Source organism: Acinetobacter sp. ANC 4910 (genome assembly GCF_004331035.1).
Taxonomy (GTDB): domain Bacteria; phylum Pseudomonadota; class Gammaproteobacteria; order Pseudomonadales; family Moraxellaceae; genus Acinetobacter.
In genome coordinates this window covers 346,030-403,700 of record NZ_SJNT01000001.1, presented here as the reverse complement: position 1 = coordinate 403,700, position 57,671 = coordinate 346,030, and the positions used below count along the sequence as shown (strand labels likewise).

The 57,671-nt window shown below is 39.0% G+C and carries 51 protein-coding genes, 2 tRNA genes and 2 pseudogenes (1 of these 55 running past the window's edge); 17 read left to right on the top strand and 38 right to left on the bottom strand.

Going from position 1 to position 57,671, the window contains the following annotated elements; all coding sequences use genetic code 11:
- Window positions 1–71 precede the first annotated feature (71 nt).
- Both E0H82_RS01765 and E0H82_RS01760 read right to left on the bottom strand, forming a co-directional pair.
- On the bottom strand, window positions 72–470 hold the full coding sequence (locus E0H82_RS01765) for an OsmC family protein (RefSeq protein WP_131262716.1): 399 nt from the start codon (window positions 468–470) through the stop codon (window positions 72–74).
- 15 nt (window positions 471–485) lie between these two features.
- Window positions 486–1,433, bottom strand: coding sequence for a pirin family protein (locus E0H82_RS01760; protein ID WP_131262715.1), 948 nt, complete (start codon window positions 1,431–1,433; stop codon window positions 486–488).
- 303 nt (window positions 1,434–1,736) lie between these two features.
- On the opposite strand from E0H82_RS01760, the gene E0H82_RS01755 reads away from it, so the two are divergent.
- Window positions 1,737–3,020, top strand: coding sequence for a GGDEF domain-containing protein (locus E0H82_RS01755; RefSeq protein ID WP_131262714.1), 1,284 nt, complete (start codon window positions 1,737–1,739; stop codon window positions 3,018–3,020).
- Window positions 3,021–3,036: 16 nt separating this feature from the next.
- On the opposite strand, the gene E0H82_RS01750 is transcribed toward E0H82_RS01755, so the two are convergent.
- From E0H82_RS01750 to E0H82_RS01725, 6 genes and pseudogenes are all read right to left on the bottom strand, one after another.
- Entirely contained in the window at window positions 3,037–3,363 is a 327-nt protein-coding gene (locus E0H82_RS01750; protein ID WP_131262713.1) for a DUF3861 domain-containing protein, read from the bottom strand.
- A gap of 62 nt (window positions 3,364–3,425) precedes the next feature.
- Complete coding sequence (locus tag E0H82_RS01745; RefSeq protein ID WP_131262712.1) at window positions 3,426–3,803, bottom strand: transcriptional repressor; 378 nt, start codon at window positions 3,801–3,803, stop codon at window positions 3,426–3,428.
- Between the two features lie 15 nt (window positions 3,804–3,818).
- Window positions 3,819–4,349, bottom strand: a complete 531-nt coding sequence (locus tag E0H82_RS01740) for a PadR family transcriptional regulator (protein WP_131262711.1) — start codon at window positions 4,347–4,349, stop codon at window positions 3,819–3,821.
- 171 nt (window positions 4,350–4,520) lie between these two features.
- Window positions 4,521–4,613, bottom strand: a pseudogene (locus E0H82_RS16640) (restriction endonuclease); the annotation flags it as partial.
- A 208-nt stretch (window positions 4,614–4,821) separates the two neighbouring features.
- Complete coding sequence (gene guaA / locus E0H82_RS01730; protein WP_131262710.1) at window positions 4,822–6,390, bottom strand: glutamine-hydrolyzing GMP synthase; 1,569 nt, start codon at window positions 6,388–6,390, stop codon at window positions 4,822–4,824.
- 190 nt (window positions 6,391–6,580) lie between these two features.
- Complete coding sequence (locus E0H82_RS01725; protein ID WP_131262709.1) at window positions 6,581–6,997, bottom strand: DoxX family protein; 417 nt, start codon at window positions 6,995–6,997, stop codon at window positions 6,581–6,583.
- 190 nt (window positions 6,998–7,187) lie between these two features.
- On the opposite strand from E0H82_RS01725, the gene E0H82_RS01720 reads away from it, so the two are divergent.
- On the top strand, window positions 7,188–7,823 hold the full coding sequence (locus E0H82_RS01720; RefSeq protein ID WP_131262708.1) for a DedA family protein: 636 nt from the start codon (window positions 7,188–7,190) through the stop codon (window positions 7,821–7,823).
- Here the strand turns inward: E0H82_RS01720 and E0H82_RS01715 are convergent.
- The 5 genes from E0H82_RS01715 to E0H82_RS01695 form a co-directional block, all read right to left on the bottom strand.
- Window positions 7,820–8,410, bottom strand: a complete 591-nt coding sequence (locus E0H82_RS01715) for a LysE family translocator (protein WP_131262707.1) — start codon at window positions 8,408–8,410, stop codon at window positions 7,820–7,822. The genes E0H82_RS01720 and E0H82_RS01715 overlap by 4 nt on opposite strands.
- 220 nt (window positions 8,411–8,630) lie before the next feature.
- Complete coding sequence (locus E0H82_RS01710) at window positions 8,631–9,017, bottom strand: hypothetical protein (RefSeq protein ID WP_131262706.1); 387 nt, start codon at window positions 9,015–9,017, stop codon at window positions 8,631–8,633.
- A gap of 14 nt (window positions 9,018–9,031) precedes the next feature.
- Window positions 9,032–9,871: a ParA family protein gene (locus E0H82_RS01705; RefSeq protein ID WP_131262705.1), complete on the bottom strand. Its 840-nt coding sequence runs from the start codon at window positions 9,869–9,871 to the stop codon at window positions 9,032–9,034.
- A gap of 85 nt (window positions 9,872–9,956) precedes the next feature.
- Window positions 9,957–10,346, bottom strand: coding sequence for a SirB2 family protein (locus E0H82_RS01700; protein WP_131262704.1), 390 nt, complete (start codon window positions 10,344–10,346; stop codon window positions 9,957–9,959).
- Window positions 10,347–10,361: 15 nt separating this feature from the next.
- Window positions 10,362–10,670 (bottom strand): BolA family protein, encoded by a 309-nt coding sequence (locus E0H82_RS01695; protein ID WP_131262703.1) that lies wholly within the window; start codon window positions 10,668–10,670, stop codon window positions 10,362–10,364.
- A 199-nt stretch (window positions 10,671–10,869) separates the two neighbouring features.
- On the opposite strand from E0H82_RS01695, the gene E0H82_RS01690 reads away from it, so the two are divergent.
- A tRNA-Gly gene (locus E0H82_RS01690) sits at window positions 10,870–10,945 on the top strand.
- A gap of 39 nt (window positions 10,946–10,984) precedes the next feature.
- A tRNA-Gly gene (locus E0H82_RS01685) sits at window positions 10,985–11,060 on the top strand.
- A 510-nt stretch (window positions 11,061–11,570) separates the two neighbouring features.
- Here the strand turns inward: E0H82_RS01685 and alr are convergent.
- The 8 genes from alr to E0H82_RS01645 all read right to left on the bottom strand — a co-directional run bounded on the left by alr (window position 11,571) and on the right by E0H82_RS01645 (window position 22,196).
- The gene (gene alr, locus E0H82_RS01680) at window positions 11,571–12,797 is read right to left on the bottom strand and encodes an alanine racemase (RefSeq protein WP_131262702.1); all 1,227 of its coding nucleotides are present in this window, start codon (window positions 12,795–12,797) and stop codon (window positions 11,571–11,573) included.
- 59 nt (window positions 12,798–12,856) lie between these two features.
- Entirely contained in the window at window positions 12,857–14,356 is a 1,500-nt protein-coding gene (locus E0H82_RS01675; protein ID WP_228258606.1) for an amino acid permease, read from the bottom strand.
- A gap of 400 nt (window positions 14,357–14,756) precedes the next feature.
- Complete coding sequence (gene astE, locus E0H82_RS01670; protein WP_131262701.1) at window positions 14,757–15,731, bottom strand: succinylglutamate desuccinylase; 975 nt, start codon at window positions 15,729–15,731, stop codon at window positions 14,757–14,759.
- Window positions 15,732–15,754: 23 nt separating this feature from the next.
- On the bottom strand, window positions 15,755–17,095 hold the full coding sequence (astB, locus tag E0H82_RS01665) for an N-succinylarginine dihydrolase (RefSeq protein WP_131262700.1): 1,341 nt from the start codon (window positions 17,093–17,095) through the stop codon (window positions 15,755–15,757).
- A gap of 23 nt (window positions 17,096–17,118) precedes the next feature.
- A complete protein-coding gene (gene astD, locus E0H82_RS01660; RefSeq protein ID WP_131262699.1) occupies window positions 17,119–18,588 on the bottom strand; it encodes a succinylglutamate-semialdehyde dehydrogenase in 1,470 nt (489 codons plus the stop codon).
- On the bottom strand, window positions 18,588–19,619 hold the full coding sequence (gene astA / locus E0H82_RS01655) for an arginine N-succinyltransferase (protein WP_131262698.1): 1,032 nt from the start codon (window positions 19,617–19,619) through the stop codon (window positions 18,588–18,590). Before astA ends, astD begins: the two co-directional genes overlap by 1 nt.
- A 13-nt stretch (window positions 19,620–19,632) precedes the next feature.
- A complete protein-coding gene (locus E0H82_RS01650; protein WP_016165649.1) occupies window positions 19,633–20,850 on the bottom strand; it encodes a bifunctional succinylornithine transaminase/acetylornithine transaminase in 1,218 nt (405 codons plus the stop codon).
- Window positions 20,851–20,921: 71 nt separating this feature from the next.
- On the bottom strand, window positions 20,922–22,196 hold the full coding sequence (locus E0H82_RS01645; RefSeq protein ID WP_171458250.1) for a Glu/Leu/Phe/Val family dehydrogenase: 1,275 nt from the start codon (window positions 22,194–22,196) through the stop codon (window positions 20,922–20,924).
- A 201-nt stretch (window positions 22,197–22,397) separates the two neighbouring features.
- On the opposite strand from E0H82_RS01645, the gene E0H82_RS01640 reads away from it, so the two are divergent.
- The 10 genes from E0H82_RS01640 (at window position 22,398) to E0H82_RS01595 (ending at window position 32,387) form a co-directional block, all read left to right on the top strand.
- Window positions 22,398–22,820, top strand: a complete 423-nt coding sequence (locus tag E0H82_RS01640; protein ID WP_116762678.1) for an Lrp/AsnC family transcriptional regulator — start codon at window positions 22,398–22,400, stop codon at window positions 22,818–22,820.
- A 324-nt stretch (window positions 22,821–23,144) separates the two neighbouring features.
- Window positions 23,145–24,266, top strand: coding sequence for a bifunctional 3,4-dihydroxy-2-butanone-4-phosphate synthase/GTP cyclohydrolase II (gene ribBA / locus E0H82_RS01635; RefSeq protein ID WP_131262696.1), 1,122 nt, complete (start codon window positions 23,145–23,147; stop codon window positions 24,264–24,266).
- Between the two features lie 11 nt (window positions 24,267–24,277).
- Entirely contained in the window at window positions 24,278–24,748 is a 471-nt protein-coding gene (gene ribE, locus E0H82_RS01630) for a 6,7-dimethyl-8-ribityllumazine synthase (protein WP_016165653.1), read from the top strand.
- A gap of 3 nt (window positions 24,749–24,751) precedes the next feature.
- The gene (gene nusB, locus E0H82_RS01625; RefSeq protein ID WP_116762674.1) at window positions 24,752–25,201 is read left to right on the top strand and encodes a transcription antitermination factor NusB; all 450 of its coding nucleotides are present in this window, start codon (window positions 24,752–24,754) and stop codon (window positions 25,199–25,201) included.
- Window positions 25,202–25,218: 17 nt separating this feature from the next.
- Window positions 25,219–26,136, top strand: coding sequence for a thiamine-phosphate kinase (gene thiL / locus E0H82_RS01620; protein WP_131262695.1), 918 nt, complete (start codon window positions 25,219–25,221; stop codon window positions 26,134–26,136).
- Complete coding sequence (locus E0H82_RS01615; protein WP_131262694.1) at window positions 26,087–26,635, top strand: phosphatidylglycerophosphatase A; 549 nt, start codon at window positions 26,087–26,089, stop codon at window positions 26,633–26,635. The genes thiL and E0H82_RS01615 overlap by 50 nt, the downstream gene beginning before the upstream one ends.
- Before the next feature lie 21 nt (window positions 26,636–26,656).
- Complete coding sequence (glmU, locus tag E0H82_RS01610; RefSeq protein WP_131262693.1) at window positions 26,657–28,021, top strand: bifunctional UDP-N-acetylglucosamine diphosphorylase/glucosamine-1-phosphate N-acetyltransferase GlmU; 1,365 nt, start codon at window positions 26,657–26,659, stop codon at window positions 28,019–28,021.
- A 12-nt stretch (window positions 28,022–28,033) separates the two neighbouring features.
- Window positions 28,034–29,872: a glutamine--fructose-6-phosphate transaminase (isomerizing) gene (gene glmS, locus E0H82_RS01605; RefSeq protein WP_131262692.1), complete on the top strand. Its 1,839-nt coding sequence runs from the start codon at window positions 28,034–28,036 to the stop codon at window positions 29,870–29,872.
- A 53-nt stretch (window positions 29,873–29,925) separates the two neighbouring features.
- Window positions 29,926–31,296, top strand: coding sequence for a phosphomannomutase CpsG (locus E0H82_RS01600; RefSeq protein WP_131262691.1), 1,371 nt, complete (start codon window positions 29,926–29,928; stop codon window positions 31,294–31,296).
- Window positions 31,297–31,352: 56 nt separating this feature from the next.
- The gene (locus E0H82_RS01595; protein WP_131262690.1) at window positions 31,353–32,387 is read left to right on the top strand and encodes an acyltransferase family protein; all 1,035 of its coding nucleotides are present in this window, start codon (window positions 31,353–31,355) and stop codon (window positions 32,385–32,387) included.
- Between the two features lie 7 nt (window positions 32,388–32,394).
- Here the strand turns inward: E0H82_RS01595 and galE are convergent, their stop codons facing one another.
- From galE to E0H82_RS01540, 11 genes are all read right to left on the bottom strand, one after another.
- Window positions 32,395–33,414 (bottom strand): UDP-glucose 4-epimerase GalE, encoded by a 1,020-nt coding sequence (galE, locus tag E0H82_RS01590; protein ID WP_131262689.1) that lies wholly within the window; start codon window positions 33,412–33,414, stop codon window positions 32,395–32,397.
- 96 nt (window positions 33,415–33,510) lie between these two features.
- Window positions 33,511–35,385 (bottom strand): polysaccharide biosynthesis protein, encoded by a 1,875-nt coding sequence (locus E0H82_RS01585; RefSeq protein WP_131262688.1) that lies wholly within the window; start codon window positions 35,383–35,385, stop codon window positions 33,511–33,513.
- Between the two features lie 1,640 nt (window positions 35,386–37,025).
- Window positions 37,026–38,210, bottom strand: a complete 1,185-nt coding sequence (locus E0H82_RS01580) for a DegT/DnrJ/EryC1/StrS family aminotransferase (RefSeq protein ID WP_131262687.1) — start codon at window positions 38,208–38,210, stop codon at window positions 37,026–37,028.
- Window positions 38,211–38,221: 11 nt separating this feature from the next.
- Entirely contained in the window at window positions 38,222–38,824 is a 603-nt protein-coding gene (locus E0H82_RS01575) for a GNAT family N-acetyltransferase (RefSeq protein ID WP_131262686.1), read from the bottom strand.
- Window positions 38,825–38,828: 4 nt separating this feature from the next.
- A complete protein-coding gene (locus E0H82_RS01570; protein ID WP_131262685.1) occupies window positions 38,829–39,869 on the bottom strand; it encodes a GNAT family N-acetyltransferase in 1,041 nt (346 codons plus the stop codon).
- On the bottom strand, window positions 39,859–40,473 hold the full coding sequence (locus E0H82_RS01565) for a sugar transferase (RefSeq protein ID WP_131262684.1): 615 nt from the start codon (window positions 40,471–40,473) through the stop codon (window positions 39,859–39,861). Before E0H82_RS01565 ends, E0H82_RS01570 begins: the two co-directional genes overlap by 11 nt.
- Window positions 40,474–40,476: 3 nt before the next feature.
- The gene (locus tag E0H82_RS01560) at window positions 40,477–41,610 is read right to left on the bottom strand and encodes a glycosyltransferase family 4 protein (RefSeq protein WP_131262683.1); all 1,134 of its coding nucleotides are present in this window, start codon (window positions 41,608–41,610) and stop codon (window positions 40,477–40,479) included.
- A 636-nt stretch (window positions 41,611–42,246) separates the two neighbouring features.
- Window positions 42,247–43,122, bottom strand: coding sequence for a glycosyltransferase family 2 protein (locus E0H82_RS01555; RefSeq protein ID WP_131262682.1), 876 nt, complete (start codon window positions 43,120–43,122; stop codon window positions 42,247–42,249).
- A complete protein-coding gene (locus E0H82_RS01550) occupies window positions 43,112–44,218 on the bottom strand; it encodes an EpsG family protein (protein WP_131262681.1) in 1,107 nt (368 codons plus the stop codon). The genes E0H82_RS01555 and E0H82_RS01550 overlap by 11 nt, the downstream gene beginning before the upstream one ends.
- The gene (locus E0H82_RS01545) at window positions 44,205–45,320 is read right to left on the bottom strand and encodes a glycosyltransferase (protein ID WP_171458240.1); all 1,116 of its coding nucleotides are present in this window, start codon (window positions 45,318–45,320) and stop codon (window positions 44,205–44,207) included. Before E0H82_RS01545 ends, E0H82_RS01550 begins: the two co-directional genes overlap by 14 nt.
- 313 nt (window positions 45,321–45,633) lie before the next feature.
- Window positions 45,634–47,151 carry a lipopolysaccharide biosynthesis protein gene (locus tag E0H82_RS01540; RefSeq protein ID WP_131262680.1) on the bottom strand — a complete coding sequence of 506 codons (1,518 nt, stop codon included), beginning with the start codon at window positions 47,149–47,151 and terminating at the stop codon, window positions 45,634–45,636.
- Window positions 47,152–47,658: 507 nt separating this feature from the next.
- Between E0H82_RS01540 and E0H82_RS01535 the strand changes: the two genes are divergently transcribed.
- From E0H82_RS01535 to E0H82_RS01525, 3 genes and pseudogenes are all read left to right on the top strand, one after another.
- A complete protein-coding gene (locus E0H82_RS01535) occupies window positions 47,659–48,765 on the top strand; it encodes a polysaccharide biosynthesis/export family protein (protein ID WP_131262679.1) in 1,107 nt (368 codons plus the stop codon).
- Window positions 48,765–49,013: pseudogene (locus E0H82_RS16635) on the top strand (hypothetical protein). The gene E0H82_RS01535 and the pseudogene E0H82_RS16635 overlap by 1 nt, the downstream one beginning before the upstream one ends.
- Window positions 49,014–49,037: 24 nt before the next feature.
- Window positions 49,038–51,221, top strand: a complete 2,184-nt coding sequence (locus E0H82_RS01525; protein WP_131262678.1) for a polysaccharide biosynthesis tyrosine autokinase — start codon at window positions 49,038–49,040, stop codon at window positions 51,219–51,221.
- 212 nt (window positions 51,222–51,433) lie between these two features.
- Here the strand turns inward: E0H82_RS01525 and pgi are convergent, their stop codons facing one another.
- The 6 genes in view from pgi to E0H82_RS01495 are tightly spaced (at most 27 nt apart) and all read right to left on the bottom strand, a layout consistent with a single transcriptional unit that may run on beyond the window.
- Entirely contained in the window at window positions 51,434–53,107 is a 1,674-nt protein-coding gene (gene pgi / locus E0H82_RS01520) for a glucose-6-phosphate isomerase (RefSeq protein WP_131262677.1), read from the bottom strand.
- Window positions 53,104–54,369 (bottom strand): nucleotide sugar dehydrogenase, encoded by a 1,266-nt coding sequence (locus tag E0H82_RS01515; RefSeq protein WP_131262676.1) that lies wholly within the window; start codon window positions 54,367–54,369, stop codon window positions 53,104–53,106. Before E0H82_RS01515 ends, pgi begins: the two co-directional genes overlap by 4 nt.
- 22 nt (window positions 54,370–54,391) lie before the next feature.
- Window positions 54,392–55,270 carry a UTP--glucose-1-phosphate uridylyltransferase GalU gene (gene galU, locus E0H82_RS01510; RefSeq protein ID WP_131262675.1) on the bottom strand — a complete coding sequence of 293 codons (879 nt, stop codon included), beginning with the start codon at window positions 55,268–55,270 and terminating at the stop codon, window positions 54,392–54,394.
- 27 nt (window positions 55,271–55,297) lie between these two features.
- Window positions 55,298–55,918: a sugar transferase gene (locus tag E0H82_RS01505; protein ID WP_131262674.1), complete on the bottom strand. Its 621-nt coding sequence runs from the start codon at window positions 55,916–55,918 to the stop codon at window positions 55,298–55,300.
- A gap of 7 nt (window positions 55,919–55,925) precedes the next feature.
- Window positions 55,926–56,759: a glycosyltransferase gene (locus E0H82_RS01500; protein ID WP_131262673.1), complete on the bottom strand. Its 834-nt coding sequence runs from the start codon at window positions 56,757–56,759 to the stop codon at window positions 55,926–55,928.
- A gap of 5 nt (window positions 56,760–56,764) precedes the next feature.
- Window positions 56,765–57,671, bottom strand: partial view of a glycosyltransferase family 4 protein gene (locus tag E0H82_RS01495; protein WP_131262672.1) — the 3' portion only. The gene runs 128 nt beyond the window's last position; only the last 907 of its 1,035 coding nucleotides appear in the window; the start codon falls outside the window, past its right edge; its stop codon occupies window positions 56,765–56,767.

Sequence of the window (57,671 nt, the reverse complement as noted above, 5' to 3'; positions counted from 1 at the left end):
CCCTAGCCTCAATTTACCAATATCGGACAATTACTTAACCTCAGCAATTCTCCTGAACATAAAAAGCCTGATTAAATCAGGCGGGTGTGTATTTCTAAACTACGTAACAAAGTTTTGGTGACGGGTGTTTTTTCACTAATCTCAAGGACTTTCTGTTGCAATGCTTCTGACAAAGGCTGCTGAAAGGATAAACGACGCTCAATCCATTCCTGCCCATCCTTATTGCCATGAAACTCCGCTGCTACACTAAAGTCACCCAAATCAATTTGCTTATGCTGTGCGTACATACGCAGCGTGATCATGGTACACGACACCAAACCTGAACAAATGAAATCATAGGGTGCTGGTCCCAAATCTTGCCCACCAAATGAAGCTGGTTTATCGGTCAGAAAATGATGGGTGCCACTCGAAACCTCTCCCAACCAAGGCTCTGCCCGCGTTCGAACTTGTGCTTGCGCAATAATACTCATCTTATTGTTCCTTTCTTATTTTGATGCTTTCATTTTGTCTGGGAAAACAGGGGCTTCTAAACGCGGTCCGTCATAATCAGGAATACGTCCAAAGCGCTCATCTTGATTGACCCACTGTTCACGTGCTAACTGCAACTCTTCTTGGGTGCGTCCTACAAAGTTCCACCACAACAAAATTGCAGACTCAAAGGGTTCTCCCCCAAGCAACAAAATACGCGCTCCCTCATGCAATTCCACTGTAATTTCTGTTACGCCAGGTTCTAGTGCCAACATGTTGTCATCATTTAGTTCATGACCATTGATAACCGCAGTGCCTTCCAATGCCAAAAAGCCATATTCAAACTTTGGATTAAGTGACAAACGTGTCGAGGTTGAAACGGAAGCTTTCATATCGACACCCAACAGCTCCGTATGCACTTTCACAGGGGAAACCACATTTAAGAACTCCCCCACTAACACCGTAAACTCAACTTGATCCTGTTCTAAAGTGGGTAATTCTGGATAATGATCAAAACGCGGTGCCATATTCTGCTTGTCATCAGGTAAAGCAATCCAGAGTTGTGCCGCATGCATATGGGTTTCTGTCGCTGGGGCAACTTCGGTATGCGAAATACCGTATCCCGCAGTCATTAAATTCACTTGTTTAGGACGAATCAACTGTTTCGACCCCAAACTATCCGTATGCATCATTGTACCTTCAATCATCCATGTGAAGGTTTGCAAACCAATATGTGGATGTGGTCCGACATCCAAACCATCCCCTTGCGGAAAGCTAACGGGACCCGCATGATCCAAGAAGCACCATGCTCCGATCATACGTTTGTGCCGACTTGGCAAGGCACGTTTAATGATGGTCCCTTGACCAATTTCTGCTGAACGTAGAGGAAACTCTTGAATAAATTGGTTAATATATTTTTCGCAGTCGTCTGAATCTGAGAGTTCAATATAGTTACTATTGGTCATGTTGTTATCCTAAATTATGTTTTTCCAATGCCATCAGCATAGCGATAACATCTACAAACGACCAGTTCAATTTAAAATTTGCATGCAAATCTTTATCTACAAGATAAAAATTCCATACAATAAAATACGGCTGTCTATATAATGCATCGCATTTATCTAATAAAATGAAAAAATATGAACAAGAACAAAGAATTTGGCTTTACATACCTATACCAATGAAAAGTGTGCATTTTATATACAAAACTGTGATTAATGTTTATTATTTCATAAGAATGCATTGTAGATACAATGGAGCAGTAGCCTATGATTAAAGGAGGATATGGACAGACTGAATCGGGTCATAAGCACAGCATTGAATTAGAAAACCGCAATAAAATTCAGCATACTCCTGAAAATAGTTACATTTTACCCTCCCAATTATGCGAACCTGAAAATCGTGCAGCAATCGTGAGTGCATTACAAGATCACAATGCTCCCATTCCTCCACAATTTGAAGAGTGTTATTATAGTTATCAGAACGTACATCAACGACACCATTTAAGACAAATTAATTTTTTAGCACAGCTGTCCTTTCTTTGTTATTTTTTTGCAGATTGGTTTTTATTACCCGATATTGTCTATATTTCAGGCATAGCACGTACAAGTGCAGTGTCAAGTTTTATACTGCTGAATTGGGCGATGTTTAAATACTGTAAAAATATTCTAACTTTAGACTTATTACTGCCGATCTCGAGTGCTTTCGCTGCCACAGTATGGTTCTGGCTGCTCCATCAATCCGAAAATTCGAGTGTTTATTTTTATCAATATGCTTCGGTCATTTTTATCTTGTTGGGCTGTTTATCTATTCAAGTCCGCTTTCGACCTTCAGTTTTAACTGCTTTACTCATCAGTGCTGTAATTATTTCTGGCGTCATACATCTTAATAATACTCTGCAACAAACGATTATCTTTTTACTGGTCTATATTCCAATTCTCATCTTTAGCCTCTATATCAGTTGGAATAACACCTTAAATGCACGCCGCACCTTTCTACGCTCTATGCTCGAAGAATGGGATCGCCATATGTTGCGTGAATTGGCACATACCGATGAGCTGACTCAATTAAATAACCGTCGCCAATTCGAATTGATTGCCGATCAAAAAATCCATCAATGGCCGCAATATCAATCCATTTGTTTACTCATGTTTGATGTCGACTTTTTTAAACGCATCAATGACAACCATGGTCATGACATTGGCGATCAAGTTCTACAAAATATTGCAGAAATCGCGCGCAAAGAAATGCGTCGTGAAGATGTTTTGGCACGTTTTGGCGGTGAAGAATTTGTTGCACTTCTTCCTGAAACTACACTGGAAGATGCCATGATGATTGCCAATCGATTAAGGCAAAAAATTGAATCTTCCACGGTATACATTGATAATAATATTCAACTTAATTTCACCATTTCGATTGGTGTATCACAGCTTGATCCTAAAGATGTCGATTTACATCTGTTGATTAAAGAAGCCGATGTTGCCCTTTATCGCGCCAAACAAAATGGTCGTAATCAAGTGGTCTGTTTTGATCCTTTACCCAATGAGGCCTAACGCAATTCTATGGAAATCAGGGCTCATTTTTTTCTTGAGCTGTGTTCTGTTGCGCCAAAGTCTGTTTAAGATGTTTCATAAATTGCCCGAACTGCGGCAATAACTGCTCGAACAGTGGATGTTGTCGATTCTCCAACAGAGTTTCACCAAACAACTTTAAACCGACAGCAAATGCAGCGGTCGCTTCCGCATCAAATAATTTTGCCTTTTGCATACGCTCGACAATAGCTAAAATATCATCATGATTACCGACATTAAAAGCCAATTTCTCAGTATAGGTTGAAGGTTGCCCCTTAGCATCACAAAGATGTTGTACCGTAATATGATATTGGTGCTGTTTCATTTTATTTTCCTCTAGATATATTCGATTCATATTCTGATTTAGGTTGCACATGCAAAGTGAGTTCAACTTTGACTAATTTCTGTTGCATAGCATCGACCAACTGATGCTAGATATTTAGATAAATTGTCATGTTCAAAAGCCTTTATTTGTCCAGTTTGCAAATCTAAAATTTGAAACTGAGTTCGTTGCTGACGCATTACAAAACTGGCTTTGGTACGCTGATGATATTGTCGTTCAATCAATTGCGCCTGCTCCAAATCAGTCAGTACACGATAGATTGTGGCTAAACTCAAACCGCTTTGTTGCTGTTGTAACTGCAAATACAGCTGCTCTGCACTACACGCTGTTTTGGCATCCAATAACTGTTGCAAAACAGAAGTTCTAGCTAAAGAGACTTTTAAATGTACCTGTTTCAGTAATTCCTGACTCTGCATTAGCATCGCTCTCGTTAACAATTAAAGTCGACTAATTGCCACGGCAGCCGCATCAATTTGTGCCGCAATTTGATGCACCGTTTCAGCATCCACTGACTTTGCATTCAACTTTAAACGAAGAGCAGTTTTTAAATTTTCCATCGCACGATGAATATCCATCAATTCATCTTTACTTTGTATATCACGCTTGGTTTCCAACTTCTCTAATAGCTGCTGAATCACAGCTTGTTGTTGTTTTAAATGCTCTTGTCCAACATCAGTCACATAAAACTGCTTACGTTCACCTTCTGTAAGTTGCACCTGCACAAAGCCCATATCTTCCAAATAAGTTAAAGTCGGATAGATCGTGCCCGCACTTGGACTATATCCCCCACCCACCAACTCACTAATGTCTTTAATCAATTCATAACCATGCTTTGGCGCTTGGGCAATCAGATACAACACCAGCAGTTTCATGCGACCAGCTTCAAATAAACGACCACGACGTCCACCATGCGGGCGTTCTGAAGGATGGGCATAAGACTCATAGTCTGGATGAGAACCATGTTTCATGATGATTATTCGCTTTATAGGTGAATTTACATTTAATAAGATATATCTTTATATATCTTAAATCAACACCTATTATGACTTATAAACTGAACATCATGGTTTTATGTGAATTATTTTTTGTTAAAAATGGATCTAAATCTCAAGCAATAAAAAAAGGACGCTTAAGCGCCCTTAAAAATTATCTTCACTAAACCGATCTTGGTCTATTTTATAGATATGAAACCTTCTTCCAATTTGTACACCTAGTTCAAATTTGATGATCAATAAAATGCGTTTATTACGATCAGAGGCATTCATTGATTATCTGTTAGGAGTGATATTGTATTTTTTATCATTAACATCATGATTTTGTACAATCTAAAATAAAAAAAAAGAGCGCCTAAGCGCTCTTTTTCTCAAATCGTTTATTCTGCCGCAGGCGTAGCCTTTGGCGTAAAATCAGCAAAATGCGTTGCATTTTGAAAGCCCGATTTTACTCCCACTCAATTGTTGCTGGTGGTTTAGATGACACGTCATACACTACACGTGATACATCTTTAATTTCATTCATAATACGCGTCGAGATTTTGTCGACCAATTCGTATGGTAAGTGTGCAAAACGCGCCGTCATGAAGTCCACAGTTTCAACTGCGCGAAGTGCAATAACCCATGCATAACGACGACCATCACCGACTACACCAACAGACTTCACAGGTTGGAATACGGCAAATGCTTGAGCTGTTTTATCATACCAACCGCTGTCGCGAAGTTCTTGCATAAAGATGTCGTCCGCAAGACGAAGAATATCCGCATATTCTTTTTTCACTTCACCCAAAATACGCACACCCAAACCTGGACCTGGGAATGGATGACGGTAAATCATGCTGTGCGGCAAGCCTAAAGTTGTACCTAATTTACGTACTTCATCTTTAAACAAGTCACGTAATGGCTCAACCAATTCAAACTCTAAATCGTCTGGTAAACCACCCACGTTGTGATGTGATTTAATCACATGTGCTTTACCTTGTTTGCTTGCAGCAGATTCGATCACGTCTGGGTAAATAGTCCCTTGCGCCAAGAATTTCACGCCATCAAGTTTACGCGCTTCTTCAGCAAAGACTGCAATGAACTCACGCCCAATGATTTTACGTTTTTTCTCAGGATCAACTTCACCCGCCAACGCAGTCAAGAAACGCTCTTCAGCATCAGCACGGATCACACGAATACCCATGTTTTCAGCAAACATTTGCATAACTTGATCACCTTCGTTTAAACGAAGTAAACCATTATCAACAAATACACACGTCAACTGATCGCCAATTGCTTTGTGCAATAACGCTGCAACGACAGATGAATCAACACCACCAGATAAACCAAGAAGAACTTTTTCATCACCAATTTGTTGACGTAATTGTTCTACACGAAGGTCGATAATATGTTCTGGTGTCCATAAACCGCCACAACCACAAATTTTGTGTACAAAGTTAGCCAATAACTCTGCACCTTTTGCAGTGTGCGTTACTTCTGGATGGAACTGTACGCCATAGAAGCGACGGCTTTCATCAGATGCCGCAGCAAATGGGCAGCTCGGTGTGCTGGCTGTGGTTACAAAACCTTCTGGTAGACGGCTGACTTTATCGCCATGGCTCATCCACACGTGTAATTGGTTTTCGCGGTCTTGAAGTTGACCAATGAGATGGTCACGCTGTTGAATATCAACTTCAGCATAGCCAAATTCGTGTACTGTACCCGCTTCAACCTTACCGCCGAGTTGTTCAGACATGGTTTGGAAACCGTAGCAGATTCCCAATACAGGCACACCTAATTCAAACACCACTTGTGGTGCACGTGGACTGCCTTCTTCATGCACACTTTCTGGTCCGCCCGATAAAATAATACCGTTTGGATTAAACGCACGGATGTCTTCTTCAGACATATCGTAGGCATACATTTCAGAATAAACGCCCGCCTCGCGTACGCGACGTGCAATAAGTTGACTATATTGAGAGCCGAAATCCAAAATAAGGATACGATCTTCAGTAATTTGAGAATTGGTAGTCATGACAAACAACTATAATAGGCAAGCGAATATAAGCGCCATATTCTAACATTTTTCCCTATATTAAGCACACTATTTGGACAATCAATAAATATATTTACAAAACAGATGTTTAAATAAAAAGCACCGAACTTGTCGGTGCTATTGATCAAGATGGGATTCTGCAATCCCAGAGCTCATGGGCTGTAATACCTTATTTTTCAATGAGGGCATCTAGACTGAATTTGCCCGCACCATGCAGCATTAAGAAAAACAAACCGCCCGCCATGGCAAAGTTTTTCATAAAGTTAATGGCATCTTCCGCACCACCATGAAAAATGAAAGCAGTGATGATACTAAAAACACCTAAACCTAAAGCAGCAAAGCGGGCTTGAAAACCAAACAACAGCGCTAAACCACCACCAAACTCAACCAAGATGGTTAAGGGAAGTAGCGCGCCAGGTACACCCATTGCCTCCATATAACCCACCGTTGCGCTATAAGCGGTGAGTTTTCCCCAACCTGCAACCAAAAAGATATAAGCCAGCAGCACACGAGCGATTAAACTCACAATGCTATCTAGCGTAGGCTGAGTCACGACATTTTTCACAACAACATTGGGATTAAACATAATTGGACCTTTTCTTAATTTTGTGGATAGGCACAGCTTAGTTTTTAATTATTTTAGAATAAATACTTGTTTTTCAGACTCATCGTTTTATATTTGAAACGATAGGTGGGTAAAATTAATTACTTTTTTATACTGACTTTCCGTATATGGACTGCTAGGATTTGGCTACATTTTCGCGATGTTTTACCCCATGGAACTCCTTGATTTTATTTTACACGTAGATGACCATTTACTCGAATTTATTACAAATTATGGGGTATGGATTTACGCTATTTTATTTTTCATTATTTTTGTCGAAACGGGTTTGGTAGTCATGCCATTTTTACCGGGTGACAGCTTGTTATTTGCTGCGGGTGCGCTAGCAGCTTCTACAGGAGCCATGGATCCTTGGGTATTGGGCATTTTGCTGTTCATTGCTGCTGTACTGGGCGATACCCTGAACTACCATATTGGCAAATATATTGGGCCGCGAGTATTTGAAATTGATTCACGCTTTATTAACAAACAACACCTAATTAACACACAAAAATTCTTTGAAAAGCACGGTGGTAAAACCATTATTTTTGCACGATTTGTGCCTTTTGCACGAACCTTCGCACCCTTTGTCGCGGGTGCTGGACAAATGAATTATAAATTCTTTTTAACCTATAATTTGATCGGCGCTTTTTGCTGGATTACCTCGTTTGTTACGCTCGGTTATTTATTTGGCAACATGCCTATTGTGAAAGATAATTTCACTCACCTCATCTTCGGGATTATTATAATCAGCATCTTGCCGGGTATTATTGGTTTTATTCGCCAGAAATTAGCAAAAAAGAAGGCTTAAAAGAAGCGCATTACCACAGGTAACATACAAATAAGCAATAACATGGCCGACCCTTTATATAAATGATCGGCTTTTATTGGCTTTAAATTCCCTGCCAAAATAGCCTTGCCAAAGACCATCCAAAACAATGCAGCTGGAACCAAAATTAAAGAAAAGGCCAAAAACACCAGTCCTGCACTCAAACTACTGTTCCACATTTCTAATGGTAAAATTCCCGCGGCAAAAAGCAATGCTTTGGGATTTTTCAGCGTTGAAAAAAACAATTGATGTGGACGAATATGAGGATGCTTTTGATGATGCGATTGCAGATGTGTCGATTTCCATAAATGGAATGCGATCCAAAACACATACAACGCACTCAACACATGTAGCAAAGTAATCAAATGCGGCCAGACTGGACTGGTCAAATGGATCAACAGCGACCACAAGCTAATTGCATAAATGTAGCCCAATAATTCGGCTGGAATAAGTAAACTGGTTTTAGTCACACCTTGTTGATGAGCAGAGCTTGCCAGTAATGCATTGGTCGGTCCCGGTATCAGAAACACTGCAATCATTGCAAAAACAAACAGCCAACTCTCAATCATAAAAACCTATCACTCAAGTGCAAATTGTTGCACACCTTATCTGAAAGCTGACCCAAAGAACAAGCCAAGCCCAGTCTAAATCGAGACACAATAGGTTAGATTCAACTGTTAATACAATCTAATATACTGTTTATGTTATCATTATTTTTGAAATATTTTGAAAAACTTTCATCCTCTAGCGCTTTTCAATCTTTTCGCTAGAGGGTGAGATTCTTCTGGTTTAAGTTCTTGGAACCACCTTAATTGGGCAATTTTTAAACTGTGCAGCTTGCACAATCGCATCCTGTTGCCCCATCAAACGTGAAATTTCGGTCTTTTTGGTATTTGAAGACTGCCCCATGTTTAATGAAACGCTTGGACCAAAGCCCCAACCACCACCACGACTCCAACCACCGCCCAAGCCAACATCCACGCCAACACCTGTGCGTTTTGCTACAGAAACACCTTGGTTTAAATATTGCTGAATTCGGTCATATTCTGCCTGTAGTTGTTGGCAGTTCAAAGACTGATATTGCGTTGGAGAAACATAGGTCGGTTTGACCGTGGTTGCACACGCAGTTAGCAATACACTACTGACAGCAAGGATGGATAAAGCAATTTTTTTCATAACTTTTCTCAATCTTATTTTTGCTCAATTTCATTGAACAATGAAAGATAGGCCTGCGTCAATTTATGATCTTTCGCCAAATGAATTAAGGGTTGGTTTTGATGATGGGATTCTTTCATCAGCACCGAAGGCGGCAACATATTTTCCAATACAGGCAGCCCCTCATCCTTCAGTTGCTGCACCACTTCGCGAGGTAATTTGGCTTGCGCTTGGTACTGATTCACCACAATACCTTCAATTTCCAGTTGGTCATTATGATCATCTTGGGTTTCAATCACATTTTCAATCAGACTTTGTAAGGCGCGTTTCGAGAACACATCACAATCAAATGGAATTAACACGCGATCTGCCGAAATTAATGCAGATAACGTAAAGAAATTAAACGCAGGGGGGGTATCAATATAGATACGGTCATATTTACCTTCGAGTAACTTTAAGGCATCCCGTAATTTATAAATTTTATGCTTGGCTTCTAAAGCATAAGCCAAAGCCCCTAAACTTGGACTTGCAGGAATCACATCGAGTTGTTTAAACGGGGTTTGATGCACATAACTTTCCAGACCTTTGGGACGATTCTTTAATAAAGATCCAATCGCATTGCCTAATAGCCCAGCTTTACTTTGGCTTGTCCCCAAAACTTCATCGAAGTAGTTTTCAATATTCGGTTCTAATGCAGGTTTATCAGCAGAATAGGTGGCATCATCACCCAATAAATATTGACTGGAGTTGGCTTGCGGATCCAAATCAATCACCAGTGTTTTCAATCCCTGATACGCGCTAATCGCAGCCAAATTGACTGTAATACTCGACTTGCCTACACCACCTTTCTGATTAAATACCACACGTGTCCGCATATTCCCCCTCCCTCAATTTTTTTATCTATGCTCATTAAGCAGTGTAATCGATCATTTTTTTATCGCTATAGAAAATGTCTGACAATCAACCAAAATTTGGCTGAATCATCACCAACCCCAAAATTGCAACAAATGCTACCACGGCTAAAAATAATCCTGCGCGGCGTTGCGCCAAAACAAGCTGATCCTGCTTTTTATAGGCTTTGCTTAAAGAAGACAAAAGCACTAAAAACAGAATAATTTTGGCATAAAACCAAGACTGTACCTCAAAATCTTTCATGACCAATAAAGCAACACCCGTCAGGATCAATAAAGTCATAGCACTGTGCTGCAAAGCCACAAAAAATTTACGGGCAGATGGATTCGGCAAATTACCTTCGGTTCCCGAAAATAAACTCCGCGCGCGAATTACAATTGCCACACCCGCCAGTACAACAGCCAACCAATGCAGCATTAACAACATTTGAGCATCCATAACCAGCCAATATCCTTAATGCTTAGGTGCATGTGCACATTCTGGGCTTGAAGTGTCTTGTCCCTGCCATTCCGATTCTACAAAGGCATGCAGGGCTAATGCATGGATGCGACTCGGCGCCAATAAATCACCTACAGCAGCATAAACCTTCTGATGACGTTGCACTAAACGTAAGCCATCAAAGGCTTCACTGACAATCACCACTTTAAAATGTGACTCTTTGCCCGGGAAATAGCCACCATGTCCCGCAGACTCATTTACGATTTCTAGATAAGTTGGTGCCAATTGTTGTAAGCGGTCGCGCAGTTGTAATTCTAAGCTCATGAGAATCTGCCTTTATCTTTTAACTGAGTTACAGTATAGCGGTTCTACCCTGATGTTTTGTATTCACACGCAACTTTTGCTGCCACAAGCCCAGATTTTTAGAAAATCTGGCATAAAATGCTTTTATTTTATGCAATTGATACAAGTTTTTTCAGAAACATATTGACCATCATTTTTCATACTGTATTATACACGGCATGCGGGAATAGCTCAGTTGGTAGAGCACAACCTTGCCAAGGTTGGGGTCGCGAGTTCGAGTCTCGTTTCCCGCTCCAAATTTTTTAGTGTAAGTTTTAGAAAAAACTGCTCAATATGCGGGAATAGCTCAGTTGGTAGAGCACAACCTTGCCAAGGTTGGGGTCGCGAGTTCGAGTCTCGTTTCCCGCTCCAGATTCAAAAAAGCCCTAGTCGAAAGATTAGGGTTTTTTTATATCTAAAATTTAAATCTGAACAACCTATCCATTTTCATTCAAGTAGCCCGCCAATTTTTTACAAAATTGATCTGATTCGCTAGCAATCTTCTAGAAAATTACCGATTCAAACGTTTACACTCAAATAGCCGTTGCCTGTGCTTTAAAATCTTTTTTGCATCACATCAAAGCTCTGGGATATACACCCGATAATACGCACAAAAAATAATCATAATTAAAAACAACCTAACATCCTGATTACAGAAGGTATTGTATGTCCAATTACAGGAATGTAAGTTCAAACCTTAAATAGCATTTACGAATTTGATGTGAAAAAACATCCAGAAGGCAAAGCCTCAACTGACCATTAACGATCAATATTAACCTTGATAGACAATCAATAGGCCATCTACACAGCCATATAAAAATTACCCCACGCCTGAAAGTTCAAACATGGGGGAGTCGTTTACCTTAACGAATTATTGTCAGTTTAGCGTACAGCAATTTTAGGATTGGAATTGCCCCACATGGTGTAGACATCTGCCAGCAAAGCACCATTGTATTCTTCCAAATCACTTTGCTTGACGCTTTCATTGCCTTGCTGACCAAACAACACCACTTCATCGCTGGCACGAATATCAGGGAAATCAGTAACATCGACCATGGTGGTATTCATTGACGTCCGTCCGACCACAGAAACTTTATGTCCACGAATCAGCACATAGGCTTTATTACTAAAAGCACGACGATAGCCATCTGAATAACCCATTGGCAAGTTTGCCAATAATGAATCACGCTTTAAGGTATAGGTTTGGTCATAACCAACGGTTGTGCCTTTTAAATAGGCATTGACTGTTGCCACTTGGGTTTTAAAAGTCATTAACTTTTTATATTCCACACGGTCAGGAATACTGTCACCATAAATCACGCCACCTGCACGGACCATATCTAAATGCGACTCTGGCACTGTTAACGTCGCGAATGAGTTGGCGGTATGTAAGGTTAGCTCTTCACGTTTCAATTTGGCTTTTTTAATCAACCAGTCAGTTTGTTGATTAAACACGGCTAAACGTTCACGCACATACTTTTCATCTTCTACAGCATAATGCGTCATGATACCGACCAACTTTAAATTTGGCAGTTTGGTCATACGCAGCGCTTGTTGTTTGCCTTGCTCGCTGTTTAACTCTAAACCATTACGATCCATGCCACCTGCGTTTAAACCCAAATGATAGGCAACTGTAATTCCCTGCTGTTTCGCCCAAGCAGAGATGCGCTGTGCCTGTTCATAATTGCCAAATAACTCTTCCATCTTTAAAGATGCGGCATTTTGAATTTCTTGATCGGTGGCTGCACGCAGTCTTAAAATGCGACCTTGATAACCCGATTGACGCACCATCGCGGCTTCGGCATTACTGGTAATACCCACACAAGGTACATTTAACTTGATAATGCTCGGCATGAGCAACTGAATACCATGACCATAAGCATCGGCTTTCATCACGGCGCAGATTTGACTCTTATCCTGCAATTGCTGCTGTAAAGTCTGAATATTCTGCTCAAAGGTCTGCACATTAATTTCAACCCAAGCATTGGCTTGTGGCGCCGCAGCCTGTATCGCTGAAATTTGTGGTGTCAACATCGGTGCCGCCATCGCACTGCTCATATTCAGCAGTCCCGCCCCCAACATACATGCCAATAATGTTACTTTTTTCAAGACAAATCCCTCTTCGTCATTATAAAAAAGAGAGGGTAAATACCCTCTCTCACTCTTCATTAATTATTTTCTGATACTTCATCATGATCAATGCGACGACCATGCTCTAAAATCCAAGTGCGCTCGCAGTCTTTACGTTTACGACGCTTGTAAGCAATCCATAAGCCGATAAACCAAAGTGGTGAAACAAACAGTGAAATACGCGTATCATGATCAAGACATAAAATCGCAACCACAAACACCATAAATGCGATCCCAAACCAGCTCATAAAAATACCAGCAGGCATTTTATAAATAGATTGCGCGTGCAAATCAGGGCGCTTTTTACGATAAGCCAAATACGATGCGAGAATCATACCAAAGGCAAATACAGTCAAAATTGAGGTCAATGCTGTCACAATATTAAATGCAGACATAACATTTGGCGTAACGAACAAAATCAGCGTACCGATAAATACACAAACCATCGAACACAACAGGGCTTGTACAGGCACTTTACCTTTAGATAAGGTTTTAAAGCGCTGCGGCGCATCTTTCTCAACCGCCAAACCATACAACATACGACTGGTGGCGAAGATACCGCTGTTTGCAGAAGACATTGCCGAAGTCACGACCACAAAGTTCACCACAGCAGCAGCAGCTGTAAGCCCGACCAATTGGAACATAGCCACAAATGGACTTTTGCCTGGATCAACGTGCTGCCATGAGGTCACGGAAATGATGACCAACAAAGCACCCACATAAAACAACAGAATTCGCCAAGGAATTGAATTAATGGCTTTGGGTAATGATTTTTCTGGGTTTTTGGTTTCTGCAGCAGTTGTACCGACCAATTCAATACCCAAGAAAGCAAACACCGCCATTTGGAAACCCGCCAAGAAACCTGTCACACCATGCGGTAAAAACGCATCAGGATCGGTGATATGCGAGAACGATGCCTTGACTCCATTTGGCGACACAAAGCCCATAACCACCAAGCTCACACCCAAGATTAAAAAGGCAATAATCGCCACAATCTTGATCATGGCAAACCAAAACTCGGTTTCACCAAACATTTTCACTGTAAGCAAGTTCAGTACAGTCAAAACAGTGATCGTGGCCAAAGCAGGTAACCATACGGGTAAATCGGGATACCAGAACTGCATATAACCACCAATCGCGATAATATCGGCAATTGCAGTAATGATCCAACTGAGCCAGTAGGTCCAGCCCAAAAAATAGCCTGCCCAAGGACCTAAATAATCCGTAGCAAAATCCACAAATGACTTATAGTTGGTGTTGGAAAGCAGTAACTCCCCCATGGCACGCATGACAAAAAACAAGACAAAGCCAACGATCATATAAGTCAAAATGACTGAGGTTCCAGAATTGGCAATGGTTTGCCCCGAACCCATAAATAGACCTGTTCCGATGGCTCCGCCAATCGCAATCATTTGAATATGGCGATTACTGAGAGAACGATCGAGTTGTTCTTCTCCAGCTGAATCGTAATGATGTCCACCCAGCAAATCACCTTCTAAAGGCTCTTTTTGTTGATGGGTTTGTTTTCCATTCATCATGTTTTCACTCCAATTTACACCTTAAAGAGGTGCAAATACGGGATAGATATAAAATTTTTCCTTATTTAATATCTATCCAAAATTAAGCTAAATATTATCTTTCAATAATATTAATTCTATTATTTAACCGTATTTTTAAAATAAAAATAGCGATCAAACAATCACAACACAGATTGCAAAATCTATACCATTTTTATTAATTTAACATTAAAAAACAGTAGCTTAATAAAAACATGACGCGAGTTTATCCACTGATTACAAGCGAACCCATAATCACTAGATGTAAATATTGCATTAATATTTTTCACAATATCCATATATTCAATTCCATTGAAAATTAATTTAACGATTTAAGTTCAATAAACCACCATCATCATATTTAATAAATCGAGACGAATAATCACGAACGAAGCTCAGTTAATATCAAACCTGCTCTTAAGCCTTTTTTCACTTGAGTATTTGGAAATAAAATCCAGACCTGTTCTGGTGCAATCACATAAGGTTTACCCTGTTGCAGGGCAATTACCGCATCTGATTGGAACATTGAGAAATTGGGAGCAGAATCGGCAAGGTTGAGCTGAAAGTCATCTTCAGTTTTGATAATCGAATCGACAACACGAAAGTTTTTAATTGCTGACTTTTGGCGTGCAGGTAAAGGTTGTTCTGTTACTACCGAACGTAACACTTGATTAATCGCGCTAAATGCCGATAAATCATTTTGACCAAAAGGTTTGGCATGTCCGAGTTCAAGGGTTGAACTCGCTGCCTGAAATCTTGAACTGGTATAGTGCGTGAAGGTGCGACCCGCTGCATTGTGGTATACCAAGGCATCCAGTTCCGCAGCATTCAAACACTCCAACATGACCGCATCATAGCCATGAGTTTGGTACGGAAATAAAGCAAACGTTGGCAAGACAGACGGACGTATTGCAGTATGCAAGTCATAGTGATACCGCTTGACCTGCGTTGGGCAAGATTTGAAAAAATCTGCCACCAACTGCTCTAGCTCCGCCACACGCTTCGCTTCAAAGGTTTCTGCAAATTGCTGATGTGCACCACAAAACATCCGATTCATATCATTTTCAACATAACGTTGACCTGAACGAATCGCGACAGGATTACCCAAGATCAACAATAATTTGACCTTCAGTTTTAAAACACCTGCAAATAAATCCTGACTGATCTGCGCCAACAATTCGATTGGCGCAGTTTCATTGCCATGTACACCTGCGGACAGCACAATAGCTTTTTCATAAGCCTGTTGAGGCGTAAAAGACAGTACCCCTTCAGCCAGCCATTCCCAGCTAAAATCGTCCTGTATGCCTCGGGTTGAAGCAGGCACTTTTTGCTCTAACACACTACTTAAAAAATCCATTTTCTGCTGTCCTTACTCGCGAATTAACGTTGGAAGTGATATACCGAACCCAAACCTAAAATTTGCGTCAATTCATCTAACGCAGTACGGCTTTCAATCAATAATTGCGGGTCAGCCAAATCTTGCTGTGCCAACTGGTCGCGGTAGTATTGATCTACCCACGTGTTTAAACGGGTAAACAAGGCATCATTCATAAACAGATTCGGATTAATCGCATTCAGTTCTGCTTCATTCACTGCGACACGCAAACGTAAACATGCAGGACCGCCACCGTTACGCATACTTTCACGTAAATCGAAGACTTTAATGTCATCAATTGGGGTACCCATTTGAATCATGTCGTTCAAGTAGCTCCATACCGCTGGGTTTTGACGCGATTCTTCAGGCACCACAATGCTCATACCGCCATCGGCACGCGTGAGTAATTGACTATTAAACAAATAGGTATTCACCGCATCTTTCACAGATACACGCTGATCAGGCACTTCAATGGACACGAAGTCTTGACCCAAACGCGCCATTTTTTCACGAATTTCAGCCAAAGCTTCCGATTGGTTCAAAAATGCATGTTGATGATGGAACAGGACGTTTTGGTTACTCACCGCAATCACGTCGTTGTGGAAGACCCCTTGGTCAATCACATCAGGATGCTGCTGAACAAAAACGGTTTGTTCTGCTTTGAGTTGGTGTAAACGTGCCACTGCTTCACTCGCCTCACGCGACTGACGCGCAGGATAATGTTTCGGGCCAATACCACCGCCGAGGAACTGCTGACCATAAACGAACACTTGTACGCTGGCTTGATCATAAGCACCGCCTAAACGGTTATGGTTCGCGGCACCTTCGTCACCAAACAATGCCACAGGTGGCAGAGCTTCATGATGGGCAAAGTGGCGCTCATCATTAAACATTGCCGCCATAACACGTGATGTGGTGTCATGCTCGATGGAACGGTGGAATTTGTTGTTCAAGTTTGCCGCTGTAAAATGCACACGACCATCTGCACTGTCTGCCGACGGTGAAACCGTTGCCGCATTGGCTGTCCACATACACGATGCCGAACTCAAAGCAGATAACAATGCAGGTGAAGTACGCATCGCTTGTTCAATTACGCTGTGATCATCACCGCGAAAGCCTAATTTACGCAAAGTTGGCACATGTGGGCGTTCTTGCGGTGCAAATACACCTTGCTTTAAGCCCATGTCGGCCAAAGCTTTCATCTTTAACAGACCTTGCTTGGCAGCCAACTTTGGGTTGGAAAGATTATTTTGGTTTTTGGTTGATGCTTCGTTTCCGAATGACAATCCCGCATAGTGATGCGTTGGACCGACTAAACCATCAAAATTAATTTCATAGCCTGACATTTCTAAACTCCCTTTTTGTCGACTTACAGCACAATGCCTGGCGATAATTTTTCAGGTAGGCTTACCTGCTGACTTTCTAATGATGCCATTGGCCATGCACAGTAATCTGCGGCATAGAAGGCACTGGCACGATGGTTTCCTGATGCGCCTACACCACCAAAGGGTGCAGCACTTGACGCACCTGTTAAGGGTTTATTCCAATTCACAATGCCTGCACGCGCTTCAATCAATAACCGCTCAAACAGTTCACGATCTGGTGAAACTAGCCCCACTGACAAACCAAAACGAGTGGCATTCGCTAGTGCTAAAGCCTCATCAAAATGGTCATAACGATAGATACAGCTCAATGGACCAAAATATTCTTCGTCGGGTACGTCATTAACATGAGTTACGTCTAAAAGACCTGGGCTTAACAAGCTACTGTTGGCATCTGCTTGAGTGACAGGCAATAACACCTCAGCACCTAAATCGATCAGGCGTTGTTGTGCTTGTAAAATTTGCTGTGCAGCATGTAGTGAAATCACACCACCCATGAATGGTTGTGGCTGTGCATCCCACTGACCCACCACCAAGTTACGGCTCACTTCAACCAAACGTTGAATGAAGGCATCGCCTACTGCACCATTTTTAATGATTAAACGGCGCGCACAAGTACAGCGCTGACCTGCGGAAATAAAGGCAGATTGAAGGGTTAAGTTCACCACCGCATCAATATCGGTAATTTCATCGATGATTAATGCGTTGTTACCGCCCATTTCTAGCGCGAGAATTTTCTCTGGAGCACCTGCTAATTGTTTATGCAAGTGATAACCCGTATTGGCACTACCCGTGAACAACAAGCCATCAATCTCATGGGATTGAGCCAGTGCTTCCCCTGTACTGCGACCACCTTGTACCAAGTTCAATACGCCTGCGGGTAAGCCTGCTTCTTGCCACAACTTCACGGTTTCTTCCGCTGTCCACGGCGTCAATTCACTTGGTTTAAAGACAAGGGTGTTGCCCGCAATTAAGGCGGGAACAATGTGACCATTCGGTAAGTGACCTGGGAAGTTATATGGACCAAATACAGCCAATACTCCATGCGGACGGTGACGCAAAGATGCTGCACCATCGGCCATTTCCGTTACGCTTTCGCCTGTACGTTCATGGTAAGCGCGAATCGAAATGGCTACTTTAGCAATCATCGATTGAACTTCGGTTAAGGTTTCCCAAATCGGTTTGCTGGTTTCACGACTAATAATGGTCGCTAACTGTTGTTTATTTTGTTCTAACAAACTCGCAAAACGATGAATCACTTCAATACGCTCTGCAAGTGGGCGACGTGCCCAAGCGGCAAAGGCAGCACGTGCCGACTGACAAGCCTGTTCAACTTGCTCAGCTGTGGCTTCTGCACCATGCCAAATTTTTTCTTGTGTGACAGGATCGAGTTTGTCCCATGCTGCACCCTGTGCAGGAGACCATGTCCCATTAATATATAAATTTCCTTGTGACATTATTTTGACTCCATCTTGTCTAAAGGCAACATACGAATACTTTGCCCCGCTTGTACACCAAGCGCATAAGCTTGTTCAGCCATTAAACTTAAACTGTCTGCATCCGCAGCATGTTGAATTAAAATTGCGCGATAATCGTGATAACGGTCATTCGCCACTAAATAACGACCCGTCGCTTCTGGCAAACTGCTCACAATTTTCACGGCGCAGGTCTGGCTTTCCTTGACTGCACGTAAGTTTTTCACTTCGGCTTCGAGGGTTGGGCCAGCATCAAAAATATCGACATACCCTTGATAGCGCAGACCTTCCGACTCTAAAACACGAGAAGCGGGAACCGTCTGAGGATGGACTTGTGCAATCACTTGCTGTGCTGCCAATGGCAATAAATCGGTATACACAGGGAAGCGAGGCATCAATTCCGCAATAAAGACTTTTTGCCCAATACCACTCAGGTAATCAGCCGTGGAGAAGTCCATATTGAAAAAGTGATAGCCCAAAGCATCCCAAAAGGGTGATCGACCATTTTCATCAGAATAACCGCGCATTTCTGCAATCAGGGTATTTTGAAACGCCTGTTGAAATGCAGCGATAAACAGAAAACGGATTTTAGAAAGCAACTTGCCATTTTGATCTTTACGGTACTCAGGATCTAAAAACAGCGTGCACAGCTCACTACATCCCGTGTGGTCATTGCTTAAAAATAGGGTATTTAAAGCCTTATAAACATTCAGAGCCTGTGAAGCATGCACTTGCTTGCCCACATGAAAGTTATAAAATGGTTCCGTCAAACCCACCGCAACTTCAATCGCACTCACACCGACCACGCGCTGCAACTGGGTATCTTCTAAAACAAATAAATAACCTTGCTCATTTGGCGCAGCTTGACCTTGTAAGGTCTTTTGCGTGCGTGCAATTCGAGCCAGTAAGATCTCTTTATTTTGGGGTAAAGAAGTCAGACCTACGCCCGACTTCCCCGCCAGAATGAAGATGTCATCTAAATCTCGATGCTCTGCATGTCTAACAATCATCATCAGCGGTGGCCTATCACGCGCCAACGAAACGTGCGAGCGCACGCTCAAAACGTTGTAAACCTGCTTCAATATCCGCTTCTGGAATAATTAAAGATGGTGTGAAACGCACGACATTTGGACCTGCAACCAGTGCCAAAAGTCCTTCTTCACCAGCAAGCGTGACGATGTCTTTGGCTTTACCTGCATATTCCGCTTTGAGTACACAGCCAATTAATAAACCTTGACCGCGAACTTCTTCAAACAAGCCAAAACGTTCATTTAAACGTTTTAAACCTTCAGCAAAGATTTGTGCACGAGTACGCACGCCATTTAACACTTCAGGTGTATTGATAAAACCAAACACTGCATTTGCTACAGCAGATGCCAATGGATTACCACCATAAGTCGTACCATGATCACCTACCGCATACATATTCGCGTATTTATCTGTGGTAATCATGGCGCCAATTGGGAAACCACCACCGAGTGCTTTGGCTGTGGTTAAAATGTCTGGGGTCACTTCAGTGTTCATATACGCATATAACGCACCTGTACGACCCACGCCTGTTTGTACTTCATCAAAAATCAGTACAGCACCGTGTTGATCACACAGCTCACGTAAACCTTTTAAGAATTCAGGATCGGCAGTAATGACCCCACCTTCACCTTGAATCGGCTCAACAATCACAGCACAAGTATCGGCATCAATCGCTGCACGTGCTGCGTCCAAGTCGTTGAATGGAAGATGCTGAATACCTTCTGGTAAAGGAGCAAAATCTTGCGAGTATTTTGGTTGACCACCCGCCGAAACGGTAAACAACGTACGGCCGTGGAAAGCATTTTTAAATGCAATAATCTTATTCTTGCGCGCAGAGCCTGAAAGTAGGCCCACTTTGCGCGCAAGTTTCAAAGCCGCTTCGTTGGCTTCTGCACCAGAGTTACAGAAGAACACTTTATCGGCGAAGGTACTTTCAACCAATTGTTTTGCTAGAGTAAGTACAGGCTCATTGGTATAACCATTACCGATATGCCATAACTTCTGACCTTGTTCGACTAAGGCTTTGACTGCAACTGGATGTGCATGTCCAAGCGCATTCACCGCAATCCCCCCTGCAAAATCAATATATTCTTTACCTTGCTGATCCCATAAACGAGAACCTTCACCACGCACAGGAATAAATTGAGCGGGTGCAAAAACAGGCACCATATACTGATTAAAATCTTGGCGATTAGGTTGACTATTCTGGTTCATGGTTTGTTCTTCCTTAATAAATCTGATGTTGTTCTTGCTTGAATGTGCCCCGAAGGGCACGGAACTTGCCCTTAACCTGGGAAAATTCCTCGTTCTTTACGTGCTTTCAAAATGCGTTCACATGCCAAAATGTACGCTGCGGTACGCAAGCTACAATCTTTGTCATGCGCTGTATGCCAAACGTCTTCAACCGCTTTAATCATGAGCTTGTCTAAACGCTCATTAATTTCTTCTTCGGTCCAGAAATAGCTTGCCATATCTTGAACCCACTCGAAGTAACTCACGGTTACACCGCCTGCATTACACAACACGTCAGGAACAATCATGATTTGACGTTGTAAAAGAATATCTTCTGCATCTGGATAAGTTGGACCATTGGCACCTTCCAACACCAATTTGGCAGTCAGTTTCTGAGCGCGCTCAGGAGTAATCTGACCTTCTAATGCAGCAGGGATTAAAATATCCATCTCCACTGCCCAGAACGCTTCATCTTCAATTAAGGTTGCATCAGGGAAACCTGCGACACCTTTATGAATCGCAACATAGTCTTGCAATTGCTTAACATTCATACCTTCGGCATTGAAAATCGTGCCTGTGTGGTCTTGCACACACACTACTTTCGCATTGGCTTTATGGAAGAGGTATGCGGCTTCGCTACCTACGTTACCAAAGCCCTGAACCGCAATACGGCTGCCTTCAAGTGCTAAGTTAATTTTCTTGGCAACTTCTAAACCTGTCACAAACACGCCGCGACCCGTTGCACGTACACGACCCAATGAGCCGCCTAAATGCACAGGTTTACCCGTCACTACACCTGTTACGGTATGACCTTTGATCGTGGAATAGGTATCCATCATCCAACCCATAATGTCCGCATTTGTGCCAACATCTGGCGCTGGAATATCGGTTTGTGGGCCAATGATTGGGCTAATTTCAGTGGTAAAACGACGCGTTAAACGTTCAAGTTCACGTGGAGACAATTTACGCGGGTCGACTCGAATACCGCCTTTTGCACCGCCATATGGCAAGTTTAATACCGCAGTTTTAATGGTCATCCACGCTGAGAGGGCCATGACCTCATTCAGTTCTACATCTGGGTGATAACGAATACCGCCCTTACCTGGTCCACGCGACAAATTGTGTTGTACACGGTAACCTTCGAAATGCTGAATAGAACCGTCGTCCATAACAATAGGCACATCGACAATAAGCGCACGCTTTGGACGCTTTAAAGTATTGATAAATGGGATTAAGTCTTCTTCAAGATAGGGTGCTACACGGTTAATCTGAGCAAGGTAGGTTTGCCATGCGCCACTATTTTCCATTTCATACGACAAAGACATTATTTTATCCTCTGAGAATTTAATTAATTCAATCCATTCAAAATAGGAAACACTCCATCTATTGGACACCGCCTCAGCTCGGTGCTGTTCCAACTGGAGTGTTACCCAGTACGCATAGTATGAAAAATCAAAACGACTCTAAAAAGTTGTAATTTTGATTAAAATGCAATAAATTTTAGCAAAATGATAATTTGGAAAATCAAAGTGAATGATACTGACAGTCAAATTCTGGGTTTGCTGCGTGACAATGCCCGTATGTCGATTACCGATATTGCCCACAAAGTGCGTGTTTCCCGGAATACCGTGCAAAAGCGCATTGAATATTTAGAATCAAGTGGCATCATTACGGGCTATACCGTCCGCTTAAAACCCGGCAGTGAGAAGAACACCATTCGTGCATGGATGAACATTATGGTGGAAGGCACCAAAACCAGTGCCGTCGTGAAAGAATTAAGAATTGATCCCTCGGTGCATACGCTGCATACCACCAATGGTAAATGGGATTTATTGGTTGAGCTGAAATCGGACAGTTTGGAAAGTTTTGATAAAACCCTAGAGCGTATTCGAACCATTTCTGGCATTTATAATACTGAAACCAGTATTTTGCTTTCGACATATAAAGCATAAGCAATTCACTTATCGTGATTTCAAGTGAGAAACCTAAACGCTTAGCAACCAAAACCATTCTGATCAATACCGCTTCATTTGCTAGAAAAGTGCAATTCAACCTCGTTTTCTCGGAAATTTTCTCCGATTATGACCCCATGAGTTTCACCGATTGTTCATTTTTAAATGGCACAACTCTTTTAAAGTCCCGCGTGGCTGTGTATAACAATCGACGTACAGAAAAGTAAAAGCATAGGCAAACTGTCTAAAAAAGCGTTAGACTATGCCACAATCAAAAATGCAAACCCCTTGGTGATTTGCAGACGAATAGAAAGGTGAAGATTGATGCCGCTCAATACCGTTGAAGAGCTCGTAGCAGATATCCGTGCAGGGAAAATGGTCATCCTGATGGATGATGAAGACCGTGAAAATGAAGGTGACTTAGTTATTGCGGCAACACACGTCCGCCCAGAAGACATCAACTTCATGATTACACATGCGCGTGGTTTGGTGTGCTTAACTTTAAGCCGTGAGCGCTGTCAGCAATTGAATTTACCATTAATGGTCGATGCCAATGGTGCACAACATGCCACCAACTTCACCCTGTCGATTGAAGCAGCCGAAGGGATTACCACAGGTATTTCCGCAGCTGAACGTGCACACACCATTCAAACAGCGGTTGCTGCACATGCCAAGCCTAGCGATATTGTGCAACCTGGACATATCTTCCCGCTGATGGCACAACCTGGTGGCGTACTGCACCGCGCAGGACATACCGAAGCAGGCTGTGACCTTGCTCGGATTGCTGGCTTAGAACCCGCTTCTGTGATTTGTGAAATCATTAAAGAAGACGGCACTATGGCTCGTCGCCCAGATTTAGAAATTTTCGCTGAAAAGCATGGTCTTAAAATGGGGACCATTGCTGACCTGATCCATTACCGCATGACCAATGAACAAACGGTCGAGCGCTTAGGTCAAGAAACCATCGACACTGAATATGGGACATTTGAACTGTTCCGTTATCGTGAAATTGGGAATCCAGATATCCATTTGGCCTTGGTCAAAGGTGAACCCAAAGGCGGCGTAACCACTGTTCGCGTTCATGGTTTTAATCCGACCCGTGACTTGCTTAAATTGAATAAGCAAGATGGCGAACCTGCTTGGAACCTAGACCGTGCGCTAAAAGAAATTGCACACAGTGATCGCGGTGTATTGGTGTGGATTGGTCAACGTCACCTACAAGACCTAGGTCCTGCATTAGACAGTTTAACGGCACCGAAGAAAACCAAATCCAGTGCCGCATTGTCTCAGCAATACCAAACCATTGGGGTGGGTGCACAAATTTTACGTGATTTAGGCGTTGAAAAAATGAAGCTGCTCAGTTCGCCGCTACGTTTCAATGCATTATCAGGTTTTAATCTTGAAGTGGTAGAATATGTCACTGCTCAACAAACATTAACGAAATAATCGAGGTTGCTATGGCGATTCGCCGAATTGAAGGTTTATTACATCTCGCGAGCGAAGGCCGTTACGCGATTTTAGTGGGTCGTTTCAATAGCTTTGTGGTTGAACACCTGCTAGAAGGTGCAATTGATACATTGAAACGTCATGGTGTATCAGAGGATAATATCACTGTTGTTCATGCACCAGGTGCATGGGAACTGCCAGTAGTTGCAAAAAAACTGGCAGCTTCTGATCGCTTTGATGCCATCATCGCACTAGGTGCAGTCATTCGTGGCAGCACGCCACACTTTGACTTTGTCGCAGGTGAATGTGCCAAAGGCTTAGGCGTTGTAGGCTTAGACACTGGCTTACCAGTGATTAATGGTGTATTGACTACGGACAGCATTGAACAAGCGATTGAACGCTCTGGAACAAAAGCAGGTAATAAAGGTAGTGAAGCTGCCCTTACTGCAATTGAAATGGTTAACTTGTTAAAGGCTATTTAAAGCATGTCGCAAACACTTCAAGCCGCTTATGCTGCAAAACGTAAAGCACGTCGTTTTGCTGTACAAGGCATTTATGAATGGCAAATGAGCCGCAATCCTGTGCATGAAATTGAAGCACGTACGCGTGTTGAAAATGCTATGCATAAAGTGGACCTAAGCTATTATCATGAATTGCTGACTCAAGTGGTTGCCAATCATGACGCTTTGGATGCGCTTCTTATTCCTGTGCTAGATCGCCAAATCGAAGCACTAGACGGTGTCGAACTTGCGACACTTCGTTTAGGTGCTTACGAATTGAAAGAACATCTTGAAATCCCGTATCGCGTGGTTTTAGATGAAGCGATTGAGCTTGCGAAACACTTTGGTGGCGCAGACAGTCATAAATACATCAATGGTGTATTAGACCGTTTAGCCAACAGCCTTCGTGCAGCAGAAAAGCAACAAGCACAATAAGACGTGTAGTAAGTAGTATGGCTGAGTTTTCAATTATTGAGACCTATTTTAATCGAGCGCATAACTATTCGGTTGATTTAGGCGTCGGCGATGACTCAGCCCTACTTACCCCTCCTCCGCAGCAACAATTGGTGATCTGTACAGATACCTTGATTGCAGGACGACATTTCCCTCTAGATACTCCCGCCCATGCGATTGGCTGGAAATCGGTTGCCGTGAATCTTTCCGATATCGCTGCAATGGGTGCCAAACCGCACAGCATCTTATTGGCATTGAGCCTACCCCAAATTGATCATGACTGGCTAAAAGACTTTAGTCAGGGACTCTATGATTGCTGCGATCAATTTGGGGTGAGCTTAATTGGTGGTGATACCACCCAAAGTCCGCATCTCACCATTTCGATCACCGCATTGGGTTGGGTCGACTCAGGGCAAGCGGTAAAACGCTCAGGTGCTCAAGTGGGTGACTACGTTTGCGTCAGTGGTCAGGTCGGTGATGCAGCCTATGGACTTCAACATCCAAGTCATTCCTTAAAGCAACGTTTAGATTACCCAACCCCTCGCTGCCAGCTCGGGCAGCAGCTCAAAGGCGTGGCCTCTGCCATGATTGATGTCTCGGATGGATTGGCACAAGATCTTGGACATATTCTCAAAGCATCACAGGTCGGTGCTCGACTACAATTGGAACAGCTTCCTATCGATGTCAGTCTGCAACATTTAACACAAGTACAACAATGGCAATACGCACTCGCAGGTGGTGATGACTACGAGTTATGCTTTACAATAAGTCCGCAAAATTACCAACAGCTTTTACAACAACAATTAGATGTAAAAATTACGGTGATTGGAAACATTACAACGTCAACAGGACTTACATTTGAAAAAGATGGCAAAGATCATCTGCTTCAATTCCAAGGGTATCAACACTTTGCATAAACCTCCAATTCAGTTTAACCGTATGTCTTGGTCGAACCGCTGTATTGTCTTTTGCGGTGTCGGTTTTGGCTCTGGTTTATTACCCAAAGCACCAGGTACTTTTGGTTCTGCCTTTGCATTACTTTTTATCCCATTGTGGTTGAATTTAGGCTTGCTCAACTCCATATACGCCATCATCTTCATGTCACTGATTGGCATCTATATTTGCGGTCAAACCGCCAAAGTGATGGGTGTACATGATGATGGACGCATTGTCTGGGATGAGTTTGCAGGTCAATCCATTACCTTATTGCCGCTGATTTATTTCGGACAAATGAGTATCTTCTCTGCATTGATCGGTTTTTTGCTGTTTCGCCTGTTTGATGTGTGGAAGCCATGGCCGATTCGCGTCATTGACCGCCAAGTCCACGGCGGATTTGGCATTATGCTCGATGACATTATTGCGGGGCTTTGGGCAGCGCTCTGTATTTTTATATACCTCAATATTTCTCTGGCTTAAAGTCAGCTTGTAAGGTGTGTTATGACAACTTCTGTGATTATTCTTGCTGCAGGTAAAGGAACCCGAATGCGTTCCCAGCTCCCCAAAGTGCTACAACCCTTAGCAGGACGCCCCTTACTTGGACATGTGATTGAAACAGCAAAGCAACTCAATGCCGAGCATATCATCACCATCTATGGGCATGGGGGTGAACAAGTACAACAACACTTTAACCATGAACATATACAATGGGTCGAACAAGCAGAACAACTGGGGACTGGTCATGCCGTTCAGATGACTTTACCAGTGCTACCACAAGACGGTATTTCCCTGATTCTGTCTGGTGATGTACCGTGTATTACCCCCGCAACATTACAAAAACTGCTCGATGCTTCACGTGGAACAGGAATTGGTCTGGTCACCTTAACCCTTGACGATGCCACAGGCTATGGACGCATAGTACGTAAAGATGGACAAATTCAAGCGATTGTTGAGCACAAAGATGCCAACGAACAGCAACACCAGATTCGTGAAATCAATACAGGCATCTATTGCGTGAGTAATGCCAAGTTGCATCAATGGCTACCACAGCTCACCAATAACAATGCACAGGGCGAATACTACCTTACTGATATTGTGGCCATGGCATTGGCAGATGGTCTTGAAGTTGCTTCCGTTGAGCCTGAAATGGCATTTGAAGTGGAAGGCGTGAATGACCGCATGCAACTTGCGGCATTAGAACGTCAATTTCAAAACTTCCAAGCCAAAAAATTAATGCAGCAAGGCGTGCATTTGATTGACCCGAGTCGTTTTGATTTACGCGGCAAGCTAAAAGTTGGTCAAGATGTGCGTATTGATATTAATGTCATCATTGAAGGCGAATGCGAATTTGGTGATTCTGTTGAGATTGGCGCAGGTTGCGTAATTAAAAACACCAAAATTGCCGCAGGCACCAAGGTACAACCGTATAGCATTTTCGATCAAGCCATTGTTGGTGAAGATACCCAGATTGGACCTTTTGCACGTTTACGTCCAGGTGCGAAACTCGCCAATGAAGTCCATATTGGTAATTTTGTTGAAGTGAAAAACTCAAGCATCGGTCTGGGTTCTAAAGCCAATCATTTTACTTATTTAGGCGATGCCGAAATTGGTGAAAATTCAAATATTGGCGCAGGAACCATTACCTGTAACTATGACGGTGCCAACAAATTCAAAACCATTATTGGTGACGCTGCCTTTATTGGCTCGAACAGCTCACTGGTTGCCCCTGTACGCATTGGTCATGGTGCTACTGTCGGCGCTGGTTCGGTAATTACTCGTGATGTTGAAGATCACAACTTAGCCTTTGAACGTTCAAAGCAGATAGTCAAAGAAAACTATCAACGTCCACAAAAATTGAAGAAATAAGAGGATATTCCTATGTGTGGTATTGTCGGTGGCGTTGCAGAACGTAGTATTACCAATATTTTAATTGAAGGTTTAAAGCGACTGGAATATCGTGGTTATGATTCGGCAGGCTTAGCGCTGGTAAATCATGATGCGATTTTACGTGAACGTCGCGTCGGTAAAGTTGCCAACCTTGAACAAGCTGTAAATGAATCACTGGTCTCAGGTTCACTTGGAATTGCACATACCCGTTGGGCAACCCATGGGAAACCGACTGAAAATAATGCCCATCCACATGTCTCAGGTCAGGTCGCTGTCGTACACAATGGTATTATCGAAAACTATCAAGAACTGAAAGATGATCTTGAAGCCTTGGGTTATATCTTTACTTCGCAAACTGACACTGAGGTTGTCGCGCATCTGGTACATGATGCCTTGAAGTCGACCTCTAGCCTGTTAGAAGCCGTACAAAGTGTAGTGCCACAGCTTAAAGGTGCGTATGCACTGGGAATTATTCACACAGATTATCCAGATGAACTGATTACGGTCCGTGAAGGCTCACCACTTGTGATTGGTGTGGGTATTGGTGAAAACTTCATTAGCTCGGATCAATTGGCTTTATTGCCAATTACCAACCGTTTTATTTACCTTGAAGAAGGTGATATTGCCCGCTTAACACGCGACAAAATTGAAGTATTTGTGAATGGGCAATTGGTACAACGTCCTGTCAAAGAACTGGATGCAACGGTCAGCAATGCCTCGAAAGGTGAATTCAAGCATTACATGCTGAAAGAAATTTACGAACAGCCTGAAGCATTACAACAAACCATTTCTCAAGCCTTAGATGGCAATGCCTTACGTGCAGACTTCTTACAACATGCTGAAGCGGATTTTGCGAACATCCAACAAGTGCAAATCCTGGCTTGTGGGACCAGTTACCATGCTGGCATGATTGCCAAATACTGGTTTGAACAGCTGATTGATGTGCCTTGTCAGGTTGAAATTGCCAGTGAGTTCCGTTATCGCACCCCTGTGATTGTGAATAACACACTTTACTTGTGTATTTCGCAATCGGGTGAAACCGCAGATACTTTAGCTGCATTACGCGATACCCAAAAACGTGCCGCAACAAAGAACATCAATATTGTCACCATGGCCATTTGTAATGTGGCCACTTCATCAATGATCCGTGAGACCAGCCACAGTTTATTGACCTTGGCAGGCCCTGAAATTGGAGTTGCTTCGACCAAAGCCTTCACCACGCAATTGGCCGCATTGATGTTACTGATTTTAAAAATTGGTCAAATCAAGCAAACTATTTCAGAACATCAAATTCAAAGCATCGCAGCAGAATTATGGCACTTGCCTAAGGTTGTTCTGGATACCCTGCAAAATAATGTGGCTATTTTACGACTTTCAGAATTGTTTGTGGAAAAGCAACACTGCTTATTCCTTGGTCGTGGCACTCACTTCCCAATTGCCTTGGAAGGCGCGCTCAAACTGAAAGAAATTTCTTATATCCATGCTGAAGGTTATGCTGCCGGCGAACTTAAGCATGGACCGTTGGCTTTGGTTGACAATGACATGCCTGTGGTTATTCTTGCGCCACAAGATGACATGTTGGATAAACTCAAATCCAATATGGAAGAAGTTCAAGCACGTGGAGGTGAGCTGTTTGTCTTTGCGGATGAGCACAGCGGCATTCAAAGTAAAGAACGTCAACACGTAGTGAGTGTGCCGAGTATCAGTGCAACCTTGGCACCAATCGTGTATAGCGTGCCGGTGCAACTACTGTCTTATCATGTTGCAGTATTGCGTGGTACCGATGTAGACCAACCTCGAAACTTAGCCAAAAGTGTTACTGTAGAATAAAACCAAAGGCTCGAATATCGGGCCTTTTTTATACAATGATCAAGAGTTAAAAAATGACCACCCTGACCTGTTTTAAAGCATACGATATTCGAGGCAAACTCGGCACAGAATTGAATGAAGAGATTGCCTATAAAATTGGACGTGCCTATGGGCAAATCTATCAACCTAAAACAGTGGTGATTGGTTGCGATATCCGTCTGAGCAGCGAAGGCTTAAAACAAGCCACCATCCAAGGACTCATCGATGCTGGCGTCAATGTTCTTGATTTGGGTATGACTGGAACTGAAGAGGTTTATTTCGGTGCCTTCCATCTTGATGTACAAGGGGGTATTGAAATCACGGCCAGTCACAATCCGATGGACTATAACGGGATGAAACTGGTGCGTGAAAATGCACGTCCAATCAGTGCTGACACAGGTTTAAAAGACATTCAAGCACTGGCTGAGTTGGGCACATTTAAAACTGTTGAGCACAAAGGTACAATCCAAAGTTATAATATTCTACCTGAATTTATCGATCACCTCCTCACCTACATTCGCCCTGAAAAAATTCGTCCACTCAAACTGGTGGTCAATGCGGGCAATGGTGCAGCAGGACATGTGATTGATGCACTAGAACAAAAATTCAATCAGCTGCAAGTTCCTGTAGAATTTATCAAAATTCATCATGAAGCCGATGGCACATTCCCAAATGGTATTCCAAATCCGATTCTAGTTGAAAATCGTGATAGTACCCGTCATGCAGTACTAGAACATCAGGCAGATATGGGCATTGCTTGGGATGGCGATTTTGACCGCTGTTTCCTCTTTGATGAAAAAGGGCAATTCATTGAAGGCTATTACATTGTCGGCTTACTGGCACAAGCCTTCCTGTTAAAACAAGCCAATGAAAAAATTGTGCATGACCCACGTTTGGTCTGGAATACCTTAGATATTGTGAATCAATATCAAGGTATTACTGTACAGTCTAAATCAGGTCATGCCTTTATTAAAGATGTGATGCGTGAGCATAATGCAGTCTATGGCGGGGAAATGAGTGCCCATCACTATTTCCGTGATTTTGCTTATTGCGATAGTGGCATGATTCCATGGTTACTGGCGATTAGCGTTTTATCTGAAACACAACAATCTTTATCTAGCCTCGTTGAAGATATGATCACCAAGTTTCCATGTAGTGGCGAAATCAACTTCACAGTTGCAGATACCCAAGCCACCATTCAAAAACTGTTTGACCATTTTGCACATCAAAACCCTAAGATTGATCGCACCGATGGGGTGAGCTTAGATTTTGGCACTTGGCGCTTTAACGTACGTGCATCCAATACAGAGCCACTGTTACGCCTGAATATTGAAAGCCGCTTGGATGAAAATCCGAAGCCGATGCAAACTTACGTGCATGAGTTAACTCAGTTAATTCAATCATAATTTCTTTTGAACGGAGTCAACACATGGCTTCGTTCATGCTTGATTAGAAAATACATATGAAACGATATGAAACCCTTGATTGGTTAAGGGGTATAACCGCTTGTGCCATCATGATTTATCACCTTATCAGTTGGACATTGTGGCACCCTCAAGCAGGCAGCCTCTTAGGTAATTTAGGTATTTATGGTGTTTCGATCTTTTTTGTACTTTCTGGGCTAAGTATGGGGATTGTATATAATCATTTTTTCCACAATTATAAATCTTCCTTTATATTTTTCATCCGCCGCTTATTTAGATTACTCCCGCTCCTCTGGATTGTGATTATCATTATTAGCATCGATCAATTTTATCTCACGCACTATTTTGATTTATCTAAATTCATATTAAACATAACACTGTTATATGGATTTTTAGCACCCAGTGAATATATTAATGTGGGTGCATGGAGCATAGGCAATGAATGTGTTTACTATGCTTTCACACCTATACTGATTCTACTTTACAATAAACGAAAATTATTCGGTAATTTAGCACTCTTAGGGGCGGTTATAATCGCAATATATTTCGCATTTTTCGCCCTTGATCATCATTTAACACTCGCACAGCAGTGGAAAATTTACATTAATCCATTTAATAATTTATTTTTATATTTTAGTGGCTTAGCGTTATATTACAATTTTAAAGAATTGACAATGAAACGTATTGCACCTCTGCTTATTTTCATATCAATCTGCCTTCTTTGGTTTTATCCTGTTAGCGGAGATCAGATTGAAATTGTCACCAATTTTAATCGTATTATTTTCTCTATTGCAGCAGTGACCTTAACACTTGGTTTTTATAAGCTAGAAGTCATTACAATCCCCTTAAGTTTTTCAAAACTTCTATCGAATATTGGGGAAGCAACCTATGGCATATATTTAATACATCCTGTCGTTTTTCTCTATATTACTCGCTTTTTTAACTTAAATTTTTATATAACTATCTTGCTCACCATTGTTTTAACCTTATTGATTTCAAATCTTCTTTATTATTTTTATGAGAAGCCTTTTATCAAAATTGGCAAAAGGCTTACTACACGATCAATCACTTGAACTATAGTTATTGATCATAGCCTTGCGGATTTTGCTTCTGCCAGTTCCAACTGTCAGCGAGCATATCCTGAAGCCCATATTGCGGTTGCCAGTTCAACTCTGTCACTGCACGAGTATTGTCTGCGAATGAAGTAGCAACATCTCCTGCACGTCGTGGTGCAAATTCAAACGCAATCGCAATACCATTGACTTGCTCAAAGGTATTTTTAATCTGTAAGACAGAGGCTCCCTGCCCCGTACCAATATTCCAAGCACGACAGCCTGTCGCGGATAAGCGATTATTTAAGGCACATAAATGTGCATTGGCTAAATCCACCACATGGATATAATCACGAACGCCTGTACCATCAACGGTATCGTAATCCTGTCCAAAAATAGATAATTTTTCACGACGCCCAACGGCCACCTGCGTCACATAAGGCATCAAATTATTCGGAATTCCTTGTGGATCTTCACCAATGCGACCACTTTTATGCGCGCCTACAGGGTTAAAGTAACGCAACAAAGCAATTGACCAACGCTCATCTGCAACACTGAGCTTTTGTAGCATTTGTTCAACAATCAGTTTGGTATAGCCATAATTGTTAGATGGCATACCCGTCGGCATCTCTTCATTCAACGGCGAAGTATTTGCCTCATCATAAACGGTCGCAGAAGAACTAAACACCAACTTAAATACGCCAGCACGTTCCATGGCTTTGACCAAATTCAGACTGCCCGTAATATTATTATCAAAATAGGTCAAAGGAATCTGCTGGCTTTCACCTACTGCTTTTAAGCCTGCGAAATGAATCACCGCATCAATCGCATGCTGTGCAAAGACTTGATCGAGTGTTTCGCCATCTCGAATATCTCCCTCAATAAAATTGAGAGATTTTCCAGACAATTCTTGTACCCGCGTTAAGGATTCAACCGAACTATTTGAGAGATTATCTAAAACTACAACGTCATGACCCGCGGTTAATAACTCAACACAGGTATGTGAGCCGATATAACCAGCTCCACCTGTGACTAAAATTTTAGCCATATTTTTTCCTTGCAAAACTTTCAGTAAGCCCTAAATTAAGCTATCAAATGAATCCTGTAATATCGAAATTATACTCATCAAGCAAATCTCTATAATTTAGTTAATTATAACTTGATTACTCCGTTTATACCCATCGACATAATGCTCAAGTTGAGTCAACAACCAATCTATATCTGGTTTTGCTGCATCCATTTGATTTATTCTATCAAAGACTATTTGTATTTCTTGTAAGGGATAATCTTTTTCAAAGGAACGACGAATCCGCGCATGCTCTGTATACTCTGTATTCTCTTGGTCAATCAACAGTTCCTCATACAGTTTCTCTCCTGGACGTAAGCCACTATAGATGATTTCAATATCACCACTCAACGACCCAGTTTCTCGCACAGTGAAACCACTTAGTTTAATCATTTGTCGTGCCAAATTCTGAATGCATACAGGTTCCCCCATATCCAATAAGAAAACATCTCCACCTTGCCCCAGTGCACCCGCCTGAATCACCAATTGCGAGGCTTCAGGAATTGTCATAAAGTAACGAGTAACTTCTGGATGAGTCACAGTAATGGGGCCCCCTTTGGCAATTTGCTGTTTAAATAAAGGGACTACTGAACCTGAAGACCCTAAAACATTACCAAATCGAACAATACTGATATGTGTATTTTGCTGTATTGCAGCGACAGATTGACAATATAACTCTGCCAGCCGTTTCGAAGCTCCCATCACATTGGTAGGTCGAACCGCTTTATCTGTCGAAATTAATACAAATGTTTCTACCCCTTTTTTTACTGCTGCATTGAGACTACATGCCGTACCAATCGCATTATTTTTCAATCCAGCAAGCGGATTACATTCAACTAGAGGCACATGCTTGTATGCTGCTGCATGGTAAACCGTTTGAACACCATACTGTTCAATCTCATACTCTAATTTGGCTTGATTCCGCACAGAACCCAAAACAGGAATGATTGTCACATCGCAGCTCGAGTGTAATTCTTGATCAATGTTATACAGTGCGAATTCGTTCAATTCATAAATAACTAGCGCTTTCGGCTTATTCTTAACAATTTGACGACATAATTCAGATCCAATAGACCCACCTGCACCTGTCACCATCACAACTTTATTTTCAATATTCTTGGTCAATAAATGCGAAATCGGGGGAATAGGATCACGCCCTAACAAATCAATAATATCCACTTCCTGAATATCAGAAACTGTAATTTCACCATGAACCAACTGGGTCAAACCAGGTAGTGCCGTAATTTTTAAATTACAAGGCTCAAGCTCATGAATAATCTCTGCTTTTCTTACACGCTCCACTGAAGGAAGTGCCAATAAAATTTCGTCGATTCTATCTTTCTTCAACCGTTGTAATGCTTGAGTAACTGGATAAACAGGTATGCTGCCAATAATTCTTCCTTGTAAGGATGGATCATCATCAATAAAGAATACAGGTAGATACTGACCTGAACATTTAAGTGCCGCCTCAATTTGCTGACCGGCTGCACCTGCACCATAAATTGCAACTCTTTTACTGCCTATTTCAGCACAATATGAGGCTCTAACTAAAAAACGAATATATACCCGACTCAACCAAACCCATGTAAACATCATAAATCCGAATATAAATGGGACAGACATCGGTACAAATGTTGCTGTACTTGAACGCAGTACATATAAGGCGATCATCGTCATCGCGACAGCAAGTGCTAACTTCCATATCAGGATTTCTTCAAAAGTATGGACAATAAAACGATAAACTCCTGTGATCATCAAACTTAAGACGGCAATAAAACTGATCAAGAGAATGCCATATGTCGCATCTGAAATAATTGGAGTTTCAGGATCAAATAAACGAATCACATAGCACAGCCATAAAATTACAGGGAAAGCCAATAAGTCCAAAAAACTTAAAAAAATTTGCTTATATATTCTTGGTTGTGCAGCAAATTGATGGATTATATTTTTCACAATGATGATCCTCTTTACAGGATTGCATCTTTATCTTTGTGCCCATTTTTATATCAATAAAAATGCATGTTGAAATGGGATAGCCTTATGAGGACATCCTATTGTCCTTATTTGGTTTAACTTTTTATTACATCAATCGCCTACACAATCTTCTTAATTACATTCACGGTTTTTTAAAAACTCTTTTCTCTTAACATAGAGGTACCAAGAACATTAAATTTGCTTCACTTAGATATTGAGCATTCACTAGATGTACTTTAAGTCTCTAAGCAAACCTTCAGGATCAAGCAAACGAATGACATAGCACAACTATAGAATCACCACAAATGCAAATAAATCCCCAAAAATTGGTAAAATTGATAAATTATTATTAGTTTTTAATTAAATTGAGATATTTATCAAAAAATATAATTATTTTATTAAATTAATCAGCACTTAATAAAAAAGCATGACAAATTACAACTTTGAGTTCTAAACAAATTTAAACAATTACAATCTGGACAACTACTCACTGGTTAAACTTTTACTCTGAAGTCGCAGATTAAAGAGCGGACTGAAACGGTCTTAAATGCAGAAATTAAAAAATATCTAGACGTAAATCCTAAAAAATCAATTGTAGAAAGAGTTACTCTCACAAGACCAAAAGATTCTGGTTCATTTAAACTGGAAGTCCTACGCGGACGGACGAGCAATTTTCAGCCGCAACTCGTTAAGAGAAATTAAATTATTTGAAGAAATCGGCAGTAAAGTTAGCTCCCTATTTATACCCGACAAACCATCGGAATATTTCGATAGCATATTGTTCGTATGTATGGGTAATCCCAGTAAAAATAACATTGACCCTGGAGAGTATTCTCAACAGATAATCTCTCTAAATTCTTAAAATATTCTTATTGAAATGCGGTCAGACTTAACTCACTATTTTCAATAGTGTTGTCTGATTCGATTGTAGTAAATCTCAATATATACAAATTAGATATCATTGGTTCGTTTGCAAGTAGACAATACTCTGCCGTGTACCACATGAACTTTTGATGTATGAATGGAACTTTTAGTTACTGTCATCCCAACAGCCTCTAAGCACAAATATTATTTTAATTCAGCTACTTGTGTAATAGCACTCTAAAATCACAATACAGTCTCGTAAGCCTGAGAAGCACAGCTTCACAAGCTCATAAACTCATAAACTCATAAACTCATAAACTCATAAACTCACAAACTCATAAACTCATAAACTCATAAACTCATAAACTCATAAACTCATAAACTCATAAGCATTACACCTGATAGAGTTTCCTAGCGAACTATTGCATAATCAAATGCATCGCATACCAAGCGATAGTTTATATGTGAGCTAGTTTTCCAACCACGAATACGATGATTAAATTAGTTCAATATTACCCATGAGTACAACTCACCTTCTTTCATTCAAATAGAGGCAATATTTATTGTCCAAATAATAGTGACTAAATAACTGGAAATAGGCATTTGCGTTATAAGCAAACGATGATTTGAATCGATTTGCATGACTGGAACAATAATACTGCCCAAGATAGCCATCTAATATTGCTAAAGTTAAGATTCCATTATTTTTAAAGGGCTATTTATCCGATATTTTGTCGAGGATCACCTTAATTGGTTTAATTTTTTATTGCATTCATCATCTGTAAAACCTGCTGAATAGCATTCACAGTTTTGGTCAGACTATCTTCTGTTAAGGTCGGATGTACCAAAAACATTAAACTGGTTTCACCTAATTGTTGTGCGTTCACTAAGCGTGTTTTTGGTCTCCAAGGAGTACCTTCAAATGCTTTTTCTAAATAAACCTCTGAACAAGAGCCAATAAAACAGGGCACACCTTGTGCATTTATTTCATTCAAAATATGGTCACGGGACCAACCTGCAGGTAATTGATCAATATTGACCTGTACATAGCACTTATAGTTGGCATGTACATAATCTTGATTTGGATAATGTACGCTAAAATAAGGACTATTTTGAAATACAGCCAATATACGCTGTGCATTCTGTGTACGTTTTTTTGTCCATATTGGCATTTTTTTCAGTTGCATGCGCCCGAGCACGGCCTGCATTTCCATCATGCGCCAATTGGTTCCAAAAGAGTCATGTACCCAATGGAAACCAGGTGGGTGTTGTTTATGGTAAATGCTGTCATAATTTTTACCATGGTCTTTATAAGACCACATTTTTTCCCATAAGTTCTCATCATTGGTGGTAACCATCCCGCCTTCACCACCAGTGCTCATAATTTTGTCCTGACAGAAAGACCATGCCCCAATATGACCAATCGAACCCGCTGATTTTCCTTTATATTGTGCACCATGTGCTTGAGCACAGTCTTCAATGACAAATAACCCTTTTTCTTCCGCCAACTGCATGATTGGATCCATATCACACATCCAGCCCGCTAAATGTACACAAATAATGGCTTTGGTATTCGGAGTTAATACCGCTTCAATGGTCTTTCGAGAAATATTTTGAGAATCCAGCTCAACATCTGCAAAAATAGGATTAGCACCTGCTGTAACAATACAGCTGGCAGATGCAAGAAAGGTTCTGGATGTAACAATTACATCATCACCAGCACCAATATTTAAAGCTTTTAAAACAACGTCAAGTGCTACCGTACCATTCGCTAGTGCTACGGCATATTTAGTTTGAGAAAATTGTGCAAATTCTTTCTCAAACTCTCGACATTCTTTTCCAGTCCAATAGTTCACTTTATTTGAAAGAAGCAGATCTTTAACAGCATCTGCCTCTTCTACTGTGAAGCTTGGCCATGGTTCAAATGTAGTATTTAGCATCATTTTTTTCCCTAAATATAATCTTGGGAATTGATGTTAGGTGTGGTATCTACAGGACATACTGCATGAATAAACTCAGCTATATTAGGTAGAGCATCAAATTCATGCTTAAGAATTGCTATATCGTATACATCATGCCATTCTCCCTTACGAAAAATCGCTTCACGTTGTCGACCTTCAATCTTCCAACCACATTTTTTAACATAAGCACCCATACTTGGCCCATTGAAGTCTAAAACTGGACCATATAAACGTCTGAGTCCGACATTGTAAAATGCCCACGCCATGGTTAACATAATGACTTCTGTACCAAAGCCTTTTTTATTTTTTTCGGGTAAGATTTTTATTGGCATATTCGCTGACTGATTATGCCAATCAATGTCCCACAACCCCGTGATACCAATTGCTTCATTCGTTTCATTATCTACAATAATTAAGCGATAATTTGAACTATTTGTATTTGACTGAATCCAATTATTTTGGGAAAAAACAGATACAGGAAAAGACCATCCAGTTACATTTCCAGCCACAAAAGGATCATTCATCAATTTTTGCAATAAAATATCATCGTGTAACTCAATTGGTCTAAGAGACACATTTTTAGATTTAATCATGACATTATTTCCCATTTGGTTTCCGATAAAGCGGAAAATATTCAGTTAACTGTCCAACCCTGCCATTTTTATTTAACAATTTGAGATAAATATCAGAGTTCACGACAATACGATGCGTTTTAAATACATGTTCATTCGAACTGAATCCTTTTTTATACTCATATAATGAATCCAAACTTGCCCCAAAACCTCCGCCAAAATGCAAAATACTGTATCTCTTTTCACGCCCCCAGGCTCTTGCGATGTGTGTAATCAGCTTAGCAGGTTGTAAATTTCGATAAGCATCAAGAGTACCGCCTAAATGATATTGGATAATTTTACTTTCTTGGCAATAGGTAAAGATTGAAGCAGCAATCGGTGTTTCATTATCATAAGCAGTAATTAATAAAATTCTGCCTTTTAGATTTTTTGCTAACTCTATAAAATATAAATCATCAAATAAATAAAAGTCTGATGCATTTACATGCTTCATAGTTTCAATGTAAATTTTAGAAAAGATTAAAGCATTATTTTCATTGAGTTCTTCAATCTTTGTATATATAGATTTTTTTAATGCCTTTTTAATGCCTCGTTGATGTCTAAGTTGAGTTTCAGACCAGTGTTCTTCTTCTGTTTTACTCAAATCTGAAGATAATGTTGGCCCATGCTCAACGATAGTGCCAGATTTACTATTCCATCCAATATTTAAAATTGGATGTAATCGAATAAACCAAGAAACACAATTCTGCTCTTTTAAAAAATTAATTGCATTTTGTAATAACTGATCAATCTCTTGATTTGTTAATACACTATCTCCTAATGGACCACCATAACCATATGGCGAGGTTGCATCCCAAAATATACTATCTATTCTCCTAATAATTAAAGGAAAAAGTAACTCATTATTACCAGACTTAATCATTAAGCCTTTAGCCTGACCATCATCTATTACTGCTGAAGATTTAAGCCAGCCACTTAAATGATAGATATCAAAATTAAATCTCTTTACTGCAGTGTCCCATTCATCATCAACATCGACTAAAGAGCATTTCACACTAGAATCCATTTTTATCACCCTGTTTATCCCCTGTAAATTTAGGCATAGAGTGACCTGATTCATCATTTACATTTTCTTTAATTAAAACAACTTTGATCGTTTTCAGCATAATTTTAAAATCTATCCAAACGGATTGATTTTCAACATACCAAATATCAAGCTTCAATTTTTCATCCCAACTAATGGCATTACGCCCATTCACTTGTGCATGACCTGTCATGCCGGGGCGCACATGATGACGTTTGGCTTGTTCTTTACTATAAAGTGGCAAATATTCCATCAGTAAAGGACGTGGACCTACAATACTCATATTCCCTTTAATCACATTCCATAATTCTGGCATTTCATCCAAACTTGTAGATCGCAATTTTTTACCGAAAGGAGTTAAACGTTCAATTTCAGGTAATGGATTACCCTTCGCATCCAAAACATCTTTCATAGTGCGGAACTTAATCATCTCAAATGGTTTTCCATTGAGCCCCGGTCGTACTTGGCGGAACAAGATAGGAGTGCCTAAATTCTTTTTCACCTTATATGCAACATATAAATATAATGGCGATAGTAAAGTGAGCGCAAAAGAAGCAATCACAATATCTAGGAAGCGTTTTATCATTTTTCAGACTCCTAAAATATTTTGTAATCGTTGATTTACTTTTTCAACATCAAATTTATCGATTGCAATTTTGTGACTTTCATCTCCCATGAATCTAATTTGTTTAGGATTCTCAATGAAATAAATCATATTTTCAGCTAAAACTTTGGAATCCCACTTTGGAATAATGAAGCCATTTCGATTTTGAATTACAGTTTCTCGGCAACCTGGGACATCTGTAGTAATAATTGCACGACCTATTGCCATTGCTTCTTGTGTGCTACGAGGTACGCCCTCACGATAAGAGGGCAATACAAATACATGACTATTCGTGATCCAGTCTTTTACATTATTCACCCAGCCTAAATAATGCACAACTTTGGAAGCAATCAAATCATCTAATTCTGATTGTTGCAGTGCTCCAATATTAAAAGTATCTATTTGTCCAAGAATCGTAAACTGTGTTTTAGGGTATTGTTTTTTCACTAATTTAGCGGCTTGAACGAACTCATGAATCCCTTTTTCTTTAAGTAACCGTCCAATAAATAAAAATCTGATCGGAAGTGAAATATCATCAACGGGTTGATATGGATATTCTTGTAAATTTAAACCTATTCCACCTAAGACCTCTACTTTTTTTACTTTTATAGAATATGTTTCCAATAAATCTTTAGGATCATCTGGATTTAAGAAAATAAGTTGATCCAGCATTGGCAATGCCATTTTGTAGAGAAAAACCTGAATGTATCGGATAAATTTAGTTTTATAACTTAGACCCTCTGGCTGCTCTGTAAAAGTGTAACCTAGACCCTCAAGCATACCGATTACACGAGGAACTTTTGCTAGCTTCGCAGCTAAAGTTCCAAAAATGACTGGCTTAGCAAAATATGAAAAGACCACATCAGGATTTATATGCTTTATTTTTTTTAAAAGGTGATAAGTTGCGACAATATCTGCCAGTGGATTTAATCCACCACGGTTTAAAGTATATGTAACTGGAATGGCGCCTAGTTGTTCTATTTTATTTATATCTTCTGCATTGTATTGAGATGTAAAAGCATAGATTTGATGCCCCTGCTTTAAGAGGCTACGGATTAAATCTGCACGAAAATCATAAATGCTAGATGCTATCGTGCCAATAAACACTATCGTACTCATAATTTTTCAGCTTTTTTAGTTTTTTTTAAAAATTATTCTTTCCGTATTTAAGTGACAAACATAGAACATTTTTCTAATAATGTGTTCTAATTATCTCTTTTACATCTCTAATTAAAATACTTTTTTTGATCTGTGTCTTTTAAATAATTATCTATTTTGTTGCAAAAAGTTTTAAAAATTAAAATTCACCCAAGTCACAAAATCCAAGATCTAACTTAGTTATAAAGTCTATCTAAATTTTGAAAATTTATTCAGAATGGCAAATGAGCATACATCTCATACAACTTTGAGCAAAGTTAGCAACTCTTTGTAAAAATTAAAATTTCTAATATATGTATTAAAAAGCATTGAATTTCGATACCAGACTAAACCGATTTACCCCTTACCTAGCGTTAGGTTCGACGTACTGCAAGCTTTGTAAGTCAAAGCACATAAAATTCTAGTGACTGATTTGGGGCTGATTGTAAACTCATCAATTACGAGTGCAATAATTTTTAGACTCAGGTAATCCATCAAAAAATATATTGATGAATAGCTCTTCAATAATGTCTTGCTACAATCAAACTACTTTTATTAATTTACATTTGATTGTTGTTATTGAAGTAGCTTACCTACAAAATTAACTTTTATAAGCTCCTACTTTCTATTCACAATCAAATTTAATAATTCTTGCATTTCCTTGGCATCATCATCAGATAAATCCCGATTTCTTCTCCTCGAAAGATTCTGCCCCAAGCCCAAAAAACCAATTGTATAAATAAAAAAATATTTAAAATTAAAATAGATAAAATTATAAATTTTATTATTCATTTGATAATAATTTCTTATTTTATGTTCATCTGAACATGTTTTCAAAAGATTATCGATAGAGATATTTCCAAATTCACGATAAAAAAGAAGTAAATCAGGAAAAATTGCTATTTTTAAATCATTTTTACCATATGCACGACACCACAGCTCAAAATCTTCAGCACGAGGATAGTCTAAACTATATAAATTTCGTAGATACCATTCTTTTCTAGCCATCACAGTTGGATGAGCTATATGAAACTTAAAAGGTTTAGATATTTCAGTAATGAGTGAATTAACACTTCTGAATCCACAGACTCTATTCTGATCATCTATAGAGACCAAACCCGTAGAAACAAGATCAACTTGATCATTTTCTAAAAGATATTTTAATTGTATTTCCAAACGGTTAGGATGCATAATATCATCTGCATCCATCCTTGCTATAAATTTACCTTTAGATTCTTTTATTAATTGATTTAGACGATTGGGTAATTTTTTATTTTCACCATCACAGAGCACTTTAATCCGTCGATCATTACCTGCAAACTCTTTAGCAATCTTCAGGGAATTATCTGTGGATCCATCATCCACAAGAATTAACTCCCAATTTGTATATGATTGATAAAGTACAGACTGAATGGCAAAAGCCAAGAACTTTTCAGCATTATAAAATGGAATACCTACACTAATAGCAGGTGTATTTTCAGATTCATTTATCATAGAAATAAAAACCAATGTAAATTAGAATCAAGATTAAAACATAATGAATTTTTATTTTTTCCTTAACAAAGGGAGAGTAAAATAACGGTGAAATTAGTAATGGAATAACACACCATGAAAACAATCCCCAACGATCTGAAAATGGCAGTTGAAATGCCATAAAAAATATAACACTTGCAATAATATAATAAGAAACAAGAATATTATATTGATAAGACAAATCAATATCAGTTAACTTATTTTTAACATACAGAGATACAAGCAGAAAAAAAGTATTAAATATTACAAACTGGGGCCTAAAACCTATGCTGTAATCAGAAACTTCATCCGAAAAATAGTTTGCGTGTCTATCGTCACCTAAAAAATCTAAAAACACTGATGAAAAGTTTAAAAAACCATAATTAAAGTAAGATAAAATTATAGAAAATAAATAGATAAGAATTAGTAAATTAAAAGTTCTAATTTTACTTATGATAACAGAAGAAATAAATATTAAAATTGGTATAATTGAAGTCAAATGAAAAGCTAATGACAAAAACATACACAATAAAATTATAATATTATTTTTCTTACCAAGCCATAAAGAATAAGCAAGTAACAAAAAAGCTAAAGATACACCTTGCCTGATCACATTAATACTCATACTTAAATAAAAGAAAAATGAAATGCATGCAAAGAAGGTAATAAGAAGATTTGATTCAAATTTTTCAGTATAGTTCTTTAATGATTTGTAAGTAATTATATAAAATAAGAAGGATATTAATAAAAGAAAATAAGTATAACCCAAATTGAAATATCTTAGAATCGAAGCAATAAAACCGAATAAAATACCATCACTATAATTCAATTCAGATGTTTCATTCCAAAGTATATCAAAATAACTAACTGTATCAGCTCCTACATCATATTCCCTGAGACCCACAAGGAATATTAAAAAAATTAAAGGTAAAAAAATTAAATATTGACCTAATTTATTCTGTAGTAAAACATCCTTCTTAATTTCAGAAGATAAAGCAGAAGCCAAGACCAAGCAGGCTGTACAAAAATAAATTAAATTGTATAAATTTAAAAAAGCAGTATTATCAATTAATATCATTAGAAATACTATCCATATTATTATACAGAGCTAAAAGTTCGACGGATTTTTGTTTTATATCAAAACCCCTCTTAGCAAGCACTTCGACATCACTACCAAACTGATTGCTTACTGGATTTATATATTCAAACGCTTTAATCCATCCTTCAATGTTATTTAAGTCTTTAAAATCAATTAAGTTTACACCCAGATCAACTTCTTTTGATATCTTAGAGGATATTATAGACTTTAAACCAATTGCTTGACTTTCTACCAACACTACTGGAAATCCTTCATGTAATGATGGCATTAACATGACATCAGCACCAGCCATTAAGTTTGGTATATCATCTCTAATACCTAATAAATACACATTTTTATCTAAAGTGTAATCTTGTATCATTTGCCTGATAGAGTTCTCTAAAGGACCTTGACCTACAATCAAAAATGTAAAAGAAATATCTTGCTCCTTTAATTTTCTAGCAATTTCTAACGAAAATCTATGGTTCTTTACCTCACTTAACCGACCAACTTGAATAATTTTTAACCCTTGAATATCATGTTTAATGCTTTTCCAATAATTTTTATTTTTTTCTGCTATTTGTCTATATAATTTTAAATCAATAGCATTATTTAATAACCAAACATTTTCTGTTGTCCCAAATAAATATTCCGCTGCTTCTTTACCACACGCTATTTTTTTTGTTGATAATCTTTTATTTAAATATACTGCAAATTTTTCATATAAAAAAGCTAGAACTCCAAATTTACCATTACTTGTATTATGCGAATGTGAAATTCGATGCTGAATCCCTGCCCTTTTTGCTGCTAACAGATGAAAAGCATTACTTAGCAACATATGTGCATGCACAATTTGATATTCAGAATGTTGCTTTAAAAAACTTGTTAGCTTAAACATACGTTCAATTGGATTCTCGGCAAGAATTGGAAAAATTCTGCCACCCAATTTTTTAATTTCATCATCATAATCACCTTGTTGAGTCGTAAATTTAATAAAGTCAAATTGAACTTGGGTGCGATCAATATGACGATATAGATTCATCAGCATAGTTTCTGCACCAGCACGATCCATTTGACCAACTATATGTAAAACTCTAATCACTAAAGATTCCTACCCATACATTTTTAAAATTTTCGGTATTAAACTGATTTGCATTCCTGACAGAAGTTTTATATATTCAGGATTTTGCTATTGTTATATTGCAGCTGCAAAACCAGTCTCTTTATGTTCAAATTCAACAACAGTTCAATATTTATTCGTACTATTTAATGCTAGTTTTTATTAAAAATCCTTATTATCCAGTATTAAAAATGATGTTGTATAGAATAATCAACCCGCTAAAACATCAACGATTCAAGAAAACTATAGAATGAATCGAAGCTTATCAATTTAAGTATCAGTTACTACTAAAATATCAATTTATCTTTGATTTTAAATAACTTTTAATCAATTCCTTATGCATTTTTTCGATACCTAAACCATATATTAGCGAAATTACTACTAAAGTTTCTAACACAAAAATGGTCAAAAATCCAACAAAACCACTTGAAACAACAAATTCAGCTATCACCTTGAGGACTAAAATAATTGCACCAGTAGTAATCATTATATTAACTAAAACATTCCTTAAAAATTTAGATAGATCAAAATCAGTGATCAGTTTTTTTACTATCCATAAGTTTAAAAATGAAGCTAATGCAGTATTAATGACATAAATAATATAAGCATAATAATAATTAAAACCAAATTTAAATAAGAAATAAACCAATGGAACGGATAATAGAATAAGAGTACCAGTTAAAATGCTAAATTTTTTTAAATTACCAGTAGCATGAATTAACATAACAATTGGATAAAAAAGGACCTCAATTAAACTAGAACTTAGTACAAAAATAGTAATGACTTTAGTATAAGCAGGCGGAGATCCCAGCCAAAATTTTAAAATATAATCAATATTAAATATAATAGGAGCACAAAATATCAACATAAAATAATAAGAATATTTTGCCGAGTAAAATGTTAACATATTCATTCTATCAACATCATAATCAGCATAGCTACGCATTAATTGAGGTTTAACAGCAACCGATAGATTACTAGATAAGCTATATAAAGCTGCATTAACTTGATAACTTATCTTTATACTTGCCACTGCTATCAAACCAAAAAAGTTATTCATCAAGAGCATTATTCCCTCAACTTTAAAAACCACACAAAAATTTAAATACAATTCCCAACCAATAAAATTTATTATTTTTTTAAGAAAATCATTATCTATATAAAACTTAATCCTTGCTTCAATAATATTTAATTGACTATAAATTACATAAGTTAATCTTGTCAAAAAAACTATACAAACAAAACCTAATGCATAATATAAAAGCTTATCATGAGTAAAGAATATTAAAATATAAGCCAATAGCAACTTCAAAGTTACATCAAGTATAGAAATCAAAGCATATATTCCAAATTTCTCTTTCGCCATTAATATAGATTCAAATGGAATAGTAATAACTAAAATAAATATAGATATTATTGATAAATGAAAAACTTGCATGGAAATATTTATTTTTTCAGCGGGTAATTTCACAAAGGAACTAATTATAAAAGAACCAAATATTTCAATTAAAATACAAAAAAGCAATGCAATAAAAATATGTAGAAAAAATGCTGTAGAAAATATTTTTTGAATATAGGGTATATCACCCTTTCCCATCTCTATATTTAAGAAGCGATTTGTTGCATTTGATAATGCAGCCTGAAAAAATGAAATTAATGCAATAACTCCTGCTATTGTTCCATAAAGACCAAAATCCTCCATTCCAAGATTTTTTAATAATATTCTAGTTGCATATAAGTTCAGTACTACTGTAATCAAAAGCCTAATATACAATGCCAATGTATTATTTAAAATTTTTTTATTTTTAGACATAATTTTAAATCAACTTTTAAATATTAAAACATATAAAAAATTGCTTTATTTAATTTTTGCAAAACCAAATAAACTGGCCTATGATTTAGAAAATTTTTTATTTTAATATATTTGCCTGTGAATTCCTTATATGACCCTTACCAGCACTGAATTCATAATTAATCGATAGTTGAGCAAACTTTATACAACTTTATCTAATGCATTTTTAATTATATTAAAGAAATCATACAACCAATAAAATGCTGTCACTAAGTACAAGAGTGTAATTATTGTAGATCAGAAAATTTCAATCTTTTTCCATCATATCCTGCTTGTATCATATATACAATTACTAAGTCTTGTTGACACCACATCTTTACTACTGGACTGTAGTTAAGCTTGCACTATTATCAAAAATTATAATTGCACTGGATAATTTGATGTATTAGTATATTTATTAAACAACCTCAATCACTCCCCAAAGATTGAAATATATTTATAATTTATAATAGTTTATAGGGGTACAGAGTGAAATTACTACAATATATTGGCCTTTTAGGGTTCACACTCAGCACTTTCGGTTGTGCTCTAGCACCAGGCCTTCAAACTTACAATTTACCTGAACAAGGTGTCTATCAAACTGAACTTGGTAGTACAGTGCATGTCATTCAACTCAACCAAAATACTTTACGTGACTTAAATCGAACTTCAAACAACGATCTACAAGATTATTCTAGCTTATTTCGCCACTCCCAACTCTCATACAAGTTGAGTCCAGGCGATATTCTATCCATTTACTTGTGGGCTTATCCTGAAATTACGCCTGCAGCGAGTAATGTTTCCAGCGAACAATCGGTTCAAGCCAATGGTTATCAAATTGATCAAAGCGGCTTTATTCAATTTCCAATGATTGGCCGCTATAAAGCCGCAGGAAAATCACTCCCTCAAGTGAATCAAGAGTTGCGTAGTCAACTCTCTCATTATTTAAAAACACCTGATGTGATTGCGCGTGTCTTGTCTTATCAAGGCCAGCGTTATTCAGTCCAAGGCAATGTAATGAGAGGTGGGCAGTTCTTTCTGAGTGATCAGCCCGTCAGTGTCTATACCGCTCTTAGTATGGCTGGTGGGATTAATACGCAATATGGTGATAACACCTCTATTACGTTGGTGCGCCAAGGGCGAACTTTCAAGTTGAATAGTATCCAACTCGAAAAATCTGGTTATTCTTTACACAATTTACTCATCCAACCCAATGACACACTTTATGTAAATTCTAAAGAGGACCAGAAGATTTATGTCATGGGTGAGTCTGGCAGGAATCAATCTTTGCCGATGCGTGATCAAGGCATGACTCTAAGTGATGTTCTGGGAGAAAGCCTAGGCATTGATTCAAATACTGCAAGTGCTAAACGAATTTATGTACTCCGTAGTGACCCGAAGCATCAACAAACTGAACTGTATCATATGAATTTAATGAGTCTCGGTGATTTCGGTTTAGCCAATCAATTTAGAATGCGTAGCAATGATATTGTTTATGTTGACGCTACAGGCTTAGCCCGTTGGCAACGTATCATTACCCAAATTTTACCGTTCTCTAATGCTTTGTATAATATTGATCGATTGGGAACTAACTAATACATATTCAAAATATTCTTATGGGCTGTATTGGAAATATTTGTCCTTGTCCAATGGCAAAATGCGTTTCCAAGCAGAAATTTCTTCAATTGCATATTGGACAAGCATAGCCGTTTCTCAAAGGGAAAATATTTCGTTTGAGTTACTGATAAGGTAAAAATATTTCCAATCCTTACCAGCATGAACGAGCCGTTTTTGATGATACCTGTCAACTTATACAAACCCGTATAAGTGACTGGAAACAATAAATTTAACCCATAGATAATAAAATTATGAGCCAAAATACCAATAAAGTAGAAACAAGTGATTTAAAAGAACTATTTTTTTCACTCATCGCTCAATGGAAACTGATTGCGTTATGCACCATCTTTAGCTTGGGGTGTGCACTGCTTTATTTAAGAGCTACACCTAACACTTATGCAGTGAGCGCTTTAATTCAGGTGGAAGACAGTAAAGGGGCTGGTACCGCTGCCTTACTCGGTGATTTATCATCCATGGTAGATCAAAACTCACCAGCTCAAGCTGAAATCGAGATTCTAAAATCTCACTTAGTACTCGGAAATGTAATTCAACATCTCAACTTAGACTTACAAGTCTCTGGTACAGAAAACTCATTTTTCGACCGTTTACTCTCTCCACACATTTATAAAACCCAGTACAGTACTCAATCTGTCCTGTTTAAAGATAACGAAAAAGCATTCGAAATAACACAATTTAAAGTCCCAGAAAACTACGAAGATCAAAGCCTTGAACTCCGCTTCACAGATCATCAATTCAGTTTAACAGATCCCAAAACTGAGCAAGTTTTGCTTACAGCTAAGGTCAATCAACCGAATAGCATTCGTACTGCTGATGGCGTATGGAATATTACGATTCACACTCAAGATCAACTCAATGATCCCTATGTCATTCAGAAACAATCTTTACCTGCCGCAGTAGACAATATCCTCACCAATTACTCAGTTGCAGAAAAAGGCAGGCTTACTGGTATTCTAGGACTAAACTATCAAGGCACAGATAAAGAGCATATTATCAAAGTACTGGATGCCATTTTAGTCTCATATAGCCAACAAAATATTGAACGTCGTTCTGCAGAAACTGCACAGACACTGAAGTTCTTAGATGAGCAACTACCTGAGCTAAAACAACAACTTGATGTTGCAGAACGTGAATTTAACAAATTCCGGGAACAATACAATACGGTTGATGTTACCAGAGAGTCTGAGCTTTATCTGACACAAAGTATTAACCTTGAAACTCAGAAAATCGCCCTACAACAAACACGTGCTGAATTGGCACAGAAGTACACAGTTGCACACCCTGAAATGAAACAAGTTAATGCTCAACTTGAAGCAATTAACAATAAAATTAATGAACTCAATACAACACTTAAACAATTACCCGACTTGCAACGCCGCTATTTACAGTTGTACCGTGAAGTCGAAGTTAAACAACAACTCTATACCAACTTATTAAATTCTTACCAACAACTGCGTATTTCCAAAGCAGGTGAAATTGGCAATGTTCGTATTGTCGATACTGCAATCAAACCAATTAAACCAATTTCACCTAAAAAATTACAGATTTTAGTTTTATCTATTTTCTTAGGTGCTTTCTTCGGTACACTTTTAGCCTTTCTACGCAACATGCTGCGTACAGGCATTAAAGATGCGGCTCAAATTGAAAATGTATTAAATCTGCCCGTGTATGCAACTGTTCCGCATTCACCTATACAAGAAAGCCATAGTAAACTGCTTGAAAAGAAGAAACATATTCCTATTCTTGCAGTTAAAAATAGTGATGATATTGCGATTGAAAGCTTACGTAGCATGCGTACCGCTATTCAATTTGCGCTCAATCATGCGCCTAACAATATAATTATGATTTCTAGTCCAGCACCAGAACTAGGTAAATCCTTTATTTCCACCAACCTTGCTGTAATTTTAGCGCAAACCAATAAGCGTATATTGTTGATTGATGCTAACCTGCGTCGTGGACATTTACACCAATATTTCAATCAAGATAATCAAGCAGGTTTAGCCGACTTTTTAAAGGGTCAGCAGCCTCTTGAAAAGATTATCAAACATACAGAAGTTGAAAATCTATCGTTCATTACATGTGGTGAAAGCCCAGAAAATCCTTCAGAGTTATTAAGCATGGAGGGCTTTAAACATCTACTCGAACAGCTCTCTGGTCAATTCGATCATATTATTATCGATACACCACCCATTTTGGCGGTGACAGACAGTATTATCATTTCACAATATGCAGGTGTGAATCTTGTGATTGCACGTTATGCAAGAACCCAAATGAAAGAGTTAGATCTTGTTATTCATCGGTTTGAACAAGCCAATACCAAAATTACGGGGATTATCATCAACGATATTCAACGTACTGTAGATTCACATTATGGTTATAACTATGCTTATGATTATAAGAGCTCGAAAAAAGTTTAATTTATTTTCAAAATCCATTCAGAGAAAGAACGAGCATCATGCTCGTTCTTTCTCACTTATATGATCGAACCTAGCGCAACATAATAGTCGAATAAAGTTGGATAGATCCTCCATCCCCCTCTAACATCTTCTAATGCTCACTTATGCAGAATATTAAACGATCCTCAATAAATATGAGAATCAATTAAGCCACTTTACCTATGACTAAAATTTTAGTCATGCGTATTGCCTAATAAAGCTTTCAGTAAACCCTGAGTCGAGGCATCAAACTGTGCAATATCCGTTTGCTGACCATTAAGTACTGGCAATAACTGATTGGCAATTTCTTTGCCTTTTTCCACGCCCCATTGATCAAAGGGATTAATATTCCAAATCACCGACTGTACAAATACTTTATGTTCATAGAGTGCAATGAGCATACCCAAAGTTTTTGGATTCAACTCATTCACCAATATTGTCGTGCTTGGCTGATTTCCCTCATATTTTTTATATTCAGGCAGATTTTCTACCTCATTCTCGCACAATGCTTGATTACCAAAAGCCAGTAATCTTGATTGTGCTAGACAGTTAGAAAGTGCCAAATGATGTTGCTCAATGAGAGCCTCGGCATTTTCAACATAAGTAAATTGCTTGGCATTATAGCGCTGTACGGGTGCGATAAAATCGCAACTCACCGCATGTGTACCTTGATGTAACAACTGATAAAATGCATGCTGTGCATTCGGACCCACCTCTCCCCACACAATCGGGCAAGTCGAGGATTCAACTTTTTGATGATCACGTTGTAAAGACTTACCGTTAGATTCCATCTCAAGCTGTTGTAAATAAGCAGCAAAATATTTCAAACGACCATCATAAGGCAGAACAGCATGGGTTTGCATATTCAGATAGTTGGTATTCCATACCCCCAATAACCCCATTAGCACAGGAATGTTTTGCTCAAACGGTGCATTTTGAAAATGCTGATCCACCAAATGTGCACCTGACAACAATGCTTTAAAGCCTTCAACCCCAATTTGCAAAGCAATGGGTAATCCAATGCAAGACCAAAGAGAATAACGCCCCCCGACCCAATCCCATAATAAGAACTGATGATCAGGATGAATCCCCCAAGCCGTCATTTTTTCAGATTTAGTCGACACGCCAATAAAATGACTTTTGAGAACACAATCACGTTGCCCTAAACTTTTCTCCAGCCATTGGCGCACAGTTTCCGCATTCGATAAGGTATCAATCGTTCCAAATGATTTGGAGGAAATAATAAACAAGGTGGTTTCAGGTCTTAGCTGATGCAAGAGCTCTGAAAGCTGGCTGCCATCCATCGTCGAAACAAAATGTACATTTAAGGGTTTCGCTGTTTGGACTTTAAAATCCGATAAGGCATGAGAAACCATCAAAGGACCCAAATCTGAGCCACCTACCCCAATATTTACCACATCTTGAATGACTTCACCCGTCACGCCACGATATTGCCCCGCATGAATTTTTTCGACCAAATTAAACATCCGATCTAATTGTTCATGCACTTGCTGAGATAATTCTGGGAAAACTTCAGAATCTTGAGGCAAGCGCAAAGCCCAATGCATCGCTGCACGTTGCTCTGTGTAATTAATGGCCTCAACGGAGAATAACCGACTGATCCAAGCTTTTAATTGTTTTGCTTCTGCTAATAAGAGCAATGCATTTATCACAGGCAAATTGACACGGTGCTTACTAAAATCGAAAAGTAAATCTTCACAACGCAGACTGAAGTTTTCAAAGCGTTGTGCTTGTTCTGCAAAAAGCTGGTTCAAATGAATCGACTGCATTTCTTCCGCTAACTGATGTAGTTTTTGTTCAGTAGAAGGAAATGCTTGCTTAGGAAAATTTTCGATATTTTCTCTCATATTCGACCAACTCCCTCATATGCAAAACCCTGCGCTTTGACAAATAAAGGATCATAAATATTACGTCCATCTAGAATAAATGGATGACGCATCAATTGCTGTAGTTTTTTATAATCAGGACTAAAGTATTCTTTCCATGCGGTGATCACACATAAGGCATCCACACCTTGAACTGCATCATAAGCATCTGTACACAAAGTTAAATCTTCACGATGACCATACTGTTGATATATTTCTTTCAGCGCTTGTGGATCATGCAGTTTAACCTTTGCACCTTGTGCCCAGAGTGCATTCAGCATGGCATGAATTGGGGAATTATGAATACTCGAGGTATTTTCTTTGAATGATGCTCCCCAAATTGCAACAATTTTATTTTTTAAATCCGAATGGTAATAATTCCAGAGTTTACGAAATAAAATTTCTTTTTGCTGCTCATTGATCTCCAAGACTTGCTGCAACAGACGGCTTTTTGCACCACTTTTGGAAACTTCACTGGATAATGTCAAAATATCGTGAGAAAAATTTTCGCCACCAAAACCGGCTCCAGGTGCTAAATAAGCCGAGCCTATTCGCGTATCTGCCCCCATCCCCTGTTTAACATTGGCAATATCAATACCTAATTTTTCAGCCACCATCGCCAAATCATTGATATAACTTATCCGAGTCGCCAACATGCCTGAAATACTCAGTTTAGTAAATTCTGCATCTAGAATCGGCATGAACAAATATTGATTAGTTGTACTAAATATCGGTCGTAATAATTCTTCAACCAAAGTTTTAGCCGGTTCTTCTTCTACCCCCACAATGATCTGCTTCAGATGAAGTACACTATTGATGGCATTCCCTTCCTGAATCACATCAGGTAAATAAACCCAATAATCTTGAGGCGAAATCTCACTAAGCTTGTTCGTACCATTTAATCCAAAAGTTGCAGCATTGATCATCAATCTTGGATGAATAATCGGTTTCATAGCCAATGCTTTAAGGGCCTGAACCGCTAATCCAATCTCAGTTGGGCTATAACAAAAGAAATAAACATCTATATCTAAAGGAAGTTCAACGACAGAACAATAAAGAAGATGCCCAAGTTTATGCTGTCGATTAAGACGAAAATTTACATCTTCGTCTAAATACTGAACCCTTTTCTGATGGGAATGCTCATTATTTTTATGACTGCACCAATACACTTGATTGCCATATTCGGACAACAATACTGCCATGACACCAGCATTCAGTGTCGCACCTAATATCGCAACTTTCATGATTCACCTACAAAGCTTATTTTTATTCGACATTCAATTCGGCAATCAACTGCTTAAATTCATGTCCTAATTTTGGATGAGCAATACCATAATGTAAAACAGCCTTTAAGTAGCCAAGTTTGCTTCCACAGTCAAAAGTTTCCCCTTTCATGCGATAGGCTTCAACAACATCAGTGGTCTGCAACATAGCAATCGCATCTGTTAACTGGATTTCATTGCCTGCCCCTTTTGGGGTCTGCTCTAAGAGCTGCATAATTTTTGCAGGCAGAATATAACGACCCACCACAGATAAATTCGATGGCGCAGTTCCAACCGCAGGTTTTTCTACAATGCCCTGCATGGCAATACTTTCACCTTCTGCAGGAGATTTAGCTACATCCACAATACCATATTGATCCACCATGTGATCAGGAACTGCTTCAACCATAATTTGTGCAGCTTGAGCAGCTTCATAACGCTGAATCATACAGGCTAGATCATTTTGATCCGATTTTTCTTTGACCAAAACGTCTGGCAATAAAACTGCAAAATCATCATCACCAATAATACTCTTGGCACAAAGCACAGCATGACCCAAACCTAACGGTTGCGGTTGGCGTACACTCACAACACTGACGTGCACAGGTAAAATTTCAGTAATTTCTTTTAGAAGATCGGTTTTATTTTTCTGTGCTAAGGTTGTTTCAAGTTCAAAATTTCGGTCGAAATAATTTTCGATCGATGCTTTAGATGCATGGGTCACTAAAATAATTTGTTCAATCCCAGCTTGAACCGCTTCACGCACCACATATTCAATTGCAGGACGGTCAACCACCGTGACCATTTCTTTAGGAATTGACTTACTTGCAGGTAAAAAACGCGTGCCTAAACCAGCAACAGGTAATATTGCTTTTTTAATCATGAAATTGAACTCGAACCATTATTAAATTTAAGACTTAACTTGATCTTCAGATTTTTTTGGTGCGTTACCTTGAAATAAAGATGGGCCAACATGACCAGGGGCATTAATCCCTTCACGCTTTGCCATCACCGCAACCGTTCTAAACATAATTTTAAAATCGACTAAAGTGTTATGGTGATCGACATACCATACATCACACTTAAATCGTTCTTCATAATCTAACTCATTACGCCCACTGACTTGTGCAAGCCCAGTCATGCCTGGTCGAACTTCTAAGCGACGTGCTTGTTCTGGTGAATAAAGCTCTACAAAGTCTTTCAACATTGGTCGTGGGCCGACAACGCTCATATCACCTTTTAATACATTAATGAGTTGTGGCATTTCATCTAAAGAGGTTGAACGTAATTTTTGCCCAAATGGAGTAATGCGTTTTTCATCTGATAATGGATTACCATCTTGATCAAACGCATCTTTCATAGAGCGAAATTTAATCATTTTAAAAAGTTTGCCATTCTTACCAGGACGTTCTTGGCAAAAGAAGATTGGTGACCCCAAATTTTTTCGTACTTTATAACTAACAATGAGGAAAATTGGAGACAATAATGTTAGTGCAATTAATGATATAACGATATCAACCAGTCTTTTCATTGCTATCTTACTCTGTTTTTTCAACTTTCTTACGTAGAAACGTATTATAAATTTTACCTAGCAGATTCGCTGGCATAAGTCTAAATGTAGACCGTACAATGAAGTACATAGTAGCATAAAATGGAGACTGAATTTTGAGTTGTTTTTTTAAATCTAGTAACTGTTTTTCACTTTTAATATATTGGAAACCTTTACGTCGTCCATGCATACCATTATCTATTCGTGCATAAACAAGTACATCTGGCAAATTATTAATTTGGTAGCCTTTTGCAATAACTCTTAAGAACAAGTTGTAATCTTCCATCCAATAATGATGTTGATAACCACCTACGCCCAGAATTTTAGATTTACGATAAGCAATCGTCATATTATTAAATGGACTTTGTCTTTGTGCGTAATTTATTAAATCTTGATGGCTTAAAGGCACTTCACGCTTCCCTGAAGGGTTCGAAATGTCTTCCTCAAACTCTAAAATTTGACCACCAACAATGACTACCTCTTGATGCTGTTCTAAAAATTTGACTTGTTTTTCGAATCGATCTGATACGTAAATATCATCTGTATCGACAATACAGACAATTTCATAATTACATGCTTGTAAACCAATGTTTTTTGCCTTGCCTGTGCCAACGTTTTCAGGCAATTTAATGATCTGTAACACATCACCTAATTTAGTCTTCCACATTGCAATGACATGATCCAACTCGGACGTCAAAGGACCATCTTCTACTAAAATAATTTCAGTCGGTTTAAGTGTTTGCTTGTCCCAGATACTTTGCATACATGCATCGAAATGTTCTGGACTTTCTTTATGGTAAATAGAACTTAAGGCTGAAAACATAAAATTTATCCTTTAAATACCTTATCAATCCACATTTGCAATATTTGCTCAGGTTGGTAGTTTGCGGCATTTAATAAAGAATTTTGCGAAAATTGCTGTAATAAATCTGGGGATGATGCCAATTTTAAAATTGCATCAGCAAGCTTTTGGACATTTTGATCTTCAACCAAAAGCCCATTTTCATTTGATGAAATGACATCACTTGGTCCATAAGGACAATTATACGAAACTATTGGTAATCCAAAACTCTGTGCTTCGATGAGTACCATCGGCAGTCCCTCATACTTGGAGGACATCACAAAAAAAGCCGACTGCTCATAAACTTTTTGTACGTTTGAAGTAACACCTTTAAGAAAAACATTTTGAAGCGAATTCTGTTCAATATAATCTGTTAAACGCTGTAAATGCTCCCCTTCACCATAAATGTTCAATTTCCAATCTGGAATTAAATTATAAATTTCTTTCCAAGCTTTTAACAAATGAATATAGTTTTTCTGATGGGTCAAACGTCCAATCGTTACAATCTCTTTACTCTCGTTATTTTTATTTTTGTAAACTGGAAAGGGCGAGAAATTAGGGATAACCAAAACCTTGGAATGAAACGTATCAAACAAGACTTTGTCACTTTCAGTTAAAGTAATAACTTGGTATATACGCTTATAAAATAACTTACTCAGAAACTGAATTTCCTTAGGGCGGCTAATAAAAGATACGTGCTCAAGTGTAATCAATTTTTTAATTTCAGGCATAAAAGTACATAAAAGGGACAGTTTCCCCATATTATGCACAATAACATTATCATAATGATTATCAGCAATATGCTTTCTTAATTTTATATAAAAATCAAATAAATTACCCGTTAGAGCAATAACACTCACATGATCTGAAATAGGATATGCTGCATCAGCCTTA

What these genes read in the sequence shown, in the direction of transcription:
- E0H82_RS01765 (WP_131262716.1), bottom strand. Translation starts at nt 470, where the DNA reads ATGAGTATTATTGCGCAAGCACAAGTTCGAACGCGGGCAGAGCCTTGG.
- E0H82_RS01760 (WP_131262715.1), bottom strand. Translation starts at nt 1,433, where the DNA reads ATGACCAATAGTAACTATATTGAACTCTCAGATTCAGACGACTGCGAA.
- E0H82_RS01755 (WP_131262714.1), top strand. Translation starts at nt 1,737, where the DNA reads ATGATTAAAGGAGGATATGGACAGACTGAATCGGGTCATAAGCACAGC.
- E0H82_RS01750 (WP_131262713.1), bottom strand. Translation starts at nt 3,363, where the DNA reads ATGAAACAGCACCAATATCATATTACGGTACAACATCTTTGTGATGCT.
- E0H82_RS01745 (WP_131262712.1), bottom strand. Translation starts at nt 3,803, where the DNA reads ATGCTAATGCAGAGTCAGGAATTACTGAAACAGGTACATTTAAAAGTC.
- E0H82_RS01740 (WP_131262711.1), bottom strand. Translation starts at nt 4,349, where the DNA reads ATGAAACATGGTTCTCATCCAGACTATGAGTCTTATGCCCATCCTTCA.
- guaA (WP_131262710.1), bottom strand. Translation starts at nt 6,390, where the DNA reads ATGACTACCAATTCTCAAATTACTGAAGATCGTATCCTTATTTTGGAT.
- E0H82_RS01725 (WP_131262709.1), bottom strand. Translation starts at nt 6,997, where the DNA reads ATGTTTAATCCCAATGTTGTTGTGAAAAATGTCGTGACTCAGCCTACG.
- E0H82_RS01720 (WP_131262708.1), top strand. Translation starts at nt 7,188, where the DNA reads ATGGAACTCCTTGATTTTATTTTACACGTAGATGACCATTTACTCGAA.
- E0H82_RS01715 (WP_131262707.1), bottom strand. Translation starts at nt 8,410, where the DNA reads ATGATTGAGAGTTGGCTGTTTGTTTTTGCAATGATTGCAGTGTTTCTG.
- E0H82_RS01710 (WP_131262706.1), bottom strand. Translation starts at nt 9,017, where the DNA reads ATGAAAAAAATTGCTTTATCCATCCTTGCTGTCAGTAGTGTATTGCTA.
- E0H82_RS01705 (WP_131262705.1), bottom strand. Translation starts at nt 9,871, where the DNA reads ATGCGGACACGTGTGGTATTTAATCAGAAAGGTGGTGTAGGCAAGTCG.
- E0H82_RS01700 (WP_131262704.1), bottom strand. Translation starts at nt 10,346, where the DNA reads ATGGATGCTCAAATGTTGTTAATGCTGCATTGGTTGGCTGTTGTACTG.
- E0H82_RS01695 (WP_131262703.1), bottom strand. Translation starts at nt 10,670, where the DNA reads ATGAGCTTAGAATTACAACTGCGCGACCGCTTACAACAATTGGCACCA.
- E0H82_RS01675 (WP_228258606.1), bottom strand. Translation starts at nt 14,356, where the DNA reads ATGATGAATGGAAAACAAACCCATCAACAAAAAGAGCCTTTAGAAGGT.
- astE (WP_131262701.1), bottom strand. Translation starts at nt 15,731, where the DNA reads ATGGATTTTTTAAGTAGTGTGTTAGAGCAAAAAGTGCCTGCTTCAACC.
- astB (WP_131262700.1), bottom strand. Translation starts at nt 17,095, where the DNA reads ATGTCAGGCTATGAAATTAATTTTGATGGTTTAGTCGGTCCAACGCAT.
- astD (WP_131262699.1), bottom strand. Translation starts at nt 18,588, where the DNA reads ATGTCACAAGGAAATTTATATATTAATGGGACATGGTCTCCTGCACAG.
- astA (WP_131262698.1), bottom strand. Translation starts at nt 19,619, where the DNA reads ATGATGATTGTTAGACATGCAGAGCATCGAGATTTAGATGACATCTTC.
- E0H82_RS01650 (WP_016165649.1), bottom strand. Translation starts at nt 20,850, where the DNA reads ATGAACCAGAATAGTCAACCTAATCGCCAAGATTTTAATCAGTATATG.
- ribBA (WP_131262696.1), top strand. Translation starts at nt 23,145, where the DNA reads ATGCCGCTCAATACCGTTGAAGAGCTCGTAGCAGATATCCGTGCAGGG.
- ribE (WP_016165653.1), top strand. Translation starts at nt 24,278, where the DNA reads ATGGCGATTCGCCGAATTGAAGGTTTATTACATCTCGCGAGCGAAGGC.
- nusB (WP_116762674.1), top strand. Translation starts at nt 24,752, where the DNA reads ATGTCGCAAACACTTCAAGCCGCTTATGCTGCAAAACGTAAAGCACGT.
- thiL (WP_131262695.1), top strand. Translation starts at nt 25,219, where the DNA reads ATGGCTGAGTTTTCAATTATTGAGACCTATTTTAATCGAGCGCATAAC.
- E0H82_RS01615 (WP_131262694.1), top strand. Translation starts at nt 26,087, where the DNA reads ATGGCAAAGATCATCTGCTTCAATTCCAAGGGTATCAACACTTTGCAT.
- glmU (WP_131262693.1), top strand. Translation starts at nt 26,657, where the DNA reads ATGACAACTTCTGTGATTATTCTTGCTGCAGGTAAAGGAACCCGAATG.
- glmS (WP_131262692.1), top strand. Translation starts at nt 28,034, where the DNA reads ATGTGTGGTATTGTCGGTGGCGTTGCAGAACGTAGTATTACCAATATT.
- E0H82_RS01600 (WP_131262691.1), top strand. Translation starts at nt 29,926, where the DNA reads ATGACCACCCTGACCTGTTTTAAAGCATACGATATTCGAGGCAAACTC.
- E0H82_RS01595 (WP_131262690.1), top strand. Translation starts at nt 31,353, where the DNA reads ATGAAACGATATGAAACCCTTGATTGGTTAAGGGGTATAACCGCTTGT.
- galE (WP_131262689.1), bottom strand. Translation starts at nt 33,414, where the DNA reads ATGGCTAAAATTTTAGTCACAGGTGGAGCTGGTTATATCGGCTCACAT.
- E0H82_RS01580 (WP_131262687.1), bottom strand. Translation starts at nt 38,210, where the DNA reads ATGCTAAATACTACATTTGAACCATGGCCAAGCTTCACAGTAGAAGAG.
- E0H82_RS01575 (WP_131262686.1), bottom strand. Translation starts at nt 38,824, where the DNA reads ATGATTAAATCTAAAAATGTGTCTCTTAGACCAATTGAGTTACACGAT.
- E0H82_RS01570 (WP_131262685.1), bottom strand. Translation starts at nt 39,869, where the DNA reads ATGGATTCTAGTGTGAAATGCTCTTTAGTCGATGTTGATGATGAATGG.
- E0H82_RS01565 (WP_131262684.1), bottom strand. Translation starts at nt 40,473, where the DNA reads ATGATAAAACGCTTCCTAGATATTGTGATTGCTTCTTTTGCGCTCACT.
- E0H82_RS01560 (WP_131262683.1), bottom strand. Translation starts at nt 41,610, where the DNA reads ATGAGTACGATAGTGTTTATTGGCACGATAGCATCTAGCATTTATGAT.
- E0H82_RS01555 (WP_131262682.1), bottom strand. Translation starts at nt 43,122, where the DNA reads ATGATAAATGAATCTGAAAATACACCTGCTATTAGTGTAGGTATTCCA.
- E0H82_RS01550 (WP_131262681.1), bottom strand. Translation starts at nt 44,218, where the DNA reads ATGATATTAATTGATAATACTGCTTTTTTAAATTTATACAATTTAATT.
- E0H82_RS01540 (WP_131262680.1), bottom strand. Translation starts at nt 47,151, where the DNA reads ATGTCTAAAAATAAAAAAATTTTAAATAATACATTGGCATTGTATATT.
- E0H82_RS01525 (WP_131262678.1), top strand. Translation starts at nt 49,038, where the DNA reads ATGAGCCAAAATACCAATAAAGTAGAAACAAGTGATTTAAAAGAACTA.
- pgi (WP_131262677.1), bottom strand. Translation starts at nt 53,107, where the DNA reads ATGAGAGAAAATATCGAAAATTTTCCTAAGCAAGCATTTCCTTCTACT.
- E0H82_RS01515 (WP_131262676.1), bottom strand. Translation starts at nt 54,369, where the DNA reads ATGAAAGTTGCGATATTAGGTGCGACACTGAATGCTGGTGTCATGGCA.
- galU (WP_131262675.1), bottom strand. Translation starts at nt 55,270, where the DNA reads ATGATTAAAAAAGCAATATTACCTGTTGCTGGTTTAGGCACGCGTTTT.
- E0H82_RS01505 (WP_131262674.1), bottom strand. Translation starts at nt 55,918, where the DNA reads ATGAAAAGACTGGTTGATATCGTTATATCATTAATTGCACTAACATTA.
- E0H82_RS01500 (WP_131262673.1), bottom strand. Translation starts at nt 56,759, where the DNA reads ATGTTTTCAGCCTTAAGTTCTATTTACCATAAAGAAAGTCCAGAACAT.